Source organism: Methylobacterium nonmethylotrophicum, assembly GCF_004745635.1.
GTDB classification, from domain to species: Bacteria; Pseudomonadota; Alphaproteobacteria; order Rhizobiales; family Beijerinckiaceae; genus Methylobacterium; species Methylobacterium nonmethylotrophicum.
Genome location: NZ_SRLB01000004.1, coordinates 1 through 56249, shown reverse-complemented (window position 1 = coordinate 56249; position 56249 = coordinate 1). Strand labels below are relative to the sequence as shown.

The window sequence follows — 56249 nt, the reverse complement described above, 5'->3', positions numbered from 1 at the left end:
ACGGTCTGCGAGCGGAGGGCGGCGCGCCCGCTCAGGCGCGCCCGCAGGGTGTAGACGGGGCGCTCGCTCACGGGCGCGTCGGCCTCGGCCAGACCGCCATGCACGGTGAGACGATCGCGCAGTCGCACCGCCGCGGCGGAGAAGCGGTCGGCGAGGGGCAGGATCTGGTCGACGCTCGTGAGGAGGGCCAGGCTGCGCTCCCGCAGCGCCGTCTCCAGGGCAGCGGCTCCCCGCGAGGAGCCGAGCGCATGGCTCAGCACGGCGGCGAGCGCGCCGGGATCGGCCGTGTTGAGGTCGAGCTTGGCGCTCTCGACGCCGAGGGCGATGCGCAGCTCGCGCCCGGCGAAGGTCCAGGCGACCTCTTCCTGCTGGCGCAACGCCTCGGTCATCGGGTCGTCGGGCGCGAGCAGGGCGAGGAGGCCGCGGGCGAGGGCGGCATCGAGCAGGAGACGCTCCCGGGAGCGCCGCTCGACCGCGGCCAGCGTGTCGGTCCGGGCCCGGTCCCGGGGGAGGATGGTCGTGACGATGGCCGCGAGCGCGGCCAGCGTGACCAGGACGGCCGGAAGGGCGATGCCGCGCGAGGCGCCGGTCATGTCCGGGGGCGGGGCCCTACTGCGACGCGGCGGCCGCGCCCGGTCCCTCGTCCGTCGCGCGGCCGCTGGGTCCGAGCGAACTGATCTCGTAGGGCTCGTCGTTGCGGCCGGGAACCCGGTAGACGTAAGCCCGCCCCCAGGGATCCTTCGGCACACGCCCGCCCTTGACGTAGGGTCCGTTCCAGGCCTCTACGTCGGCCGGTCGCTGCACCAGCGCGATCAGGCCCTCGTCCGGGGTCGGATAGCGCCCGGTGTCCATGTAGAAGACGTCGAGGGCCGAGCCCAGGGTCTGGATCTGGATCTTGGCGGTTTTCCCGCGCGCATCGCCCAGGACGTTGAACACCTGCGGCCCGATCAGCCCCATGATGAGCCCGATGATGGTGAGGACGACGAGGATCTCGACCAGCGTGAAGCCGCGCCGTGTCCAGCGCGGGCGTGGCCGCGCCCGCACGATCCTGAGAAAGCGAGACGCGTGAGACCGGAATGGAGCGATCATGGTTGCGCCTCTTGCGGGACGATGGACACGACACCGGACGGGCAGAACAACGGAGTGGCGGCAGAATGCATATGGGGCGAGCGACCCATCAGAGGGGCTTAGCACCAAGGCCGCCGATTTACCTTGACCTTTGGGCAACACTCGCTGCCGTTCTGGGTGCTGGAGCAGCTTATGCAGTCGACAGCGATGGCCCGATGCTCTTTGCATCGGCTGGTTTCGCTGGTACGACAATGCGGATCTTCACGACAGATATTCGCTTGCGGGTGATCTATGATCGTGATATCGTATTAATTTATCTGATCGGTTTTTTTGTAAACTTGTTTGAAAAGGACGATTTTTATTTAATTTTGCTCTCTTCATTTTTTAGATCATTTTTATATTTTTCTGTATTTTACCTGCTCGACTGTGCTTATCGAGCATATCGATCTCGCGACGCTATCGGTCATGGCGATATGAAGCTCTCTATTGCAGTAGGAGTGTTCATCGACCTGCCACAATTCCCATTCGTGATTGTGCTGGCCGCACTTCTGACGCTTGCATTTGGCGTATCTAGAGGCATCTCACGCAAAAGATTGATATCAAGATACACGTATTTGCCTTTCGGGGCATTTTTTATGGCTTCTTCTTACATTTTTTGGCTTGCACATATTTGATTTTCTTGCGTCGCCGGACACATTTCACGGCGTGTATTCCCGACCAGTACAATTGTACGCACTTGCTCAGGCGGTTGCCGACCGTGTCGTAGGTCCAGCTCAGCACCCCCCACGGGCCGGTGCCACCCACCAGCCGTTCGGCATCGTCGTAGCTGAAGCGCTGAGTCTGGGCCGGGTCGATGCTGTCGTTGTTGAGCACCTGCAGGTTCAGCCCGTCGTCGCCCCACCAGTGATAGCGCTCGATCAGGCTCGGGCCGCCCGAGGCCTGGTCGAGGAACAGGCCGTCGAGCTTGTATTCCAGATCCGGTTCGGGAACGAACCAGACCCGACCCCTTGTCGCGGGGCCTGCCCGAATGGGTGAACAGCCATGAGGCTACAACTTAGGAACAGCGTCGATTGCAGCTCGGTACGACTCCGCCGCACGCAGTTTACGAACTGTTTCGAAGGCCGGATATTTGTCGGTATCGTAGCGGTATCGACCCCTGACGGCACAAGCCACAGTCATCTTGAATTCCGGCAAAGACATCTTCGACTCGTTTGCCAGCACTGGGACAGCGAAGATCGATCTAAATATTCGATCTACGATGCTCTTCAGGCCTCCGAATGGGAAGGTCACCGTCCAGTCTACAATGTCGAAGTATCTACCTTCGGCATCTACCAAGTGCATCTCGCCGGCGCGCGCTCTCTGCACGACTTCGTTGAACAGTGAGCGCGGAAAGGCGCAGAGTTCAAGAGGGTTTCCAGCCAAGAAGATGTAACCGTCCCGCCAAAGAAGCGCAGGGTACGAAATAAGTGGCATTTCGGATCTCACTTGCTGCATGTGCAATCCTTATTAAACGCTGAGTTCGCCGACCCTGCTGCGCTCCCTGCGACCGACCCGCCTAGCCAACCAGGGATGCGCAGCAACTGCTGGAGGGCAGGATGTAGCTTGTCGGCCGCAGTCATGCCAGTCAGGTGCCTGTATGGATCTGTCAGCGCATGCATCGATGGTGATACGTAGTTGCCATTGAGAGTGCTATTGACGAAGTCACGCACAATTGGAACATCCAGAGAAGGCATGTAATATGGATTGGCGTTCTTGCCCGAACGACTTAGCGGGCGAACATAACGAGCCGGAATCCAATGCGAAAACTCTGTAGCGTCGCGTACTCTCCTGGTCAAGGAACCCAAACCGCCTCCCAAAGCTCCCAACCCTGCTGACACACCCACTTGACCCCAGTCGACGCATTTGAATTCACCGCCATTTAGAACTAATTGGAAGCCTACGTCGGTCAATGCTCCTATTCCCGCCCCAAGAAGCGACGGTATGAAGAAGAACTCGCCATTTTGATCAACATAGCCGATTGGATTGCCACCGGCATATGCATAGCGAGAAGGGCCATCTGGCAGTCCGAGAGGATCAACTTGCGTGTATCGCCCCGTGGTAGCATCGTAGTGCCTGTTCCAGTTATAGGCCAATCCCGCCTCGAGCTGGAACCACTGCCCCGGGAACCGCATCTGCAGCGCTGCAGGGCCCGTTATCGACGACACCGCCCCGAACGGCTCGTACACCGCCTTCCACTTCACGGCCTTCGTCGCGTCCGTCATCAGTTCCGGACGGCCCAGATGGTCGACGTGAACCCACAACAGCGTCGGGCTCGCGGCACCCGCCGAACTGTCCACCACCGCCACCGGGATGTCACCTACCCAGATGTATTCCCGCACCGCCTGGCCGGCTCCGTTCGTCTCCACCAGCACGTGGTCCCACACGTCGTGAATCAGGTGCTGCGTCCCGGACGGCGTCATGTTCAGCGTCTGGCGCACCGACAGGCGGTTCTTGCCGTCATACAGATAGTTCGCTTTTGCGACGCCCCCGACCGTCACCTGCGCGATGCGCCCCGCGGCGCTGATCGTGTAGGCCGTCGTCGCACCTGATTTCGTATCGCTCGTCAGGCTGCCGGCTGCATCGTACAGGAATGAGCGCACTGCCGTGCCGCCCTGGCTGACCCCGCTGAGCCGGTTCGACCCGGACGGATAGGCATAGGTCTGGGTCGTCGTGGTGCCCGAGGCCGAACGCGCCTCGCTCAGGCGGTTGCCGACCGTGTCGTAGGTCCAGCTCAGCGCCCCCCACGGGCCGGTGCCACCCACCAGCCGTTCGGCATCGTCGTAGCTGAAGCGCTGGGTCTGGGCCGGGTCGATGCTGTCGTTGTTGAGCACCTGCAGGTTCAGCCCGTCGTCGCCCCACCAGTGATAGCGCTCGATCAGGCTCGGGCCGCCCGAGGCCTGGTCGAGGAACAGGCCGTCGAGCTTGTATTCCAGGCTGCGGTTCGACCACGAGTTCAGCCCGTTGCCGAAGCTGAAGCCGCGCAGCGGGCCGAACGGGAAGTAGCCCGCCCACGAGGCGATCACCTGCTCGGACCCGTTCGCGGACGCTTTCAGGCCGACATAGTTCACCCGCCCGAGCGCGTCGTAGCCGTAGACCACCACCCGGCCCGACGGATAGGTCAGGAAGCGCAGCCGCCCGGTACCGGTCGCGTCGTAGCCGTAGGCAACCGTGTGGCTGTAGCCGCCCACCGTCCGCACCTCGCCGGTCACCCGGCCGGCCGCGTCGTAGTAGAAGTCGCTGCTGCCGCCGGCATCCTGCATCCGGGTGAGCCGGCCTTTGCCCACCGCCCCGGCCGCGGCGCCGTCGTAGGTGAAGCTCTCGTTGAGTGAGGTGGTCGGGTAGGAGCGGGAGGTGAGGCGCCCGGCCGCGTCGTAGCCGTAGGTCACGGTGATGTTGCGGGCATCCTTCTTGGAGATCATCAGGCCGCGGGTATCGTAGTCGTAGACGGTGGTGCCGCGATCGGGGGAGGTTTCCTGGATCACCTCTCCGAAGCCGTTGCGTATGTAGGCGGTGGCGAGGTTGCGCGGGTCGGTGTAGGTGCTCTCCTCGTCATTGCCGTCATAGGCGTGCTTGACTACACCACCGTCGCGCTCGGTCTCGGAGATCAGGCGGCCGACGGCGTCGAAGCCGTAGCCCACGCTCTTGTTGCGCGGATCGGTGACGCCGGTGAGGTTGCCGGTCTTGTCGTAGCCGAACTTCCAGGTCCGCCCCTCGCCACCGACCTGCCTGATCAGCCGCCCCAGCTCGTCGAGCGAGTTGGTGAGGCCGAACATCTGGGTCGAGCCGTCGTCCGCCACGATGGATTGGCCGGTGACGTTGCCCATGACGTCGCGGCCGTAGGTGACGGCCTCGCCGAGGTTGTTCTGGATCCTGGTGAGGCGGCGGGCGTCGTCCCAGGTCAGGGTGTAGGTCGCCCCGGCCGGCTCGCTGTAGCTCGCGAGGTCGCCGGCGGCGGTGTAGGTCATGGTCCAGACGGTCTGGGACGAGCCCGGGTTGATCACGACCCGCGTGACCCGTCCCTGATCGTCGTAGGTGTAGGTGGTGACGACGCCATCAATGCCGGTGATCGAGGTTGGCTGGCCGCGCGGGCTCCATGCAGTGACGGTCGCCACCTGGCCGAGCTCGTTGGTGATCGTCTGGAGAGCGCCCGTGCTGGAATAGGTATAGGCGACCGTGTCGCCGGTTCCGGCCAGCGGCCCGTCGACGGAGGCGAGGAGGCCGCCCGTGGCGTAGGTGTAGGTCCAGATCCGGGTCCGCCCCTGGGTGGAGAACGGGACGGTCTGGGTGGTGGTGTCGGTCTGCTTGAGCTGCGTCAGCTGGCCGGTGGCGGAATAGGTGAAGTCCGTGGTGAGGCCCGGCTCGACGACCTGGGCGGGCAGGTTGAGGGTGGCGTGCCAGGTGATGGTGGTGGTGGTCGCCTGCGGCGTGCCCGAGCCCCGGGTGATCGAGATCGGACGCCCGCGCGCGTCACGGATGTAGGCTGTCACCCGGCCTTCCTCGTCGGTCTCGCTCGCGACTGCGCCGCCCGTGTCGTAGCTGTAGGCCCTGGCGCTGGCCGGGCAGTTCTGGGACAGGTCGCCCTGGATGCCGGACAGCTGGATGCGGCCCTGTGCCGTCTTCGAGAAGTTGTACCGGGTCACCTTGCCGAGCGGATTTGTGACCGTGTTTTGGCCGTTGGTGACATTATAGGTCAGGGTATATTTGTCGATCTCGCCAATATGCTTAGTCTGGATGGCGCGCCCGTTGCTGTCATAGCTGAACGTGGCGTACCGGATCCCCCGCTGGTCGGTGATGCCGGTGAGAGCGAAGCGGTTGACCGTGTCCTCGTAATGGTAGGTCAGCGTGGTCGCGGGCGAGCCCGGGAACGTGACGGTCTGGAGGACAGGCTCGTAGTAGCGCGTGTTGGGCGCTGCCGTGTCCGTGGATAGATATGCCTGCTTGAATTGTGGATCGATCTTGTTGGCGTAACTGTAGCTTATGGTTCCCGCGGGTGTGTCAACGGATTGAAGATGGCCAAAAACGCTGACGTGAAAGGTAAGAGATACTCCTCTGTTGTCGCTCGCCTGCGAGAGCTTTCCGTTGCCGTCATACGTCAGATTTTGAACATATCCGCTCGAATATCGGATCTGCGTCAATTTCGCATCGCTGTTGAACACCCACGTATTCTGACCATCAATCGATAGTTCGTAATTCTGCCCAACGTTGACAAGATTATATTGAGTTTTCTCAGTATAGTTGGTCCATGATTGTGACGATCCATTGTAATATGCGCTAACCCAACTTCCATCTGATTGTTTCTTGAAAACGACTTGAATGCCATTCGTAAACACCACATAGAACCGAGCCAAGACTGGGGCGCTGAACCAGCCGCCACCATCGTAACCAAGGCGCGCCAAGACGTCGAAGTTGGTACGCCAGCCATATCCAAGCTGCGCTCGCTGCAACGTGTCGCTCTGAGATGCAAAATCGCTATTGTAGAAGCGCTCAAGTTTCATTCCGTCGCTGGAGTCAGCAGAAAAATCCAGATAATACTCGGTTTTTGCTCCACTGACTGGATCGATTGGATTGCCGACAGGACAGATGGGGGCGGCTGGAGGGGCTGGAGACGTACGATCTGCTCGTACGCAGTCGCCGTCGACCAGTGCCTCGCCGGCGTCGCACGAAGCAATCGCATTGCCGTTCCTGGAACCACCGGCGCTGTGCACCATGTCTCCAGGAAAGCACACGTCTGGATTAGATGTGTTCGAGTCTATCGCCTTGTTGCCGCTCTCGACGCAGCCATGAAAGCACAGTTGAGGCCCATAAGCAGCAATTGCGGTGGCATGCGCGACGCCACAGCCGCTGGCCCCTACGATATTTGTATTGGTTGCGACATTAGGTCCGGTCCATATTTTTTTTGCCTGCACCGGTAATGCTTGATTTGTCACACACACAGCGATTGCGGAAGTGCCATATACGAATTTACGAAATTTCCGTGACATAGCGTGCGTCCGTATCATCCCTCCGCATTTCGTGCATCTTCCATTCCTGCTGGCAACTCCAAATTACCTTACGTCAATCAATTTTCAGTCTTGACAACCTATTTTGGTACTTTTTTTATCGCCTTCTCTTTAATTGTCGACGACGCGATGCGGCTGAGATACAACTGTCAAATACAATCTGCATCCCGAATTGCCCGTCCAGCAGGCGCTGCGCCACCTTGAAGCGGCCTGCAGCCGCGTCTTCCAGCAGTGCGGTCGCAAGCCGCGCTACAAGGCCGGGTGGAACCAGCGGTGTCTGGTTGTGAGACCTCCTTGGCACAGGCAACAACCTTGAGCGCTCGATCCAGAGTGGCGGGATCGACCTTCTTGGCTGCCGCGCGAGCCAGGGCAGGTTCGTCCTTCAAGCGTAGGTGCAGGACCACCACGGGCGAGAGACCTTCAAGGCGTGTTGTCGACGGCCATTGTAGGCGACGTTGAAGCCCGCCAGCAGGACTTCCAGATCCTGGTGGCTGAAGATCGTAATGCCGAGCACCTCGCGTTGCACCCGGCGCTTGATCGATGGCGACGTACAAGTAGCGTTTCCGGGTTGATCCGTCCTTGTCGCGCTACTTGCGCAAATGCTTCACGTCCATGTGCAGTAAGCCGACCTCGTGCTCCTCGAATTTGCCGTGCGGTTTACGGGACTGGTGTGCGGGCGGGAGGCGGTTGAGGCGCTCGGCCTTGAGGATGCGGTAGACGGCGTCGCTGTTGAGGTGGGGCAGGAAGTGGGTGACCACGAAGGTGAGGTCATCGAGGGGAAAGCCGGTGGATCGACCCAGGGCGCAAACGATGGCGCGCTCCTCCTCGCTGGCCTTCCAGCGCAGGGTGTGGGGCCGGGCCGAGCGGTCCTGGCAGTCCTCAGGGCCGCGCTTGCGCCATTGAAGGATGGTCTCGGTCGAGACGCCGTAGCGACGAGCGAGAACACCTGAGGGCTCGTGCGAGCGGGCGATGTCCGCCCGTGCGGCGGGGGTGGTGCGAACGTTGGGGTGGATCGCGTGCATCAGCGCGTCCTCCGGGAGGAGGAGCGGTGTGCCCGCTCGAAGCGCCAGGCATGCTCCTCAACCGCCCAGCGCCGCATCCCAACAACGTTCCGCCACCAAACAGCCCTAGGCCTTGTCCCACCAGCCCTTCTCGGCGTGCAGCCCGTGCTGGCCGCGATAGGGCGCGACCTCCGGGCTTCGCCAGCCCTCGGTCAAGTCCGGCGCCAGCCGGTAGACCTCGACGGCGAGCGGGCGGCAGACCTCGATCGGGTCGCGGGCGTCCGGCCCCCAGAGCGGCACCGAGAGGTCGCCGCCCGGGCAGGTCGAGAGGGCGCAGAGCAGGTCGATCTCGGCGAAGAACTCGAGATAGTCGCCCGCCTGCGCCGGGCAGTCGCGCATGAAGTACAGGTCGTCGTGGTTGAGGCCGGTGACCTGAAACACGTTGAGCACGTCGTGCACGTCGAACTCGGTCAGGCCGAACGGCATCACCGCCCGGACCAGGTTCGAATGGCAGTGGAAGTGGAAGTCCTGGCCGGTGAGCAGCTTGTTGACGTAAGGATCGCAGCGGGTGCCGAGGAGGTCGTGGACCCGGCCGCCGTACTCGTCAGTGCCGTAGTGGCTCAGGCTGTCGGCCGTGATGGTGACGAGGGGACGCAGGAACGGCAGGGTCGACCACAGCCGGTCGTGGGTCGTGACATGGGCCCCCTGGAGCTGGCGGGTGCGCGCCGCCCACAGCCGCTCGCGCGGGTCGTGCCGGTTCCAGAGGTTGAGGTCGCCGACCTGCGGCCCCTCGGGCGCCACGACCCGGAAGACGTGGCCCGCCGGCACGCTCCAGGCCCGCCCGGTGCGGATCGGGATGGTGAACGCGTCGACGAGCGTGCGCCCGCCGGTCTCGGCGGCGATCCGCTCGTAGAACGGCCGATCGACCGACAGGGCCGAGCCCTCGCTGACCTGATAGGCGGCCGGAAAGTCCTTCATGCCGGGTGCTCCTGGCGGGTGTGACGCGCCCTGGAGTGGCAGAAGCGTGGGGCAGGGGCAAACCGGGGGTGGGGCGCGGGCCTCCGGCGCCGATGCTCGGCGCGCGGGCCGGCCGAGCCATGCCCTTGAAGGTGCAGCTCCCGTGACGACATCTGCGCAATGCCGAAGCATGGCAAGGACCCGACCCGCTCCGGTCTGCCGCCATGTCCGGTCCGCGAACGGGTCCTCGGACGGACCTGCCGGCCTCGGATGCGTGTTCGGCCTGCGCGGCGCCCCTGAACCACCGCTCACACCAGCGCCCGCAACCCCTCCCGATACGTCGGATAGGCCAGCCTCACCCCCAGCTCCTCGCGGATCAGCCGGTTCCGCACCCGCTTGTTCTCGCCGTAGAAGCTGCGCGCCATCGGGCTTAACTGTGCGGTGTCGAAATCGATCGCCGGCGGCAGCGGCAGCCCGGCGAGCTCGGCCGCGTAGGCCGTCACGTCCTGCGGCGGGGCCGGCTCGTCGTCGGTGACGTTGTAGATCGCACCTGGCCTGGGCCGGTCGAGGGAGGCGGCAAGCGTGGTCGCGATGTCGTCGACGTGGATGCGGTTGAACACCTGACCCGGCTTGACGATGCGCTGGGCCTTGCCCTGGCGCAGCTTCTCGAACGCGTTGCGCCCCGGGCCGTAGATGCCCGAGAGCCGGAAGACCTGCACCGCCTTGCCCGTCCGCGCGCCGAGCGCGGCCCAGGCCTCCTCGGCCGCCACCCGGTCGCGGGTGCGCTGGTGGGTGGGCGCCGGTGGCGTCGCCTCGTCGATCCAGGCCCCGCTCTGGTCGCCATAGACACCGATGGTCGAGAGATAGCCGATCCACCGCGCCGGGCTCCCGGCGATCGCGTCCGAGAAGGCGTGGAGCGCCGGGTCGTGGCCGGAATCCGGCGGGATCGACACCAGGATCGCGTCGGCTCGGCCGAGATCGCCGGTGATCCGCGGATCCGTCGCGTCCGGCGAGAACACCCGCACCGCGACGCCGTCGATCGCGGCCGGAGCCTGCCGGGTCGCCGTCACGGTGGCGAAGCGGGCGCGCTCGCGCGCCACGAAGTGGCCGGCGGTGTAGCCGAGCCCGAAGACGAACAGGTTCATGCGGTCTGAGCCCTGCCTGAAGGGGATGCGGACTTATGCAGGGCGCTGCCCTGCACCCGCCAGAGGGCTTGCCCTCTGGACACCCGGATTTCTGGCGAGCGCCCACTCGGCGAGCACGTCGGGGTCGCGCTCCTCCGGCGGCGGGGCAGGGGGAAGGTGCCCGAGGCGCGCGAGCGCCCACACCGCCATGCCGCGCACCAGCGGCGAGGCGTCGGAAAGGAGGCGCGCGGCCTCGCCGGCGAGCGCCGCGTCGCCCGAATTGCCGATCGCGATCAGCACGTTGCGCAGGAACCGGTCGCGCCCGGTGCGCTTGATCGGCGTGCCGGCGAAGCGCGCGCGGAAGGCCGCGTCGTCGAGCCGGGCGAGCTCGGCCAGCGGAGGGGCCGCCAGGTCCTGGCGGGCGGAGAGCCGCGCCTCCCGGGTGGCGACCGCGAACTTGTTCCACGGGCACACCGCCAGGCAATCGTCGCAGCCGAACACCCGGTTGCCCATCGGCGCCCGGAACGCGGCCGGGATCGGCCCGGCATGCTCGATCGTCAGGTAGGCGAGGCAGCGCCGGGCATCGAGCCGGTAGGGGGCCGGGAAGGCGTCGGTCGGGCAGGCCTCGAGGCAGCGCCGGCAGTTCCCGCACCGGTCGCCCTCGGGCGCGTCCGCCGGCAGCTCGGCGGTGGTGTAGATGGCGCCGAGCATCAGCCAGTTGCCGAAGTCGCGCGACACCAGCACGCTGTGCTTGCCCTGCCAGCCGAGCCCGGCGGCGGCGGCGAGCGGCTTCTCCATCACCGGCGCCGTATCGACGAAGACCTTGATCTCCGCGCCAGCCTTGGCCGCGAAGGCGCCGCCGAGCTCCTTCAGCTTGCCCTTGATCACGTCGTGGTAGTCGCGCCGCCGCGCATAGACGGCGATCGACCCGAGCGACGGATCGGACAGGGCCGCGAGCGGGTCGCCGTCCGGCGCGGCATTGACCCCGAGCATCACGATGCTGCGCACCGCCGGCCACAGGGCGGCGGGATCCGCCCGCGCCTCCGTCCGCTCCGCCATCCAGCCCATGCCGCCGTGATGGCCCTCGGCGAGCCAGGCGGCGAGGCGCTCCGGCAGCGCCGGCACCGCGTCGGGCCGCGTCACCGCCAGCGCGTCGAAGCCGAGCGCCCGGGCGCGGGTCTCGAGGAAGCGTCTGAGGGCGTCGGGTGTCAGAAGTCCAGGTCCGCGTAGTGATCGGCCGGCGCCATCCCGGCCACCCGGTCGGCGAGCAGGCCGCGGAAGGACGGGCGCGACTTCACCCGCGCGTACCAGTTCCTCGCCGTCTCGTCCTCGTCCCATGGCACGTCGCCGAGGTAATCCACGCAGGAGAGATGGGCCGCCGCGGCCAGATCCGCATAGGTCAGATGGCCGCCGGCCAGCCAGTTCCGCCGCGAGATCAGGTAGCCGATGTATTTCAGGTGGTAGCGCACGTTGCTGCGCGCCGCCCGGATCGCGTTCATGTCCGGCGGGCCGCCGCCGTGCTGCGAGGTCATGAACCGCTTGTGGATCTTCTCGGTGACGAGGTAGCCGGTCACCTCCTGGTCGAACTTGTGCAGGAACCAGTCGAGCAGGCGGCGCACCTCGACCCGGGCGGCGGGGGATTCCGGCAGGAGCCGGATCCCGCTCGAGCCCAGGCCCCGCGTCTCGTCGAGGTACTCGGCGATGACGTTGCCCCCCGGCACGGCGAGCCCGCTCTCCTCCACCAGCACCGGGGTGGTGCCGGCGGGGTTCATCATCAGGAAATCCTCCCGGCGTTCCCACGGGCGCTCTTCGACGAGCTGGGGCTCCATGCCCATCTCGGCCATGACCAGGCGCACGAAGCGGGAATGCGGGCAGAACGAGGAGTGATGGAGCGTCGCCATGCGGGGCCGTTTCGCGCTTCGTCTGTTGGCTGGCCTTGAAGGTCGGCTCGCGGTGGGTGGGACCTGTCCGAAGTGACCCGCGCAGCCTTAACGGCTGGTCACCGGTTCATGAATATCTTTCGGCATCCTTAACACGGGTCAGTCGGGCTGGTAACCGAGCCTCAACCATGCCGGTGCGAGACTCCGCCGCGCGGCCGGAACGGTCCGGCTCCCGAAGCCCGCGGTTCCGGCACCACAGACTTGCCACCACAGACTTGCCACAGAGGTGGAGCCGTACCGGCGCGCGGCAGGCGCGGCGCGAGCCGGGCCCCGTTTCCCATTCCCCGCCGGACGCGGTCTCGGACCGCCCGCGGCGCGACCACGAGAGCAGGCGACATGACGAGTGCGGCGACAGGGCGGGCGGGCGCGTCCGCGCGCGGCAAGGATCGCGGCAAGGATCGCGGCAAGGATGCGGGCCGGGGGGCGCGGTGATGGACGTTGTCAGCATCGGCAAGGCCGTCGTCCTCGCCCTCGTCGAGGGCGCCACCGAGTTCATCCCGGTCTCCTCGACCGGCCACCAGCTCCTCGTCGGCCACTTCATCGGCTTTCAATCGCCCAACAACACCTTCGAGGTGCTGATCCAGCTCGGCGCCATCCTGGCCATCGTCGGCGTCTATTTCCGCCAGCTCCTCGATCTCCTGGTGCGGGCGCCCCGCGACCCGAACGCGCGCCGCTTCATCCTGGCGATCCTGATCGCGTTCCTGCCGGCCGCGATCATCGGCGGCCTCTTTTCGAAGTACATCAAGTTCTACCTGTTCAACCCCTGGATCATCTGCTCGACCCTGGTCGCCGGCGGCCTCGTGCTCCTCGTCATCGACGAGACCGAGATCGAGCAGAAATACGACGACGTGCACCAGTTCTCGCTGCCGATGGCGCTCAAGATCGGCCTGTTCCAGTGCCTGGCGATGATCCCGGGCGTCTCGCGCTCCGGCGCCACCATCGTGGGGGCGATGCTGATGGGCTCGGGCAAGCGCGCCGCCACCGAGTTCTCGTTCTACCTCGCGATGCCGACCATGGCCGGCGCCTTCGCCAAGGACCTGCTCGACAACTACAAGAACCTGTCGAAGGACGATGTCGGGCTGATCGCCATCGGATTCGCGGCGGCGTTCCTGTCGGCTTTGTTCGTGGTGCGCAAGCTGCTCAACTACGTCTCCCGCCACGGCTTCGCGCTGTTCGCCTGGTGGCGCATCCTGGTGGGCGCGGCGGGCTTTGCCGGGCTGATCGTGTTCGGGTGAGGGCAGGAGGCCTTGGGCCTCCTCCCCCGCGAGGGCACTCGACCTGTGGCGGCTGGCGCGGCTATGTCCTGGCGTGAGGGAGAAAGCCCCGCCACGAGGACCCGCCATGGACGATACGACGCTCGCCGCCGCGTTTCCGGCCGCCACCGAGGCGCAGTGGCGTGCCTTGGTGGACGGGGTGCTCAAGGGCGCCGATTTCGAGAAGCGGCTGGTGCGGCGCACGCCGGACGGCCTCACGGTCGCGCCGCTCTATCCGCCCGCGGAGGCCAGCCCCCAGCCCGGCCGGGCGCAGCCGGGCCGCTGGCGCGTGAGCCAGCGGGTCGACCATCCCGATCCCGCCGAGGCCAACGCCCTGGCGCTGACCGATCTCGAGGGCGGCGCCGACGCCCTGACCCTGGTGATGGCCGGCGCGCCCTCGGCCCGCGGCTTCGGCCTGCCGGGTCCGCAGGCCCTCGCGGCGGCGCTCGCCGGCGTGATGCTGCCGCTGATCGGCGTCAGGCTCGAGGCCGGCCCCGCGGCGCCCGAGGCCGCCAAGGCGCTCCTCGCCCTGGCGAAGGCCCGCGGCGACGATCTCGCCGCCCTCGACATCGACCTCGGCATCGACCCCGTCGCGGTGCAGGCCGCCACCGGCGAGAGCCCGTCCTGGCCCGATCCGGCCGCGATCCTGCGCGACCTCGAGGCGCAGGGCTTTGCCGGCCGCGCCTTCCTGGCCGATGCCCGCCCGTTCCACGAGGCCGGCGCCAGCGAGGCGCTGGAACTCGCCGCGGTCCTGTCCGGGGCGCTCGCGACCCTGCGGGCCCTTGAGGCCGGCGGGCAGCCGCTGGAGCGCGCCCGCACGGCCCTGGCCTTCCTGCTGGTCGCCGATGCCGACGAGTTCCTGACGGTCGCCAAGACCCGCGCGCTCCGCCGGCTCTGGGCCCGGATCGAGGAGGCTTGTGGCCTTGAGCCGGCGCCGATCCGCCTTCACGCCGAGACCGCCTGGCGCACCACCACCCGGCGCGACCCCTGGGTCAACATGCTGCGGGCGACCACGGCCGCGTTCTCGGCGGGGTTGGGGGGCGCCGATTCGGTCACGGTGCTGCCCTTCACGGCGGCCCTCGGCCTGCCCGACGCCTTCGCGCGCCGCTGCGCCCGCAACACCCAGCACGTCCTCCTCGACGAGGCCAATCTCTGGCGCGTCGCCGACCCGGCCGCCGGCGCCGGCGGCTTCGAGGCGCTCACCGACGCGCTCTGCGACGAGGCCTGGACCCAGTTCCAGGCCATCGAGCGGGACGGGGGGATCGCCGCCAGCCTCCGCTCCGGCGCCCTCGCGGAGCGCCTCGCCACCCTGCGCAAGACCCGCGACGCCGACCTCGCGACCCGCCGCCAGCCGGTCACCGGCACCAGCGAGTTCCCGGATCTGCACGAGGCGCCCGTCGCGGTGCTGGCTCCCGCCCCGGCGGCGGTGGCGGTGCCGGAGGGCGCGCTGCCGTCCCGGCGCCTCGCCGAGCCCTACGAGGCGCTGCGCGACGCCTCCGACGCGGTCCTCGCCCGCACCGGCCGGCGCCCGCGCGTGTTCCTGGCCAATCTGGGACCCTTGAGCGCCTTCAACACCCGCGCCACCTTCGCCCGCAACGCCTTCGAGGCCGGCGGCATCGAGGCGGTGACGAACGAGGGTTTTCCGGATCACGCCGCCATGGCGGAGGCCTTCCGGGCATCGGGCACGCCGCTCGCCTGCCTGTGCTCGTCGGACGCGATCTACGCCGAGCAGGCGGTGCCTGCCGCCGAGGCGCTGAAGGCGGCGGGCGCCAGCACGCTCTACCTCGCCGGCCGGCCGGGCGACCTCGAATCCGCCCTGCGGGCGGCGGGCGTCGCCCACGACCTCTATGCCGGCTGCGACCTGGTGAAGCTGCTGACCCAGGCGCAAGCGGCGGCTGCCGCGTGAGGCACAGCACCGCGCCCCGTCCCGGTTCCGTCCGGCCCGGGGTGCCCTATCTCTGGCAACCGTGACCGAGATCCTGTTCTACCACATGCAGCGCCAGCCCCTGGAGGCGGTGCTGCCGAACCTCCTGGAGAAATCCCTGGAGCGGCAATGGCGCGTCGCCGTGCAGGCGACGAGCGAGGAGCGGCTCCAGGCCCTCGACGACCACCTCTGGGTGTTCTCGGACGAGAGCTTCCTGCCCCATGGCACCGACCGCGATCCCGATTGCGGCACCCAGCCGGTGGTGCTGACCCTGCGCGACGCCAACCCGAACGGCGCCTCGATCCGCTTCCTGGTCGAGGGCGCGGCCCTGCCCGACGACGCCGCCAGCTACCAGCGCATCTGCATCCTGTTCGACGGCACCGACCAGGACGCCCTGCTGCACGCCCGCGAGCAGTGGCGCGGCGCCAAGGAGGCCGGCCACAGCGTCGCCTACTGGCAGCAGGACGAGCGCGGCCGCTGGCAGAAGAAGGCGTGATGTGGGTTCCGGCCGATCGATACCGACAAGAATAGAGCACATCTCCCCCCTCCCGTGTGGGAGAGGGGCCGGGGGATCGAAGATCGCGCACGGGCCTGCGGCCCGCGTGAGGGTGGCTTGGGTTCCGCAATGATCCTGATCCGTTGAGCTGCGCAGCTCGACGCTGGGCGACCTATCTGGAACCCGAGCCACCCTGCACGATCTTCGATCGCCCCTACCCCTCTCCCACACCGTGCAGCGATCCCGGGCAAGCCCGGGATCGCCGGGAGAGGGGATCCCGCGCTTGATCTCTGAGACTGAGATCAGGCGGAAATCATAAGGGTGACCAGGGCCTCGGCCCGTGAGGAGACGTCATGACCCGCATCACGACCCGCATCCTCGCGCTCGCAGCCGCGCTGCTCCTCGGATCGGGCTCGCTGCTGGCGCAGCCCGCCCGCCAGGAGGCTCGACAAGAGGGCCGTCAGGACAACCGCCAGGAGGCGCGCCAGCCCGAGGGACGGCGCCTGCCGCCCGATGCGACGACGCAGCACAGCCTGACCCTTTCGGACGGCCGTACCCTGAACTTCACGGCGATGGCCGGCAGCCTGCCGCTCGTCGACGAAGCGGGCAAGCTTCAGGCCGAGATCGCCGTCACGGCCTTCACCCTGCCGGGCCGCGAGGCGGGCACCCGGCCCGTCACCTTCGCGGTCAATGGCGGGCCCGGCGCGGCCTCGGCCTATCTCAACCTCGCGGCGGTCGGGCCCTGGCGCCTGCCCCTCGACGGCCCGAGCATCAGCCCCTCGGCGGCACCCACGGTGGTGCCGAACGACGAGACCTGGCTCGACTTCACCGACCTCGTCTTCATCGACCCCGTCGGCACCGGCTACAGCCGCGCCGCCGGCGACGACGGAAAGCGCTACTACGCGGTCGAGAGCGACGCCGCCGTGCTGTCGGCGGTGATCGCCCGCTGGCTGCGCACCAACGACCGCCTCGCCTCGCCGAAGTTCTTCCTCGGCGAGAGCTACGGCGGTTTCCGCGGGCTGCTCGTCGCCCGCAAGCTGCAGGACGATGTCGGGGTCGGGCTGTCGGGCCTGGTGCTGCTCTCACCGGTGCTCGATTTCGGCTACCTGCAGCCGCCGCGCCACAATCCCCTCGGCGCCGTGACGCGGCTGCCCTCGCTCGCCGCCGCGGGCCTCGAGCGGCGCGGGCAGGCGCCCGATCCCGCCCGCATGGCCGAGGCGGAAGCCTATGCCACCGGCCCCTACCTCGCCGACCTCCTGCGCGGGCCCGCCGACAAGGCCGCCATCGACCGCCTCACCGAACGCGTCGCGGGCCTGACCGGGCTCGACCCCGCCCTGGTGCGCCGCCAGGCCGGCCGGGTCGCCGGATCGAGCTACCAGCGCGAGGCCGACCGGGATGCGGGCCGCGTCGCCAGCGCCTACGACACCGGCGTGACCGGGTGGGACCCGGATCCGAGCGCGGCGCAGAGCCGGTTCGAGGACCCGATCCTCACCGCCATGCAGGCGCCGCTGTCGAGCGCGATGGTCGACCTCTACGCCCGCACCCTGAACTGGCGGGTGCCGAACCTGCGCTACGAGCTCCTCAACGGTTCGGTCAATGGCGGCTGGAGCTGGGGCTCGGGCCGCTCCACGCCCGAGGTGGTGGGCGAGCTGCGCCAGGCGCTCGCCCTCGACGGGGCGCTGCGGGTGCTCGTCGCTCACGGCTACACCGACCTCGTCACCCCCTACTTCGCCTCGAAGCTGATCCTCGACCAGGTGCCGCCGTACGGCAGCGGCAAGCGCCTCTCCCTCGCGGTCTATCCCGGCGGCCACATGTTCTATTTCCGCAAAGCCTCGCGGGCGGCCTTGCGCGGGGACGCGCTCCGCCTCTACGAGACGGCCCTGGCCGCGCGGCGGAGCGGAGACGAGGGACGATGACGGACGGGGGACGATGCGGCGGACGGTGATCGCCCTGGTGGGATCAGGCCTGATGAGCGCGACCCTGGCGGCGTGCGGCGGCGGCACCGACCGCGCCGCCCCGCCGGTGACCATCGCGGCCCCGAAGCCGGCGCCGCCCGCGCCGGCCTGGGGCCCGGTCCTGGCGCCGGACGGCCGCTGCACCGGCGCGGTCCCGGCCACCGCCACGGAGATCGCCCCCGGCATCGGCGAGTGCGAGCTGGTGCGGCTCAAGGGCAAGCCGCCGACCGACGTGCTCGTCGGCGAGAGCGGGCGCGGCCAGCGCGAGGTGCAGGTGCTCTACACCGAGCCCGGCGCGAAGGAGCTGTACTTCTTCGTCAACAACCGCCTCGACCGGATCGTGAAATAGGCCGACGGGAGTCTCAGCCATCCGACCGCCGCGGCCGCCCGGCCGCGCGGCGATTTCAAAGCCACGCGCTACCTTTCCAGCGTCACGCGCGCCGCCGCGCCGGCCCGGTCCGGCGGTGGCCGGAGACCGGCAAGAGGGACCACGAGCATCATGCGTGAACCGAATGCGGTCGATTTCTGGCGCGGCTTCGCCCTGATCACGATCTTCATCAATCACATTCCCGGAAACGTCTTCCAGGACTACACCTATTCCCAGTACGGGATCTCGGACGCGGCCGAGCTGTTCGTGTTCCTGGCCGGATGGTCGATCGGCATCGCGACCCGCGGGCGCGACGGCGTCCCGGAGCCGGCGGCCCGCACGGTGCTGCGGCTCCTCTCCCGCATGGTCGAGGTCTATCGCGCCCAGCTCGTCATCACGGCGGTCGCGCTGGCGATGCTGGCCGGCGCCGCCCTCTACCTCGACAACCCGCTCCTGGTGGAGTGGCACAATGCCGGGCCGATCTTCAGCGACCCGATCCAGGCCACCGTCGGCTGGGTGACGCTGCTGCACCAGCTCGGCTTCTTCAACATCCTGCCACTCTACGTCGTGCTGCTCGGCCTCGCGCCCGCCTTCGTGCTGCTGGCGCGGGTGCATCTCGGCCTGGCGCTCGGGATCTCGGCCGCGCTCTACGCCGTCAGCCTGGTGTTCGAGATCAATATCCCGAGCTGGCCGGTCGAGGGGCACTGGTTCTTCAACCCGCTCTGCTGGCAGCTGCTGCTGGTGCTCGGTTTCGCCGCGCACGAGTGGCGGCGCAGCTCGGAGCGGTTCCTGGCCTGGCGCCGCCGGCTGATGCCGCTCGGCATCGTCATCGTCCTCGTCGGCGCGGTCCTGTCCTGGTTCAACCTGCGGCCCGATCCCCTGGCGGTGCCGGAGCCGCGCCTCCTCTTCATCTTCGACAAGTCCTACCTGTCGCCCGCCCGGCTGGTGCATTTCCTCGGCGTGATGCTCGCCTTCCAGGCGGTGTTCGGCCTCATCCAGCCCCGGGCGCGCTGGCTCACCGGCGAGCTTGCCGCACTGGGCCGCAACTCGCTCGCGGTGTTCTCGGTCGGGTCGGTCGCGAGCCTCGGTGCACAGCTGATTCGTTTCTGGACAGGAGGTGGTTTCGCGACAGACATATTCGTCGTAGGATGTGGGCTGGCCTCTCTCTCGTTCACGGCATGGTTCGTCGAATGGCGCTCTCGCTCTCCCCGTCCCTCCTCGGCGGCGTGAGCCTCGCCTTGGCAACCTGCCTCGCGCTGCCGGCCGCGGCCCAGGCGCCTCAAGCGCCGCAGGCAACCCAAGCCGCCCAGCCTGCGCGCGAGCCGGCCCATGCCGAGATCCCGGCCCTCCAGGCCACGGCCCCGAGCCCGGACGCGCCCGATCCGAGCCTCTCGCCCGAGTGCCGGGTGCCGGGCTCCAAGCTCTATACCCTGGCCAAGCTGAAGGCGGTGAAGAAGGCCCTGCGCGAGCACCGCGCCGTCCAGGTCCTGACCATCGGCTCCAATTCCGGCGGCCTCGGCACCGCCGCGACCTACCCGGTGCGCCTGGAAGACGCCCTGACCCGCTCCCTGCCCGACATCGAGGTGACGGTGGAGAGCCGCGGCGTCTCGGGCGAGATCGCCTTCGGGGCGGCCGAGCGCCTGCGCAACCAGGTCGCCGAGATCGAGCCCGACCTCGTGGTCTGGCAGGTCGGCGGCAACGACGCGCTGGCCCGGGTCGACATCGAGGGGTTCTCCCAATCGCTGGCCGAGACGGTGTCCTGGATCAAGTCGCACGGCATCGACGTGGTGCTGGTCGACCCGCAATACACCGCCAGCCTCGCCAAGGACGACTACTACCGTCAGTTCGTTCAGGCGATCCAGAAAGTCGCCGAGCGCGAGCAGGTGCCGCTGGTCCAGCGCTACGAGGCGATGCGCTACCTCGCCACGCGGGCGATCAGCGCCCTCAAGGGCGAGGCGCGGGGGGACACGGCCCAGTCCGGCGCAGGCTTCCGCCTGGCCGATCTGGGCTATCGCTGCATGGCCGAGCACGTCACCCGGGCGATCACCGTCTCGCTGCTCCAGCCCGACGTCCCGGTGACCCCGCCGCCCGGCAATTGAGGGTCGGGCTGAAGTCGTGCATGGGCCGGTCTCCGATCATCCACTGACGACATTCCGCGTTCCTTCGTTGCTTGCGATGCGAACCGCGGAAGAGCGCGCCGTCGATGGTTTGCGGCAGCGAAAAAGATAGGGCACGTCCCCCCTCTCCCATACGGAAGAGGGGATCCCGCGCCGTATTCGGGTCGGGATAGATCAAGCGGAAAGCCTGTCACCCCGCGGGATCGCCGCCGCCGCGGGACGAAGCCGAATGGGACCCGAACCATGCTGAGACCCTGCCTGATCGCCGCCGCGACCTGGATCGGCCTCCTCGCGCCCGCCCCGTCGGCCCGGGCTGGCGAGCCCCTGCGCCTCGTCCTCGCCACCGCGACGCCGGGCGGGGGCTTTCCGGCCTACGGCGCGGCACTGGCGGCGGCGATCCGCGAGGTCGATCCGGACCTCACCCTCGAGCTGCGCCCGAGCCAGGGCTCGACCGAGAACCTGGTGCTCCTGCGCGAGGGCCAGGTCGATCTCGGCCTCGTCCAGGGCGAGTACGCCTACGAGGCCTTGAGCCGGCAGGGCGAGCCGGCGGTGACCGTGGTCGCCCCGGTCTACGCGGCGCCGGGGCTGTTCGTCGTGCCGGCCGACAGCCCGGTGCGCACGATCGACGACCTGCGCGGGCGGCCGGTGGCGCTCGGCACGAAGAGCTCCGGCCTCACCGCCATGGGCCGGACCGTGTTGCGCGGCGCGGGCCTCGACCCCGAGCGCGACATCCGCCCGGTCCTCCTCGACCATGCGGGCGACGGCCCGGCGATGGTGCGCGACGGCCGCGCCGCGGCGCTCTGGGGCGGCGGCACCGGCTGGCCGGGCTTCCGCACGATGGCCGACGGCCCGGGCGGCGCCCGCTTCCTCGGCCCCTCCGCACCGGCAATCGCCGCGATCCTGGCGGCAAGCCCGTCCCTGCGGCGCATGACCGTGGCGCCGGATACCTTCCCGGGACAGTCCGCGGCGATCGAGACGGTGGGGTCCTGGAGCTTCGTCCTCGGCAAGCCCGGCCTCGACCCGGCGGCGGTCGCGCGCCTCGTCGCGGCGGTCGACCGGGCGAAGCCGGCTTTGGCCCGGCGCCTTCCCCACGAGCGGCCGAGCGACCCGCGCGACCTGGCGGAGGCGGTGCCGGCGGCCTGGCTCCATCCGGCGACTGCGGCCTTCCTGCGCGCTGCGGGCAGCCGTCCCTGACCCCGACAAGTCCGGAGCGGAACCGGTGATCGTCGTCTTCGGCTCCGTGAACGCGGACCTGATCTTTCGCCTGAAGCAGGCCCCGTCCGCCGGCCAGACGCTGCTCGCCGACGACCTCACGGTCCAGGCCGGCGGCAAGGGTGCGAACCAGGCCGTGGCGGCGGCCCGCGACGGCGCCGAGACCGTGATGGCCGGGGCGGTCGGCGCCGATGCCCTGGCCGATGTGGCGCTCGCCGGCCTGCGGCAGGCCGGCATCGACCTGACGCGGGTCCGCACGGTGCCTGGCCCGACCGGCTGCGCCTCGATCTGGACCGAGGCCGCCGGCGACAACCGCATCGCGGTCGCCCTCGGGGCCAACGCCCTCGCCCGGGGCGATCAGGTCGAGGACGCGCTCCTCGCCCGGGCGACGGCGCTCCTGCTGCAGATGGAGACCGATGTCGCCGAGACGACCGCGCTGCTGCGCCGGAGTCGCGCCTTCGGCCTGCGCACGATCCTCAACCTGGCCCCGGCCCTGCCGCTCGCGCGCGACGTCCTGCGGCTCTGCGATCTCCTCGTCGTCAACCAGGACGAGGCCGGGGCGGTGGCGGCGCGGCTCGGCTGCGGGGCCGAAGCAACGGCCCTGCGGGCGGCGCTCGGCACCGACGTCGTGCGGACGCTGGGGGAGGCCGGCTCGGAGGCGGCCAGCGCCGAGGGTGCCTGGCAGGTGCCGGCCCGGCCGGTCGTGCCGGTCGACACCACCGCGGCCGGCGACGGCTTCGTCGGCGTGCTGGCGGCGTCCCTCGACCGCGGCCTTCCCCTCCGGGCCGCCATGGAGCGCGCGAGCGCGGCCGCCGCCCTCGCCTGCACCCGCCCGGGAAGTCAGTCCAGCCTGCCCGGGCGGGCGGAGATCGACGCGGCGCTATCCGGTGCCTGAGGCCGGACGGCCCGCGGTTCCGCAGCCATGCAGACGGCAACCGTGTCGGAGGAGTGTTGCGGAGGATCGTGTCTCGCCTGCCTGCCGGCCGAGGAGGCCGCCGACTCGCGACGGGGGGCGGTCGGACCGGGAGGCGTGAAAGCCGTCGCCGCGACGGGGGCGGCGATCCGGCACGCCTTCGAGCGAGGTGGACCTCGGACGCGATCGTCAGGGATCGGTTCAGAGATCGAAGTTCGTCGGCAGCATGACGACGTCGCGGATCGTCATGCCGCGCGGGCGGGTGAGCATGAACATCACCACGTTCGCCACCTCGGCGGGCTCGAGCAGGCTGCCGGAGGCGCGGGCCTCGGCGAGCGTTTCGGGCGGCCAGTCGGCGAGAAGCGCGGTGACGACCGGGCCGGGCGAGATCGCCCCGACCCGGATCCCGTGCTTGAACACCTGCCGCCGCACGGTCTGGACGAAGCAGTTGATCGCCCATTTCGACGAGGCGTAGACCGGCTCCCACGGCGTCGGGTAATGCGCGGCGAGCGAGCTCGTCACGATGACGTCGCCGGAGCCGCGCGCGATCATGTGCGGGAGCACGTCGTGCACGTTCTTCATCACGACGTTGACGTTGAGGGTCAGCATCCGGTCGATGGCCGTAGTGTCGGCCTCGACGAGGTCGCCGCCGACATAGGTGCCGGCATTGGCGTGCAGGATGTCGAGCCGCCCGGCCGCGTCGAGGATCCGCGGCAGCAGGCCGGCGCAGGCGGCCGGGTCGAGCAGATCGAGGGGAAGCGGGATCGCCGCCTCGCCGAGGCGCCCCCGCAGGGCGTCGAGGGCGCCCGCGTCACGGTCGACCAGCGCGACCCGGGCGCCGGCCGCCAGCATCGCCTCGGCGCTGGCGAGCCCGATCCCCGAGGCCGCCCCGGTGACGGCCGCCACCTTGCCTTCCAGTTCTCCCGCCACGGCTCGTCCTCCCTGTCCGGTCGCCGGGAGCACCTTACCGCAGGGCCATCGCCTCCGTCGCCGGCTCGCCCTCGCGCGGCAGGCTCGTCTGCCAGACGGCGCCGCTGCGGCCCTTCTGGTAGCCGTCCTCGTAGAGGCGCCGCATGTAGGCGGTGTCGAATCCTTGCGAGGCCGGGACCTCGGGGATGCGCCGGTCGATATAGGTCAGGTTGAAGCCCATCCCGTTCCGGCGGGCGAAGGCGTAGGTGCTGGCGAGCGTCGCCCGGGCGCGGGAGCGCCCGACCGTCGAGAGCGAGCGGACCGCGATCGGCAGGGTGCCGTTCTGCACCACGTCGAAGCTCGGCTCGATGCGGCCGTTGATGATGACGTAGATGTTGGGCTTGCCGCGGCTCGCGGCGATGCGCCCGTCCTGGGTCAGGAAGGCCTCCGGCAGGGTGAAGACCGGGGTCACCACCGAGCCGTCGACATGCATCTCCTGGAAGGCGCGGTTGCCGGCCTGGGCGTCGATCAGCATCGGCGGGAAGACCGCCGGCACGCTGGCCGAGGCGGTCAGCACGTCGCGGAACAGGGCCGCGGCGTTGGGCTGGCCGCTCGCCGCGATGGCGCCCATGTCCCAGATCACGGCGCGCTGCGAATCGAGGTTGGTGGTGACGACGAGGAGGCGGCGGCCCTTGCGGTGCTCCTCGGCCACCGCCGCCAGCATCTCCGGGGAGACGTAGCGCCCGACGAGGTCGCGCAGGCGCTCGTCGCCGAACAGGCCGTCGCCGATCAGCACGTTGAGGGGGTTGGGCGAGCGCACCAGGCTCGCGGCGGCGCCGCTGGTGTAGATGTCGCGCAGTTGCGCGTCGTAGGCCGGGCCGAGGAACGCGAAGGGCGCGATCAGCGCGCCGGTCGAGACGCCCGAGACCATGGTGAAGGTGGGCCGCCGGCCGGTCTCGCTCCAGCCGTTGAGCACGCCGGCGCCGTAGGCCCCGTCGCCGCCGCCGCCCGAGAGGGCGAGGTAGCTGAACGGCTCGCGCGAGGCCTTCACCTGGTCGGCGACCGCCGCGAAGCTGCGGGCCGAGCCGTCGGCCCAGTAGCGCACGTCCGGGGCCTGGCCCGGCACGATGGCGGAGGCGGCCTCGGCCGCGGTGTAGGGCGCGCGCGGCAGCGACGCGCAGGCGGCGGCTTGCGCCCCGATGAGGGCGACCGCGAGGCCGCGCATCCAGACCGATCGACAGGACACGATCATTGCACCACGAGTTTCGCCACGCCACCCCGGGACAGTATCCGCCCGGGACGACGAAACGGCAACGCTTATGGCAAAGCTCGAGACGCCGAACGGTTCCGCTTTGGCCCGCTATTCCGCTGCCTTGGGCCCGCCGCTGCGGCGGCCGAAATCCGGCTCGGCGGTCTCCTGGCCCATGGCGACGATGCCGCGGCGGATCGCCCGGGTGCGGGTGAACAGGGCGTGCAGGGCCTCGCCGTCGTCCCAGCGGATCGCGCGGGCCAAAGCCGCCAGATCCTCGTTGAAGCGGCCGAGCATCTCCAGCACCGCCTCCTTGTTGGTGAGGAAGATGTCGCGCCACATCGTCGGGTCGGAGGCGGCGATGCGGGTGAAATCGCGAAAGCCGCCGGCCGAGAACTTGATCACCTCGGACTGGGTCACGGTCTCGAGGTCGGCCGCGGTACCGACGATGTTGTAGGCGATGAGGTGCGGCACGTGGCTGGTGATCGCCAGCACGAGGTCGTGGTGGGCGGGGCTCATGGTCTCGACGACCGAGCCCAGCCCCTCCCAGAAGGCGCGGACCCGCGCGACCGCGGCGGGATCGGTGCCCTCCGGCGGGGTCAGGATGCACCAGCGGCCGTGGAACAGGCTGGCGAAGCCCGCATCCGGCCCCGAATGCTCGGTGCCGGCGACCGGGTGGGCGGGCACGAAGCTGACGCCATCGGGCAGGTGCGGCGCGGCGGCCGCCACCACTGCGGCCTTGACCGAGCCGACATCGGACAGGATCGCGCCGGGCGCGAGCGCCCCTGCCATCTCCGCCGCGGCCGCCCCGATGGCGCCGACCGGCACGCACAGGATCACCAGGTCGGCCCCCGCGACGCCGGCGGCGAGGTCGGTCACGGCCTCGTCGGCGAGCCCGAGGGCCCGCACCCGCTCGATCACGCCCGCGTCGCGGTCGACCGCCACGATGGTCTCGGCGAGCCCGGCCGCCCGGGCGCCGCGGGCGATCGACGAGCCGATCAGCCCGAGGCCGACGAGCGCGAGGCGCCGGAATCGCGCCTCAGCCACGCGCGCCGCCCTTCACGAAGGCCGTGAGGGCCGCGACCACGGCCTCGTTGGCCTCCGCGGTGCCGATGGTCATGCGCAGCGCGTTCGGCAGGCCGTAGGCCCCGACCCGGCGCAGGATCATCCCGCGGGCGGTCAGGTAGGCGTCGGCATCGGCGGCCGAGCGGCCGGGCTCGTCGGGGAAGTGGATCAGCACGAAGTTGCCGACGCTCGGCGTGACGGTCAGGCCGATGCCCTCGAGCGCCGTCGTGACCTTCGGCAGCCACGCATCGTTGTGGGCCACCGCCGCTGCGATGTGGGCGTCGTCCGCCATGGCCGCGGCGCCCGCCGCGATCGCCGCGGCGCCGAGGTTGAACGGCCCGCGGATGCGGTTGACCGCGTCGGCGGTCGCGGCCGGCGCCACCATCCAGCCGATGCGGAGCGCCGCGAGCCCGTACACCTTCGAGAAGGTGCGGGTCATCACCACGTTCTCGGATTCGGCCACCAGCTCGAGGCCGGCCGCGTAGTCGTTGCGCCGGACGTACTCGGCATAGGCCGCATCGAGCACCAGGAGCGTGGTCTTGGGCAGCCCGGCATGGAGGCGCCGCACCTCGTCGAAGGGCAGGTAGGTGCCGGTCGGGTTGTTGGGGTTGGCGAGGTAGACGATGCGGGTCCTGTCCGTCACCGCTGCCAGCAGCGCGTCGACGTCCGTGGTGTGGTCGCGCTCCGGCGCCACCACCGGCGTGCCGCCCGCCGCCAGGATGGCGATGCGGTACACGAGGAAGCCGTATTGCGAGTACAGACCCTCGTCGCCCGGGCCCATATAGGCGTAGGTCAGGAGCGACAGCAGCTCGTCCGAGCCGGCGCCGCAGACGATGCGCTCCGGGTCGAGGCCGTATTTCTGCGCGATGGCCTGGCGCAGCTTCGTCGCGGCACCGTCCGGATAGAGCTCGAGATGCGACGCCGTCTCCTGCATCGCCGCGATGGCGGCCGGGCTCGGACCCATCGGGGTCTCGTTGGAGGAGAGCTTGTGCAGCTTCACCCCGGCCGGCGCCGCGCTCTTGCCCGGCACGTAGGCCTCGATCGCGAGGACACCGGGGCGCGGGACGGGGCGGAGGGCGGCGGACATGGGCGAACCTGGGATCGACGTCGGAACAACGTCACGCCGTCTAGAGCAAGTCGGGCCCCGGGGGAACGGCGTAAGATGCGCGGGCGGGTGCGACGGGATGCAGGGGAGCGTTGCGCCGGGCGAGGCAGGGGCCCTGCCTCGCGGCGGCAGTCTGACGTGGAGCGCGATTTCCCCTCTCCCGTGTGGACGATCACAGGGACGCCCACCCCCACGCGGGATCGTCGATCCCCAGGAACCGGCCGATGGCCGTGTCCGAGGCGGTCGGTTCTCGGACCGTCTCGGCGCCGACCTTGCCCATGATCCAGAGCGTATGCCGCGTCGAGAGGGCCGTCTGAACCTTGCCGAGCCAGGTCTTCAGTCTGTCTTCCGACTCACCGTCGCCGCCCTGGTGGCTCGAGGTGCCGAGGAAGGGGCCAAGGTTGTCGATGACCAGGACTTGAGCCCGATCCCGGGGCCAGTACCCGATGTTGGCGGGTCCGGGCAGCGGCGGGGTGAGCTCGGAGTCGGCGACGGCGGCCCGTTCGAGGAGTTCGTCGAAGTTCAGGTAGCGGACGCTGACACCCTTGCATGCGAACTCCGTTGCGATCCCGCAGGCCATTGACGTCAGTCCGGATCTGAAGGACGGGAAGGCCGGGACCGTCGCCCTGGCCGACAACTGCTTCGACGTCGAGAAGAAGGTGGTCGGCCGCTCCGGCAAGACAGAGACCTGCCGATCGCAAGAGTGCGACTGAGCCCCCCGGCGGTGCCGGTGCAGAGCCGGGAGGGACCTATGCCCATCGTCACGGCCCAGGCGCTCGACGCTGATCCGGGGGCTGTGGCGTTCCTGCGCGAGGTCCTGGGCGAGGTTTCCCCGCCGAGCGGGCGTGAGATCGCTTCAAAGTTGAGCCGGTCAACTCCGGCAGTTGCAAAAAGTAAGCTGGGCCGAAAGCCGGTCCAGATACTGTGGAACTGTATCGGTAGCTGCAGGTTAATCGCCGAACAGCCCACTCCAGCGTAGGGCTGATTGGAGGTGCCATTGCCGCTGGTTCAGATGCGCCCCGCTCATCACCTTGTTCTCGCCCTCACCTCAGGCGGTCTGCTTCTCGGCACTCTCAGCCCGTTGCACGCCAACGACGATAATGCTCTGGGTGGCTTCTTCCAGCAGCTGTTCTCAGCGCCCCCGTCACCGGCCCCGCAATCCTCCCCTCCTCCCGCCGTGCAGGACCCGGTCCCCAGAGCCGGGTACGCTCCCCGCCGGGCGTGGCGACAGTTCGGACGTCACCATCTCTCACGCGAGGTGCCGGAGAGGGCCGTGCGAGCGAGACCGAAAATCCGGTACGTGGCTCTGCCGAAACCCGAGAAGGTCAGGGCTGTGGTTGCAGACAAGCCGAAGCTGGCCGACAGCAAGGCTGCGATGCTGGCCAAGGCAGGAGATCCTGGCTCGGCCCTGCTGCACGATGCGACCTTGCGCAAGGGCGACATCGTCATCCTGGCGGATGGACCCAAGGTGTTCACCGGCAAGGCCGCAGAGCAGCATCGCACCAGCGAGTTCGAGGACGCGAGCCGCTCGTCGGCGCTCGACCGCAAGACGCGCCAGCTTCTGGCCGCGATGGTGCGGCCTGTCGGAGCAATGCCCGCCGACGAGGCGCGCAAGTACCTGGCGAAGCTCAGGTCCCATCCAGCTCCCGCGAACTCCGGTGCTCAGGCGAGCACCTCTTTGATTCGCGTCGTGTATTCGGCGGGCCAGCCTGAGGTAAACACTCCGAAGAAGCCGTAGCTGTAATCTTCCGGATGTTTCACGCGAGAGTTGCGGGCCGGACAGTTGTTGTGCAGCTGAAGCGCTGCTCATGGTGGCTCTGTGGTATTACAGGCGCGCGAGGCTCACCTTGGCCAATCCGGATACGCCGATCGCGCGAGCCGCAGCGTTGGACAGGTCGATGACCCGGCCGCCCACATAGAGTCCGCGATCGTTGATGCGCACGACGACGGAGCGGCCGTTGGTGTTGTTGGTCACCCGCACCTGCGTGCCGAACGGCAGATTGCGGTGAGCGGCGGTCAGCGCATGCGTGCTGAAGCGCTCGCCGTTGGCGGTCTTCCGACCATGGAAGCCGGGCCCGTACCAGGAGGCCACCCCGGCCTGCTGGCGCAGGTTGCTCTTGGCCGCCGCTCCGGAGATCGCGGCAACAGTCATGAGGGCGCAGGCGGCCAGCAGAGCCTTCGAGGACATTCCGCATTCCTGTTGTCGTGATTGGCTGCGTGTAATCTACCTGCAAGTACGTTCACAATATGACTGGCGAGAATGAGGCTAATTCCTGGCAACGGAGATCGCGCTTGGTCTGGGAAGGCGCGGGGATTCGTGCTCTCTCACGCAGCATCTCGGCCATGAGATCAAAATTAACGACAAAGATCGGTATGATGATGCGGGCGAGGGCGGCAGCGTCAAGCGGGGTACGGGGCTCGCATGTCGTCGAGCACATGCCGGAGGCTGATCGCGTCCGGCAGCATGGGAGGCGGCCGACCTGCCTCCAGGTGGTTCAAGCGGGGCTGGGAGGAAGGCAGGCACGGCGCTCTGCCGGCATGCTGGCGAGGATCCGCTCAGCATGCCCGGAGCAGGCTCCAGAGGTCACGGACCGCTCAGGAGCGCACGCGCACCTGATCCCTGACCCGCTCGAAACGAGCACGGCTGAGCACACGACGGCTCAGGAGATCCTCGGTGGACTGGTACGGCCGGCCCCGGATGATCGCCCGTCCGATCGCACCACCGCCGCGCAGCCGATTCAGCTCCGAGAGCGAAGCCGTGTTCAGATCAACGCCTCTGCTCGTGCTCACCCCCGGCTCGGGCGAGATCAAAGCCGCCGTCCCGACCGGATCAGCGGGGCGGCTCCCGCCAGCAGGCGGATTCACCGGAGCAGAGGGCGCGGCGACGTTCAGCGCCGCCGGCGGGCTCGGTGCCCGGGCTGAGCGGCTGGCCGTGGCGCGCAGCCCGCCGGCGAGGGCCTGCATGTCCGGAGGAGCAGAGGGCGTGGTGGTGCTCGGCGCAGCGTGCGCGCTCGCAAAAGCCTGCGGGGCGGAGCGGGCGGGCTGCAGAGCAGGCAGCGCTGGTGATGTCGCGTAAGCCTCGCTCAGCTCCAGCCGGCTGAGGGTCACGGCAACCAGTCCCGCGCCACCCGCGAGCACCAGGAGCGCGAACAGGCGCAGAGCGTGGACAAGTCTCAGCATGGTGCCAGCCCAACGACGCATGGGGAGCAGCAAAGGTCTGCCCGCGTCGCGACAGCCCTCGGGAGCGAGGCGGGAGGGCTCAGGCGGCGAGATTGCCGTGCGTGAGCACGCCGAGGATCAGCAGGGTTGTCGATCCAGCAAAACCGAGCCTGGCGCGCAGCCGCTGCGGCCCGTGCGAGGCAGCCGGCATGGAAGCCGAGACTGAGGTGACGAGGGTGGGCATGGCGGCTCAGCGGGTGATCGGGCCGGGGTAGACGACGCGCACGGCGCGCCGGGTCTCGCCGGGGCCGGTCGCCCCGGGATCAGTCTGGGGGGCAACCTGGATCGTGGTCACGACAGCATGAGCAGCCGGCGAGGAGTTGGCAGGCTCGGGTGCAAGGGTGAGGCTGGCCAGGAGCGCGGTCAGGCTACCCACTGCGCCCAGCAGGCCCAGTTCGATGGCGGAGGGCCTGGAACCAGAGACGGTACGAGTGGTGCGGACCATGATGGCCTCCCCAGGCCGTTTTGTTAGTACTCAATCTGCTAGATGACCAATACTTAGTTCTCAATATGTCGTGACGGCCTAGGCCATGCTGCCTAGCTCTGGGCGGGATCGCTCCTGCCCGGCACCCGCTTAGGAAAGGCCAGCCTTGTAGCTTGCCTCCTAACTGTTACGGCGCTAATCAACCACAGCGTTATGTTGTCATCACAGTTCAACCCCGTGAATCTTCTCATGAGCGCCCCTGACGATCCCCTGCGGCTTGACCGCCAGCTCTGCTTCGCCGTGTACGCCGCTGCCCACGCCTTCTCGGCCGCCTACAAGCCCCTGCTGGAGCCCTTCGGCCTGAGCTATCCGCAGTACCTGGTGCTGCTGGCCTTGTGGGAGCGGGACGGACTGAGCGTGAAGGAGATCGGAGCACGGCTGGAGCTGGACTCCGGCACGCTGACACCCCTGCTGAAGCGGCTGGAGGCGTCGGGCTACCTGACCCGGGAGCGCGTGCCTGGCAACGAGCGCCAGTTGCAGGTGGGATTGACGGAGGCGGGGCGGAGCTTGCGCGAGCGGATCGGATCGGTGCGGGCGCAGATCGTGTGCGCGCTGGGCGACTGCGAGGAGCCGATCCAGGATCTCAGGCAGGCATTGCGCCGCATCACCCCGCTCCTGCGCAACCTGTCCACCGACACGGAGGCAGCTGGGTAAGGCAACCCCGACGAACGCTGACGTTCGGACCGGGGGAGGCCAAACGCGGGTGGCAGCACCCGCCACGCGCCCGCATGGAGCACGGCCTGCGCTGAGAGGGACCTTAGTTCACGGTTAGACCTTCCCGAGCACGCTGCTCGACCTGCTGGCGCGCCCAATCCAGTGCCTCAGCCGGCGAGGCGAAGCTTGAGTTGAGGGTGGGAGCCCGGCAGGGCCCGAACCCGGCCTCCAGGAACCAGCGCTCCCAGAGCTCGGGGTCGAGGTGCTCATCACGCTCGATCCGGACGATGACCGCGACGAGCTGGTTATTCACGAGGATGAGGCAGCCCTGCTGGTCAAGGCCGGCAGTGTTTACCAGGAGGGGCTCGCACCGTGAGGTGTGTCGCATGGTCGGGTGCCTGCCGCTTGAAATGCCAGAACCCTCATATAGCGATCAAACATTTTGCCTACTAACATTTAGTATGATCGCCGATGCTGGATGCGTGGGCCTCTGGACGTCCGCACGGGCATGCCGCTGCGAACATGCCGGAGGCGCATGATCGGTCCGGATGGACCCTAAAACCTCCACGAAAGAGGGCGGTCCGATCCGAGATGCTGCCCGTGCGGACCCGAGAGGACCGGTCCGATGAGCCGGGATCCCGTGGACCCAGGCGCAACCCGGGGCGAAAACGCCGCCTCTCCGCAACGGCCGTATCCCGATCGATGGGCCGGAAACAATCCTCCATGTTGAGATATAATTCATTAAATCATGGAAATAAAACTGCAAGTTGCGTGATTTCTATCAGAAACACAATATCAATATATGGAAACTTCACCTTACGTTAGACATGATGCGAGTACAATTTCTGGACAAGATAATCGAAATGAATTGTATCACGTGAGAATGGGGGTAGACCTGTCGATCCGGGCCGTGCGACCGTCGAGAGGTGGCGTACAAAGCAGCCACGACAAGTCGGAGGACGCGCACGACAGCCGGGTCGCCGCCCTCATCATCGTCGCGGCGCTATTCCGTCGTCCCATCGATGGGCGCAGCATCGTGCACGAGGCGGGGAAGCCGGGCCGATCGCTCACGCTCGATGACCTCGTGCTCGCAGCCCGGCGCCATCAGTTCCGGGCGCGGGCGGCGCGCACCACGCTCGAACGGCTCGCCGTCACGCCGCTGCCGGCGATCGGGCGGGATCGCGCCGGGCTGTTCTTCGTCCTGGCCCACCGTCAGCCGCTTCGTCCAACGGGGGTTGGAACTGATCGGCGCGCCCCACGACCCGCGGCGGCGGCTGGAGCGTGCGCAGGGGCTCGCGGCCTATCTGAGCGAGAAAGGCCCAGTCCTGAAGGACGGCAGCACGTTCGGCATCTCCGAGACCGAGCGCATGCCGGTGCGGCTTCTCACGTCGCAGCGCTTTCCCGGCCTGCCGGTGATCTCGGGGTCTTTCTTCCCCCGCAGCCCGTAGAAACCGGGCTGCCGCTTGTCCCGGAAACATCCGAGCCACCGAAGCAAGGGAGCGGTCATGACACGCGACGTTGAGACTGATGGAGCGGCGGCGAGCGAAAGCCGGGCCCCGGCTGGCCGCCGCGGGAAGCCGCCACGTCCTCGGCAAAGGACGTTCTATTCCGTCGCATACAGAGGCCGAGCGACCGCACGCGGCATGAGGTTTCTCAATAAAGCAGAGGTGTTCGCGAACGGCCCTCCGCTCACCTTTCAGCCGCCGGGATTTTTCGAGCGCGGCTTCGTGTCCTATCCGGTGACTCCGCGCTTTCACCTGAGCAAGCGCTTCGGCCGCTGGCCAGCCGACATCGAGGAGGACGGCCCCTATTGGCTGGTCACGGATCGGGCCAAGGAAGTCCTTTCGCAGCTTGCCCCTTCCGACTTCGCCTTCATGGCCTTGGACGTCGAGGTGGATCCCGGCGAGAATCCGGTCAAGTACTGGCTCTGCGACATCATCAGAATGACCGATGCCGTCGATCTCGAAAGATCGCAAGCAAGGGTACACAAAGATAGAAGTGGAAAGGACATCATCGAGATGACTTCAGCGACGCAGCTAGCGTTCAAAGAAAATCTGCTCGAAGGCTATCGAGTATTTCGATTGCTGGCGAATTTTACAGCGATCATCTGCGACAAAATCTTCAAGGATACGGTGAAGGCTGCGCGTCTCACCGGCCTGAGGTTCAAGGATCTGACGCTCTGCCAGGATGGCAAGCTGTGACCCGCTGATCTATCGCTGCTCTGCCGTCCTGAATAGTCGAGTGAGGAAGAAGATTGCCTGCCATGATGACGCGGACAGCGTACTGCTGAGCAAAAATCAAACTGGACCTTGCGATAGAAAAAATAGTATCTGTCAGGCATGTGCCATGTTATTATGGTTTTTGCTAACTCTATGTTGAAGTTAAATCATTAATTTTAAATTAAATTTGTGATTTGATTCGGGATAAAGAAGCCGAAGAGACAAAATTTATAATCTACCTCTTGAATCAGCGATTTCTCACAAGGCTCAGCTCCGTTCACATATTAGCCTGCTGTTGGGGCGCGAATTTCGTGTCAATCGAAGCAGGGCTTCTTTCCGCTTTCTGCATTATAATCCAAAACCGCAGTCATCAACAATACTTGAGACGAATACAAGTTTCGACTGATCGCTTCAGCGTGAGCTTTTGTGACAGGACACCCCGCGAAACGGCTAAGATGAACGAATAAGGCGGAAACCGTATAAGCATCGACAGAATATTTCTTCAATTGACTAAAAATATAGAATGGATTTTTGGCCCAAATATTGTGATGATCGGCCCCCACGAGGTGGTCCAAGTTCAAAGTTAGTGCAGTGTCGGCATTTGCTCCACGGGTAGCTTGGCCGGCGGAGCCGGTCGGGTGAGCGCAGCCGGCCAAGCGGGCACGCCTGGCACGAACACCTCCGGGGCCGGGGGTCGGTAGCCCAGCGCGCCGTGCGGGCGCACCCCATTGTAGTGCCGTCGCCAGCTCTCGATAATGATCTGTGCCTCCTTCAGCGTGTAGAAGATCTCGCCGTTCAAGAGTTCGTCTCGCAGCCGTGCGTTGAAGCTCTCCACGTACCCGTTCTCCCACGGTGAGCCAGGTTCGATGTAGACAGTCCGGCTGCCGATCGACCCAATCCAGGCCTGTACAGATTTGGCGATGAACTTCGGACCATTGTACGAGCGGATGTGCTCCGGCACGCCGCGCACGATGAACAGCTCGCCGAGCACGTCGATCACATCGGCAGCCTTCAGCTTGCGAGCCACACGGATCGCCAGGCATTCGCGGGTGAACTCGTCCACGACGTTCAGCATGCGGAACTTACGGCCATCATGCGTGCGCGCCTCGACGAAGTCGTAGGCCCAGACGTGGTTGCGGTGCTCAGGTCGCAGCCGAAGACAGGACCCGTCCCCGTCCCAGAGCCGTCCGCGTTTGGGCTGCTTGGCTGGAACCTTCAGCCCTTCGCGCCGCCAGATCCGCTCGACCCGCTTGTCGTTGACCAGCCAGCCGGCAGCCTTCAGCAGTGCCCCGATCTTCCGGTAGCCGTAGCGCCCGTAGCGACGCGCCAGCTCGATCAGATCAGCGGTCAGCGCCGCCTCGTCATCCCTGCCCCGCGGCACCTTGCGCTGCGTCGATCCTTCGACAGGCTCAGGATGAGGGATGCTGGCCAAGCGCCCGGCAGGCGCGGCGCTCGGAGACGTGCAGGACGTCTCGGACATGCTCGATGCAGGCGCGCCGGCGCGCGGGGCTTAGAACTTTCCCCGGGCGGCCTCCTGCAGGATCAGCTTGTCGAGCGTGAGATCCGCGATCGCCTTGCGCAGCCGCTGGTTCTCGGTCTCCAGCTCCTTCATCCGGCGCACCTGGTCGGACTTCAGCCCACCGAACTCGTTGCGCCAACGATAGTAGGTGACCTCGGTCACCCCGATACCCCGGATCGCATCAGCCACGCTCTGCCCCTGCGAGACCAGCACGTCCACCTGCCGCAGCTCGGCCACGACCTCTTCCGGCTTGTGCTTCTTCGTTCCCATCGCGTCCGTCCTCCGTCGGCTCAAAGCCATACTTCAGGGCGGACCACTCCGACGGGGGCTGACCAGTGACAAGACGTGGTGTCGCGGAGTCCGATCCACGGCGACGATCGGCACGGTCGGCCTGATGCGCCGGCCATGGTGGGCAGGCTGACGGGGAGATCGTCGCCGTCTGCGCCTCTTCTTGCTCCCGGACAGTCCCGTCCCCGGACCGCCCTGCCGCACGTGACGGACAGCGCGGCAGCCCCTCACCACCCCGCATGCGGGCTCAGCCCCCGCACGCGCGCCACCGCCGCCTCGAGCCCCGACCAAGCCGGCGCACCGGGCGCGTAGCGGGCGCGGGTATAGGCCACGACCTCCGCCACTTGGCCGTCGGTGAGGGTGTCGCGGAAGGCCGGCATCGCGGCGGGCGGCGCCGCGGGATCGGGATGGGGGAAGCGCTCGGCCGCCGCCCGGATGCCGTTGAGGACGGCCTGGATCAGGTTGTCCGGATGGGCGCTGTGCACCGCCGTGACGAGGCCGAGCGGCACCAGCTCGCCGCCGGCCCCGCCCTCGTGGCAGGAGGCGCAGGCGCCCTGGAACAGGGCCGCGGTCCCGGGCGGGAGCGCGGTCGCGACGGCCGCCTCGGGCGCGGGCGCCGGTGCGGCGCCGGTCAGGCTCGCGAGATAGACCGCCATGGCGCGGATGTCGGCATCCGGCAGGGGCGCGAGGGAGGCGACGACATCCGCCATCGGGCCGGCGGCGCTGCCGTGCCGGGGCGAGCGGCCGGTGCGCAGGTAGGCGTAGAGGTCGTCCTCGGTCCAGGGCAGGGGCGAGCGGGACGCTCCCGTCAAGGCCGGCGCCTCCCAGCCATCGGCGAAGCCGCCGGCGAGGCGGGCCTCGCCCCGGCGCTCGGCCCCGAGGGCGTTGCGCGGGCTGTGGCAGGCGCCGCAATGGCCCAAGGACTCGACCAGGTAGGCGCCGCGGTTCCAGTCCGGCCCGCGGGCCGGATCGGCGACGGCCACGGGGCGATGGAAGACGGCGTTCCAGCCCGCCATCAGCGGCCGGAGGCCGAAGGGGAAGCGGAGCTTCGTCTCGGGCGCGGGCGTCGCCACCGGGTCCTGCGCCATCAGGTAGGCGTAGAGCGCCTGGAGGTCGCGCTCCGCGATGGTGGCGAAGCTGGTGTAGGGATGGGCCGGGTAGAGGTGGTGCCCGTCCCGCGACACGCCCTCGCGCATCGCCCGGGCGAAGGCCGGATAGGACCAGGCGCCGATCCCGGCCCCCGCATCCGGCGTGATGTTCGAGGCGTAGACCGTGCCGAACGGCGTCTCGAGCCCGCGCCCGCCCGCGAAGGACCGGCCGTCCGGACCCACGTGGCAGACGAGGCAGGCGCCGGCCGCCGCGACGAGGCGCCCCTGCGCGAGGGCGGCGGCGGAGTAGGCGGCCGGGTCCGGCCGCTCGATCGACGGATAGGTCGGGCGCCAGGGCAGGAGGGTGAGGCTGAGGGCCAGCGCCCCGGCGCCGGCCCCGAACAGCCCGGCGAGGAAGCCGCGGCGCCGGCGCGGCGCGGGATCCGGCCCGGCGATCCGCGGCGGGTTGAGGGCGGCGCGGACGGACTCGGCGGTGAGCGGCAACTCGCGAAAGCGGATGCCGGTGGCGTCGAACAGGGCGTTGGTGATCGCCGCGGCGCTCGGCACCGAGGCGGATTCGCCGGCGCCCAGCGGCGGCTCCTCCGGCCGCGGCACCATCAGGACGTCGATGTCGGGCACCTGCGGGAAGGCGAGGATCGGGTAGCTGCCCCATTCCCGGCTCGTCACCCCGGTGGCGTCGAAGCCGACCGATTCCTTCAGCACCCGGCTCGTCGACTGGATGACGTTGCCGTGGATCTGGTGGCGCACCCCGTCCGGGTTGATCATCAGGCCGGAATCCTGGCCGACCACCACCCGGGTGACCGCGACCTCGCCGGTGACGCGGTTGACCGCCACGTCCGCCACCCAGGCCGCCCACGCCGCCGCCTTGCCGGGGAACGGCCCGTGGACGTAGACCGCGTAGGCGAAGCCGCGCCCGTACAGGATGTCGCCGGAGCCGCCATGGGTGCCGGGCGTCGTGTGCGGCACCCAGGCCGCCCGCTCGGCCACCGCCCGCACGAGGTCGGCGGCGCGGGGATCGGGGAGGTAGCGCAGGCGGTACGCGATCGGGTCGACGCCCGCCGCGATCGCGAGCTCGTCGATGTAGGATTCGTGCGCGAAGGTGTTGGGCAGGGCCGAGACGCCGCGCAGCCAGGCGGCGCGGGCGATCGGCGGCATGTCGTGCACCGTCACCCGGGCATGGCCGAAGGCGTAAGGAGGCACCGCCGTGCGGTCGCCCATCGGGTAGACGACGGGCTCGGCCGCGACCTTGCCGGTCAGGATCAGCGCCAGGGTCGGGGCGCCGTTCGAGGGGTAGCGCGTCTCGAAGTCGTAGGCCGCGGGCCCGCCCTCGGCATCGAGGCCGCCGCGGACATCCATCACCTGCGCCGCCCCCTTCGGCTCCCAGGCATGTTCCTGCTCGCGGGTGAGCTGAACCCGCACCGCGCGGCCCACCGCCCGGGCGAGCAAAGCGGCGTCGGCCGCGACGTCGTCGGCGCAGTTGCGGCCGTAGCAGCCCGCCGCCTCGAAGCGCTCGATCGCGATGGTGTCCTCAGGCATCCCGAGGAGCAGGGCGAGGTCGCTCTGCAGGACGTGCGGGTTCTGGGTGCCCGACCACACCACGAGGCCGCCGTCGCGGAACTCCGCCACGGCGCAGGACGGCCCGATCGAGCCGTGCATCTGGTAGGGCCAGACATAGGTGCGGTCGAGCCGCGCCTCGGCGTGCATCAGCGCCCGGTCGACGTCGCCGCGGTCGAGGAGCCGGCGCGCCGTCGCGGGATTGCCGCGGAGCGCCGCCTCGGGCCGGTTGAGGTCGGGCAGTCCCTGCCAGGGCCGCCAGGTCACGGAGAGGCAGCGGGCCGCCTCGGCGGCGTTCTCCTCGCGCTCGGCGACGACGCCGACGAAGTCGCCCACCGTCACCACCGCGATCAGGCCCGGGACATGGGCGACCGAGGCCTCGTCCACCGCCACCAGCATCCCGCCGAGGGCGGACTCGACGCCGGGAACCGGCGGCCGGACGACGCGGCCATGCACCATGCCGGGCACCCGCACGTCGTGGATGTAGGTCCAGGCGCCGGTGGCCTTGGCGGGAAGGTCGACCCGCGGCACCGGCCGGCCGACGATCGTGTAAGCCGCGACCGGCTTCAGCGCCGCGTCGGGATCGAGGGTCAGCTCGGTCCGCCCGCCCCGCACCAGCTCGCCGTAGGCGAGCGCCAGATCCGGTTCCGTCGCGACCCGGACGATGCCGGCCTCGACCGTCAGCTCGTCGGTGCCGCGGTTGAGCCGGCGCGAGGCCGCCTCGACGAGGTGGCGCCGGGCGGTGGCGGCGGCCTGGCGCAGGGGCACGGCCGCGATCTGGATCGTCTCGCTCGCGATGGTGCCGCCCTGGTCGGGGGCGGTCGCGGTGCTGCCGAGCTCCATCGCGACGTCGCTCAGCGGCACGTCGAGTTCCTCGGCGACGATCTGGGCGAGCGCCGTGCGGATGCCGGTGCCGAGATCGACGTGGCCGTTGAAGGCGGTGACCTGTCCGGCGCCGTCGACCGCGAGGTAGAGCGCGCGCTGCGGGCCGGCCGCCGGGGCGGCGCCCGGCGGGTCGCCGAGGCGGGGCGGGCGGCCCATCGTCTCGCGGTAGACGAGGAGGAGGTCGCCCGCTTCCTGCCAGTGCCGGCGGCGGGCGGCGGGGTCGGGGCGGTGCCCGGTCATGCCTCGGTCGGTCATGCCTTGGTGGGTCATGCCTGGCTCGATCCTGCCTCGTCCGATCCTGCCTTCTCTCGGTCGGCCCTGCCGGCGCGCAGCCGCGCCGCGGCGCCGCGCACGGCGCGCAGGATCTCGATATGGGTGCCGCAGCGGCACAGGTTGGCCTGGAGGCCGGCGCGGATCTCGGCCTCGCTCGGGTCCGGATTGGCGGCGAGCAGCGCCACCGTGGTCATGATCATGCCGTTGAGGCAGTAGCCGCACTGCGCCGCATTCTCGGCCACGAAGGCCTCCTGGACCGGATGCAGCCGCCCGCCCTCGGCAAGGCCTTCGAGGGTCACGATCCGGCGCCCGAGCGCGGCCCGCACCGGGATCGCGCAGGAGCGCAGGGCCCGGCCGTCGACCAGCACCGTGCAGCTGCCGCACTGGCCGAGGCCGCAGCCGTATTTCGGGCCGTTCAACGCCAGGTCGTTGCGCAGCACGTAGAGGAGGCGGGTGCCGGGCGCCACCTCGACCGTCACGGTCCGGCCGTTGACGTGAAGCCCGTGCCGGACCGGCGTCAGGCGCGTGTCGGTGGCGACCGGTCGCCGATCCTCCTGCATGCGCGTGATGTCCTGCCCCCGGATCCCGGCCGTCTCGCCGGCTGCCTCGTTCTCACAGATTTCGGCCGTGATCGGAACCCGCCCGCGGATAGTCCGGGGGCTTGCAAGAGCTTGGCCAAGCGGGGTCAGAGGAGCGGCTTTGAGCCGACGGGCCGCCGAAAGCAGGGTGACGGGTGCGAGTGGCCACCGATCGCTTAGCTAACTTGACTAACTATGCGCGTCATGAGATTTTGATTTGATGTGGGGATACCAGGATGAAGCAGGTCACCATCCACGCAGCTAAGACTCACCTCTCCAAGCTCATCGAGGCTGCGCTCGCGGGCGAAGAGGTCGTGATCGCCAAAGGGCACAAGCCAGTCGTCCGTCTGGTTCCGATTGCGCGGCAGCCGTTCAAGATCGGTCTGCTCAAGGACGAATTGGGTCGTGGCCCGGACTTCTTCGAGCCTCTGCCGGACGACGAGCTTGGCTTTTGGGAAGGGGGCCAGTGACGTCGGTCCTGCTCGATACGCATGCATGGGCGTGGACCCTGACCGGGGACGACCGCCTGTCGAGCAGAGCCGCCGCGGCGATCGAGGCGGCAGATCAGGTGTTCGTCAGTGCCATCAGCTTCTTCGAGATCGCACAGACGGTCCGGCTCGGGAAATGGCCGGAGATTGAGCCCTATGTCACGCGTCTGGTCGTGCTCCTGAGCGAACAGGGCGGTGTGGCCATCGCGCTCGATCCGGAGATCTGCGCCGCGGCAGCTGCGATGGCATGGACCCACCGCGACCCGTTCGATCGGCTGCTCGCCGCGACGGCACAGCATCATCGTCTCCCGCTCATCTCGGCCGACTTGGCTTTCGACGGCATCGTCGCCCGCGTGTGGTGACGCGTCTGCGTCCCGTCGAGGGTGCGCCGCCCTGCGACGCCGCGGGCCCGACGGCCGCCGACGCGGCCAGGCCCCTCGGGCCCCGGGCGCCTGTCGCTCCTTGCGGACCGGTCCGCCTCCGCTAGCTCCCCGATCGTCGTCGGGGGAAAATCATGCAGCAGCGCTGGCCGGACCGGATCTGGATCGTGCGGCACGGCGAGAGCGCCGGCAACGTCGCCCGAGACGCCGCCCAGGCGGCCGGGCACACCCATATCGACATCGCCGAGCGCGACGTCGACGTGCCCCTGAGCCCGCTGGGCGAGCGCCAGGCGGCGGCGGTCGGGCGCTGGTTTGCCGAGATGCCGGCCTCCGCACGGCCCGACGTGGTGCTGGCCTCGCCCTACCGGCGGGCCGAGGCCACGGCCCGGCTGATCCGCGAGGCCGGGGGCGTCGCCGACCCGCTCCTCGACTTCGTGACCGACGAGCGCCTGCGCGAGAAGGAGTTCGGTGTCCTCGACCGGCTCACCCGCGAGGGCATCGTCCAGATTCACCCCGAGCAGGCCGAGTTCCGGCGCCTGCTCGGCAAGTTCTACCACCGGCCGCCGGGCGGCGAGAGCTGGTGCGACGTGATCCTGCGCCTGCGCAGCGCGCTCGACACCGTGTCGCTGCATTACGGCGGGCGGCGCGTGCTGGTGGTCGGGCACCAGGTCGTGGTCCTGTGCCTGCGCTACCTCCTCGAGGGCATGACCGAGGACGAGATTCTCGCCATCGACCGGGAGGGCGACGTCGCCAACTGCTCGGTGACCGAGTACGCCTTCGACCCGCACCAGGGCAGCAGCGGCAAGCTGGTGCTGCAGCGCTACAATGTCGTGGCGCCGCTGACCCAGGCCGGCGCCCCGGTGACGGCCGAGCCCGACGCCACGGGGGCCGCCCGATGACGCGAGAGAGGATCAAGCCGATCACCGCCGCGACCCTGCGCGGCCTGCCCTTGCCGGACCCGTCGGGCGGCAGCAAGGAGGCCCGCGGCAGCGCGCTGGTGATCGCCGGCTCGGTCGAGGTGCCGGGCGCCGCGATCCTGGCCGGCACCGCGGCGCTCCGGGCCGGCGCCGGCAAGCTGCAGATGTCGATCGCCGCCGGCACGGCGCCGCACGCGGCGCTCGCCGTGCCGGAAGCCCTGGTGGTGCGCCTGCCGGAGGGCGAGGGCGGCCATGTCGACCACGGGCAAGCCGCCGAGGTGCTGCTGCCGCGCACCGAGCGGGCCGATGCGGTGCTGGTCGGCGCCGGCATGGCGTCGGGCGAGCCCACGAAGGCGCTGACCGCCGCCCTGCTGGCCGGCCCGGCCAAGGCCCCCTTCGTCCTCGACGCGGCGAGCATCGACGGGCTGTGCGACCAGGCCGGGGTGGTGCGGGCCCGGGCCGGCCAGGTGGTGCTGACCCCGCATGCCGGCGAGATGGCGCGCTTCCTTCACTGCGACCGCGACGCCGTCGAGGCCGATCCCCTCGCGGCGGCGCGCCGGGCCGCCGCGATGCTGCAGGCCGTCGTGGTGATGAAGGGGGCGGAGACCTGGATTGTCGATCCGGCGGGCGAGGTCTGGCACTATGGCGGCGGCGGCGCGGGGCTCGGCACCTCGGGCTCGGGCGACGTGCTCGCCGGCCTCATCGTCGGGCTGCTCGCCCGCGGCACCCGGCCGGCGGAGGCCGCCGCCTGGGGCGTCTTCCTGCACGGCGAGGCGGGGCGGCGCCTCGCCCGGAGCTGCGGCCCGATCGGGTTCCTGGCCCGCGAGCTGCCGGGCGAGGTGCCGGGGCTGATGCGGGACGTCGCCGAAGGGGCGATCTGAGCGGGGCCCGCGCTCAGGCGGCGCGCACGGTCGCGAGGAAGCGTTGCACCTCCGAGGACAGGTGCTCGGACTGGCGCGACAGCTCCGAGGACGAGGCGAGCACCTCGCTCGCCGCCGCGCCGGTCTCCTCGGAGGCCTTCGCCACGCCCGTGATGGTGCGCGTCACCGCGCTCGCCCCGGTCGCCGCCTGGGCGACGTTGCGCACGATCTCCTGCGTCGCGCCGCCCTGCTGCGCGACCGCGTCGGCGATGCTGGCCGCCATGGCGTCGATCTCGCGGATGCGCGCCGTGATCTGCCCGATGGCCGTCACGGCCTCGTCGGTCACGCCCTGGATCTCGCCGATCTGGCCGGCGATCTCCTCGGTGGCCCGTGCGGTCTGGGTGGAGAGGTCCTTCACCTCGGCCGCCACCACCGCGAAGCCGCGGCCGGCCTCGCCGGCGCGCGCCGCCTCGATCGTGGCGTTGAGCGCGAGAAGGTTGGTCTGGCGCGCGATGGTCGAGATCAGCCCGACCATCTCGCCGATCCGGCCCGAGGTCGTCTTCATCACGTGGACGAGGCGGGCGGTCTGATCGGCCTCCGCGACGGCGTGCTGGGCGAGCCCGGCCGAGCCGCGGACCCGCCGGCCGATCTCCTCGACCGAGGCGCCGAGCTCCTCGGCCGCCGCCGCGACGGCATTCACGTTCGCGGCCGCTTCCTCGGCCGCCGCCGCGACCGCGCCCGATTGCGTGGCGGTTCCGGCGGCGGTCGCGGTCATCTGCCCGGCTGTGGCCTGCAGCTCGGTGGCCGCCGAGGAGACCAGGGTGACGATGCCGCCGACCGCCGATTCGAACCCTTCGGCCATCTGGCGCATGCCGGCCCGGCGCTGCTCCTCGGCCGAGGCCCGCGCGAGCCGCGTCTCGTCCTCGAGCTGACGGATCCGGATCAGGGTCTCGCGGGAGGCCTCGAGCGCGGCCGCGATGGCGCCGATCTCGTTGGTGCGGGCGGTGTAGGGCACGGGAGTCGTGACGTCGCCGGCGGCGAGCGCGTGCATGCGCCGGATCAGGCGGCCGATCGGCCGCGTCACCCCGGCGACCACGTAGGCGATGCCCGCGAGGCCGGCCGCCAGGGCGGCGCACGCCAGAAGCCCGGTCAGCCACAGGCCGCGGGCATAGGTGTCGGCGGCGGCACGACGGGCCTGCTCACCCCCGCTCACGTTCAGGGACAGGTCGCGATCGAGGGTCTCCAGCGCCTGATCGAACGTTCGTCGCGAGGTCTGAAAAAGGTCGTTCAGCGCGGCCTGGTTCTTCGTCCGAGCCGCGGCGACGATCTTTGCGCGCATCGCCAGGTACCCGGCCCACTGCTGCTGGAACGCGCTCCAGAGGGCGCGCTCCTCGTCGCTCGAGATCAACGGCTCGTAGCGCACCATGGCCGCCTCGACGTCCTTGAGCCGACGGGTCGAGACCGCGTCGAGCTCGTCGACGGGTTCGATCGCCGTGACGTAGCGCGCATCGGCGAGGCGCAGGCGCGTGATCCGATACTTGACGTCGCCGAGTTCACGCACGCTCGGCATCCAGTTTTCGGAGAGTTCCAGGGCGTTCGCGTTGACGGCCCGCAACCGCAGCATGCCCAGAACCCCCTGCGCCAGGATACCGGCAGTCAGCAGCAAAATGAGTCCGCTCAGGACACGAGACAATTTTGAGTTCATGTCATGCCCCATATAACTACTCTATGATATGTTTACAAAATCAATTTTTGATTAAACGGCTCGCTCGTGGGTGATGTATTTTTGTGCAAGCGTGTAGGCACAACGGCAGGGTGCTTTATTCTCAGAAGCAACGGAAAGTTGCCGCTAGGGTGGCGAGGACGGAAAACCCGTCCGGACTTGCGGGTCGGCGCCGCGGCACCAGACCCACACCGAGCCGCGGCGGCCCGTGCCGCCATGCGGGTCGTCCGGCTGACGCGAACCGGGGCGCCGTCCTGACGTTGAGCAGCCACCGCCGCGCACGGACAGCCCGATGCTCAGAACCGCCCTCACGCTCGCCTTCGCCCTCGGCCTCCCCGTTCTCGCCGAGGCGCAGACCACACGGGTGCCGCCGCCGAGCGACGCCGTCGGCGCCCCGGGTCCCGGTACCGGGACGCCGCCGCCCTCGCGCCCGGCTCGCCCCCTCCCGGGCAACCCGAGCGGGACCTCCGTGCCCGGCACCAATCCGGGCGTCTGGATCGGCGGCAGCCCGACCGCCGGACCGCCCGGGAGCGGCGGCACGGCGGGCGGGCCGGCGGCGGGGAATCGTTGATGGCGGCGTTGCACCCGATGATACATGCTTCATCGCGTGCAACGTCGCCTCGGTGACGATCCGGAGCTTCCACCACCGCCTCACCGAGCCCGTGTTCCGGGGCCGCTGCCCGGAGGGCTTCCCGGCGGACCTGTTCAAGGCCGCCCGCCGCCGGCTCGTCGCACCGGATGCGGCGACCAGCCTGGACGACCTGAAGGTCCCGACATCGAACCGTCTGCACGCCCTCGAGCGGGACCGGGCCGGGCAGCACGCGATCGCCGTCAACGACCAGTTCCGGATCTGCGTCGTCTGGACCGCGTCCGGGCCCGAGCGGGTCGAGTTCACCGACTGTCATTGAGGGCTTGCCATGCCGGACGCCGCCGTGACCCTCGATTTCCTGCGAGAGGCCTTCGACAAGGCCGACACCGTGACGGATCTTCCGCCGGTCCATCCCGGCGAGATCCTGCGCGAGGAGTTCATGGCGCCGCTCGGGCTGACCGCCGGCACGGTGGCGCGCGCCATCCACCTGCCGCGCTCGCGGATCGAGCGCATCGTCCGGCAGGAGATCGGCATCAGCACCGATACCGCCCTGCGCCTGGCCCGCGACTTCCGCACCTCGCACCTGTTCTGGCTCAACCTGCAGACCCGGTTCGAGAGCGACGCCGCTGCCTGATCCGGGATCACCGTCGGGGGCTCCCTCAGCCCTCCAGCCAGTCCCGCAGCAGCGCGCTCGTCGCCTCCGGTCGCTCCAGCGGCGGCAGGTGTCCGCAGGCGGCCAGGACGTGCAGGCGCGAGCCGGCGATGCCCTGATGGATCTCGCGGGCGAGCGCCGGGGGCGTCAGCAGGTCGTCCTCGCCCACCGCCACCAGGGTCGGCACCCGGATCTCCGCCAGGAGCGGCCGGCTGTCGGCCCGATCGAGGATCGCCCGCTGCTGGCGCAGGAAGGCCGCGCCGCCCACCCGCTCGGCCATCGCCTTCACGGCCTCGCCCACCGGCCCGTGCACGTGCGAGGCGTGGACGAGCTTCGGCAGCAGGCGGGTGGTGACGCCGGCGAAGCGGCCGACCTTGAGCTGGTCCATGCCCCGGCGCCGGTCGGCGGCCCGCGCGTCGCTCTCCGGGCCGGCGCCGGTGTCGAACAGGGCGAGGCGCGTCACCCGTTCGGGCGCCTGGCGCAGGATCTCGAAGGCGACGTAGCCGCCCATCGACAGGGCGACGAGGGAGAAGCGCGGCGGCGCGGCCGTGAGCGCGCGCCGCGCCATGGCGGCGATGCTGTCGTCGAGGGTCAGGTCCGCCACGGCTGCGGCCGCCCGGTCGGCGAGCGCGTCGATCGGCGCGCGCCAGAGCACCGCGTCGTTGAGGAGCCCGGGCAGGAACAGCAGCGGGTCGGAATCGGTGACGCTCATCGGGCGGGGTCGGGCTCGGTCTGTCGCGTCGCCGCCGCCGCCCGGATCGAGGGCGGCGGGGCGCATCGTCGTTCAATAGGAGCGCGGCATGCCGAGCACGTGCTCGGCGATGTAGGACAGGATCAGGTTGGTGGAGATCGGCGCCACCTGGTAGAGCCGCGTCTCGCGGAACTTGCGCTCGACGTCGTATTCCTCCGCGAAGCCGAAGCCGCCGAAGGTCTGGATGCAGGCATTGGCCGCCTCGAACGAGGCGTCGGCGGCGAGCATCTTGGCCATGTTGGCCTCCGCCCCCGGATTGGCGCCGGCCTCGTAGAGGCGCAAGCCTTCCTGCACCATCAGCTCGGCCGCCCGCATGTTGGCGTAGGCCTTGGCGATCGGGAACTGGATGCCCTGGTTCTGGCCGATCGGCCGGCCGAACACCTGGCGCTCGCGGGCATAGGCCGACGCCTTGGCGATGAACCACTTGGCGTCGCCGACGCACTCGGCGGCGATCAAGAGCCGCTCGGCGTTCATCCCCGACAGGATGTAGCGGAACCCCTTGCCCTCCTCGCCGACCAGGTTCTCGGCCGGGACCTCCATGTTGTCGAAGAACACCTCGCACGAATTGTGGTTCATCATCGTGCGGATCGGCCGGATGGTCAGGCCGCGGCCGAGCGCCTCTCGCATGTCGACGATGAAGGTCGAGAGGCCGTCGGTCTTCTTGCCCACCTGGTCGCGGGGCGTGGTGCGGGCAAGCAGCAGCATCAGGTCGGAATGCTCGGCCCGGCTGGTCCAGATCTTCTGGCCGTTGACGACGTAGCGGTCGCCCTCGCGCCGCGCGGTGGTGCGGAGCGCCGTGGTGTCGGTGCCGCTCGTCGGCTCGGTGACGCCGAAGGCCTGGAGCCGCAGGCGGCCGGCGGCGATCTCCGGCAGGTAGCGCTCCTTCTGCGCCTTCGTGCCGTGCCGCAGCACCGTGCCCATCGTGTACATCTGGGCGTGGCAGGCGGCCCCGTTGCAGCCGGAGCGCTGCACCTCCTCGAGGATCGCGGCCGCCGCCGAGAGCGGCAGGCCGGAGCCGCCATACTCCTCGGGGATCAGCACCGAGAGGTAGCCGGATTCGGTGAGCGCGTCGACGAACTCGGTCGGGTAGGCGCGCTCGGCGTCGAGGCGGCGCCAGTATTCGTCGGGGAAGCGGGCGCAGAGCTTGGCGACCTCCTCACGGATCTCGGGGTGCCGGAGGGCGTCGGTCTCGGTCATCGGGCGTCTCTCCATCCTGCCCGGCGCGCCGGCCGGGGCTCCGTTCTCGTTGCGGAGAGGCTACACCGATTCCCGTCGCGGATGCCCTCCCGTTCCGGGTCTACCAGCTATCACGAAGGTCGATCGCCCGCGCGACCGGCATCGCGCTCGGCGGCCGGGTCGAGGCGGACGCCTTCGGGGCGTTGATCGACCTCGTGCGCGCCGGCTTCGGCGCCACGATCCTGCCGCTCGCGGCGATCCACGCCGCGGTGGCCCGGAGCGACCTCTGCGTCGCCCCGCTCGTCGCGCCGACGCCGGCGAGGCCTGGTCGCGGGGTCTGGAGCGGCCACGGGATCGACGGGTCAGGCCTTCCGCGGTCGCGCGCCCTCACGGCGCCATCGCGGTGGAGCGCGGGCGGCCGAACAGCCCGGCCTCGACGAAGCGCTCGACCGCGAGCGCCGCGCCGGCCGACCCGAAGTGCCCGCTATCGGCGTACAGGAAGGTGTCGCCCAGGGCATACGGACAGGTGGCGGCATCGCACAGGGCCGGGAAGGGATCGATGACCGTCGTTCCCCCCGGCAGGGCCGCCCGCAGGGCGTCGTTCACGCGCGGGTCGGTGACCGGGCGCCAGCGGCCGGCGACGGACGGCGGGTCGTGGCGCTGCCGGTAGGCCAGGAAGGCGGGATCGAGGGGGAATTCCGGCGACTGGCCGATGACGTGGACGCGGGCCCCGAGGGCCGCGACCTGCGCCACGGTCTCGCGCAGGTCCTGCGGGACGGCGCGGTCGCGCTGCGCCCCCCAGCGGGCCGCCAGCACCACGTCGCGGATCCCGAGCCGGCGGATCAGCGCGAGGGCGTTCTCGTTGAAGGCGTGGCAATGCGGCACGACGTGCGAGGCGAAGCCGAGGGTCGGCCGGCAGCCCGCCGCCGTGTACTGGACGAGGTTGCCGGGCAGGCGGTTGGCGTGCCGGATCAGGCCCGGCACGTAATGCGCCGCGAAGCTGTCGCCCCAGAGCAGGACCAGCCCCGCCTTGCCGGCGGTCCGGGTGCAGGCGGCCTGGTCCCAGGCCTGCCAGGTCTGGTCGGCGAACAGGAAGCAGGTGCGGTGGTTCCAGGTCTCGGTGCCGGGCACCGGCCGGACCCGGAATTCGGGGAAGCGGGCGGGCAGGCCGCCGCTCGCCGCCGCGACCCAGCCGAGGCCCGCCATCGCGAGCGTGGCGGCGAACCCGGCGGCGAAGACCGGCCGCAGGCGCTGCGGCCGGGACGGACTCGGCGCGGGCGCATGCGGTCGCCGGAAGGGACGCTCGACGAAGCGGTAGGAGAGGGCGCCGAGCGCGAGGGTGGCGGCCACGATCGCGGCGGTCTCGGGCGCCGAGACGTCGCGCATCAGGACGATCCGGCTCAGCACGATCAGCGGCCAGTGAACGAGGTAGACCGAGTAGGAGATCAGCCCGACGGCGACGAGGGGCGCGGCCGCCAGCAGGCGCGTGGCCGCGGCGTCACGGCCCGCCTCGGCCCGCGCCTCGCCGAGGCGGATCAGCACGGCGGCGCCGAGGCAGGGGGGCAGGGCGCCGAGCCCCGGGAAGGGCGTCGCCTCGCTGTAGAACAGGACCGGGGCGAGGATTCCGGCGAGACCGGCGAGGCCGAGCGCCTCGCGGGCGGCCGGCGGCAGGGCGCCGAGCCCGGGGCGCGGCGCCATCGCCAGGAGGGTGCCGACCAGGAGCTCCCAGGCCCGCGTCGGCAGGAGGTAGAAATTCGCCGTCGGCGCGGCGCGGCCGGCATAGACGCTGAGGCCCAAGGAAAGGGCGGCGATCACCGCGAAGGGGAGCCAGAGCGGGCGCAGCTGCAGCCGCACGGCCACGAGGAGCGACACCGGCAGGAGGAGGTAGAACTGCTCCTCGACCGAGAGCGACCAGGTGTGCAGCAGCGGGCGGTAGAGCGAGGCGGCGTCGAAATAGCCCGACGAGCGCCAGAAGTAGATGTTCGACCACGAGAGCGAGGCGGCGACCGCGCTGCGGGCGTAATCCTCGAGCTGCGGCGGCAGCAGGATCCAGTAGGCGGCGACCGAGGCGAGGAGGAGCGTCGCGACCAGGGCCGGCAGGATGCGCCGGATGCGCCGGGCGTAGAAGGCCGCGATCGCGATCCCGCCGCCCCGCGCCTCCCGCATCAGCCCGCGGGCGATGACGTAGCCGGAGATGACGAAGAACACGTCGACCCCGACGAAGCCGCCGGGCATCCCGGCCACGCCCGCATGGTAGAGCACCACCGCCAGGACCGCGACGGCGCGCAGGCCGTCGATGTCCGGGCGATAGCCGAAATCCGTCGTCCGGCCCGTCGCGCCAGATTGCATGGGATGCGTCCTCGTTCGCGGGACCGACGGCCTTTCTCTTCGGAAGGACGAGGCTCCGCTCTCGCGTCGCGCCGGTCTCGTCCTTCGTGAACCATCATGGTCGGGCACCCGTCGGTCAGATGGCCGTCCCAGCCTACGAAGGACGCCGTGGGGTGACAGCACAGCCTTTTTCCGTAGGGGGGCGAAACGGGCGGACCTGGCGGACCCATGGGGTTGGATGTGATCTCGTGGACTCGCCTGGATTCCGGATCCTCGGCGAGGCTGCCGGGACCTGGCGAGCGACCACCCACGCTGCGATCTTCCCCGCCGTTTAGAAGTAAACCGCACCTCCCCTCTCCCGTGTGGGAGAGGGGTCGGGGGTGAGGGTGGAGACGACGCCGAATAAAGCTCTGACCGTTCCGCTGCCAGCACCACGCTCAGAGCTTTACACGGAAGCGCGCCACCCTCACCCCTACCCCTCTCCCACACGGGAGAGGGGATCCCGCGACTTTCCCTATCGGGACAAGTCAAGCAGTAAGCCACTACTCATCTCACCCGGAGCGATCCCGGATCGCGACAGCGCCGCTGCCCCGGGCGGAACCGCCGTCACCCGCGGACCTCGTCCGAAAGGTGCATCCGGCCCGTCGCGTGAGGTCCGCCCTCAAAAATCGGCGTGGAGGCGCGTGCCGAAGAAGTTCGCCGGGCCGCGGTCGCGGTTGTAGGCCGGGTTGACCACGAGCTGGTAGTCGAACGAGACCGTCACCGCCTTGGTCAGGCTCATGGCGTAATAGGCCTCGAAGGCGCGCTCGGGGGCGTAGTTGAGGCGACCGTCGCCGATCAGCAGGCCCAGCCCCCCGTTGGCGAAGAAGGCGCGGTGCGCGGGCGAGAGGCCGTTGATCGCGGCGCCGACGCCGACCGTGTCGCTCGGCCGCTCCCAGGCGGTGCCCTTGAGCGAGAAGCCGCCCGAGACCGAGCGGTCGATATCGGTGAAGGACAGGCTCTCGTTGCGGCCGTCGGAGATGCTGGCGCGGGCGAAGAGGCCGAGGTCGGCGGTGAGGGCCTGTTCCAGGTTGACGTAGGCGCCGGTCTTGCGCCGGGGCCGGCGCGTCGCCGCCACCGCATCGTTGATGTCGTCGTAGACGCCGCCCTGCGTCAGGCCGACCACCTGGCGGTAATTGGCGGTGTTGCCGACATTGCTGAACAGGCCGATGCGCAGCTTGCCGGGCTGGTTCAGCCCCGGCAGGACGTGGCGCTCCTCGAACTCGATGTTGGCGCCGGCGCGGTCGAAGAGCCGCGGGTCGAGGACGTCGTTCGAGGGCTGCTTGGGCACCTGGGTGTAGGCGGCCCGGATGGCGAATTCCTGCCGGTTGTACTCGACCATCACGCCCTGCGTGAACCCGGGGAGGTTGGCCGGGAAGTCCCAGGCCGAGGAGGCCCAGAGCGACCAGTTCATGAAGTCGACCCGGGGGTCGTGGGCGTAGACGTTGCCGTCGAAGAAGTCGCCGAGCGCGAACTTGCCGGCCACCACCGTGATCCGCTCGACGTCGCGGGTCATCGCGAGCTGGTTGGGGCCGTCCGGCACGTCCTCGGTCGGCCCGCCGAGGCCGAAGGTCTGGCGGATGAAGTAGCGGTTCGAGCGCAGCTTGGGGAACGGCGCGCCGGCCTTCTGGGCCTCGCCGTTGACGAAGCCGGCGACCCCGAGCGTGCGCGACAGGCCGAAGCCTTGGGAGAATTCCGGGTTGTAGAAGAGCTCGGTACTGTCCGTGAGCTTGAAGCCGAGGAAGAGCGTCGCGGTGGTGGTGGCCTGGGCCTGGTGCGGCACCAGGCTGTTCTCGCCGCGATAGGGCGCGCGGAAGCCCGGCACGCCCTGGTTCACGAAGGTGGTCTGGCCGTGGAACGAGTAGCGGCCGGTGTCGCGGCTCCCCGGCGCGTCGTCGGCGACCTCCGCCGGCAGGGTGAGCCCGCCCGGATACCAGGAGAGCCGCGCCATCATCTGGTGCGACGAGAAGGCGGCCTGGGTCGAGACCGGCCCGAGGCCCGGCACGGCGCCGAGGTCGAACCGGCCGGACTTGCCGAGATCGACGTAGCGGTAGTCGAGGCCCAGCGCCAGGTTCGGGGTGATGGCGTATTGCACGCCGGCCCCGAGGGTGAAGCCGAGGAACGACAGGTCGCGCCGCGCGGTCGCCACCGCGCCCGTGGCGAGGTCCGGGTAGGTCGCGAGCACCCGGGCGTTGGCACCGGCGAGCCCGAAGGTGGCGTAGACGAGGTAGTTCTCGAACGAATAGCCGAGGCGGGCTCTCAGCGCCCCGTAGAGGTCGGTCTTGCCCCGGATCAGGCTGAAGGGCGGGTCGACGCCCTCGTAGCCGAAGCCGGTGGCGGTGGAGGGCACCGGGCGCTTGAGGTTGGCGCCGTAGAGGTCGGCCTCGACCCCGTAGAGGTACTGCCCCCTCTGCCAGTTGTAGCCGCCGAACAGGCCACCGACCGCGGTGGTGGCCTCGCGCCCGGCATCCGAGCGCCTCGTCGAGTCGCCGCTCTGGAAGGCCGGGATCGGCCGGCCGCCGATCGTGCTCGGCCCGAAGCGGTAATTGCCGAACGAGGCCCCGGCGCTGCCCTGGACGCCGAGATAGGGTCCCGACCAGTCGATGTAGGGCAGCGCCTCCGGGGCGGCGGGGGCACGCAGGTCGGCCGCCGCCGCCAGGCCCGCGTACAGACCCAAGACCATCCCGGTGACGGCCGCTCCGATCCCCGCTCCGCCCGTCCGCCGCATGCCGCTCCCCCGTCCCGTTCCGGAGGCCAGGTATAGCAATGGCTATATTCCTGACAACCGGCCACGCTTGGCGGAACAAGGGGTCCACGGATTGCGTGACGACAATGTCACAGCGGGGCGGGCGGGGGCGTTTTTCAGGCCCCGAGCAGCCCGCGGGCCGCGAGGTTGCGCATCAGGGCCGCGGCGCCGAAGGTCCAGGGCTCGCAATCCTGGCAGTGGCGCATCCGGTTGACGAGGGCGCCGAGGCCCGGGCTGCGGATCACCACCCGGTCGCCGACCTTGTGGGTGAAGCCCTGGCCGGGCGCGCCCCGGTCCTCGACGGGCGCGAACATCGTGCCGAGGAACAGCACGGCGCCGTCCGGGTACTGGTGGGTGCCCCCCATCATCGCGGCGACGAGGTCGGCCGGGTCGCGGCTGATCTCGGACAGCGCCGAGCTGCCCGACAGCCGGAACCCGTCCTCGCCCACGACCTCCAGGCTCACCACCGTGCGCCGGACGTGGTCGAGGGAGAAGCCGCCGTCGAACAGGCGCAGGAACGGCCCCAGCGCGCAGGAGGCGGCGTTGTCCTTGGCCTTGCCGAGGAGCAGGGCCGAGCGGCCCTCGAAGTCGCGCAGGTTGACGTCGTTGCCGAGCGTCGCCCCGACGATGCGCTGGTCGGAGGCCACCACCAGCGCCACCTCGGGCTCCGGGTTGTTCCACTGCGAGCCCGGATGCAGGCCCGCCTCCTGGCCGCAGCCGACCGAGGAGAGCGGCTGCGCCTTGGTGAAGATCTCGGCGTCCGGGCCGATGCCGACCTCGAGGTACTGGCTCCACGCGCCCTGCGCGACGAGCACGTCCTTGAGCGCCATCGCCTCGGGCGAGCCGGGCTTGAGCCGGCGCAGGTCGTCGCCGACGAGGCGCCCGACCTCGAGGCGGATCGCCGCCGCGGCGTCCGGGTTGCCGCGGGCCCGCTCCTCGATCACCCGCTCCAGCATCGAGACCGCGAAGGTGACCCCGGCGGCCTTCACCGCCTGGAGGTCGACCGGCGCGAGGAGCCAGGGCTTCGACGGGTCGCGGGCATCGGGCGGCGTGTTGGCGAGCACCGCGTCGAGAGGGGCGACGACCTCGCCCGCGGCCCCGCGCAGGGCGGCGGCTGGGTCCTCCGCCTCGCACAGGTCGCGGATCGTCGGGAAGGCGGCGGTGATGTCGACGAGTTCGGCGGCGCCGGAGGCGCCTTCGCGCAGAGCGACGGTGCTCGGGCCGTTCAGCTCCGGCCGCCAGATGCGGCCGGCGAGGGCACCGGCCAGGCCGTCCTCCGGCAGGATCGCGCGGGCATCGAAGGTGTCGAGAATCGGCTGCATGGTGGATCTCCTCCCGAGCCGGCCCCGTTCGGCGGGCGCGCGGCGTCGCCCGAGACCTAAGCCGATCGGCTGCGGTGGGGAAGCGCCGGGAATGACGTCGCGCACGCGCAGGCCGGCGTATCGCCCGACACCAGCCCGACGGGCAACCCGCGCCGCAGGCTGTGATGGGGCGGGGGCTCCGACCGGCTCAGGCCGCGTCCGGGCGGCGGGCTAAGCATCATTCGCCGAAGCGGTCACCGGTTCGGCGGTGAAAATGATGCAAAAACAAGAAGCTAAGCAGAGTTGCGCCATGCAACCCTGCTTAGGGCCTGCCGGAGCGCCTGGTCGGCCGGGACCGGGCGGCCGAGATGGTAGCCCTGCAGGAACGGGCAGCCCAGGCTGCGCAGCGTGGCGAGGTCGTCGGCGGTCTCGACGCCCTCGGCCACCACCTCGAGGCCGAGCGCACGGCCGAGGCCCAGCACCGCCTCGACCAGGCCGCGCTTGTCGTCGGAGGTCGACAGGCCGGTGACGAGGCTGCGGTCGATCTTGACGCGGCCGGCCCGGAGCTGGCGGAGCGAGGCCAGCGACGAGTAGCCGATGCCGAAATCGTCCAGGGCGACACGGATCCCGGCCCGGGACAGGGCGAGGAGCTTGTCCTGCACCGCCTCGATGTCCAGCGCCGTCTCCTCGGTGATCTCGATCTCGAGGAGCGACGGGGCCAAGCCCCGCACCCGCAGGCCGTCGAGCACGATATCGTCGACCGGGACCTGCGCCATCTCCCGCGGCGAGACGTTCATCGCCACCCGGACGTCGCTGCCGGCGGCGCGCAAGACCTCCATCGCGCCACAGACCTGCTCCAGGATGAAGCGCAGGAGCGGCTCGGTCAGGCCGGCCCGGGCGGCGGCGGCAACGATCTCGCCCGGCGGGATCCAGCCATGGACCGGGTGGTTCCAGCGCACCAGGGCCTCGAGTCCGGCGACCCGGCACCCGCCCTCGCCGAAGATCGGCTGGAACCAGACCGCGAGGCCGCCCACGGCGAGCGCGTGGGAGAGCTCGCGCTCGCTGTCGCGCCGCATCTCGAGGCGGCCGCGCAGGCCCTCGTCGAACATCCGGAAGCGGTTCCGCCCGGCGGCCTTGGCGGCGTAGAGCGCCTCGTCGGCGCACGAGAGCATCTGGGTCAGGCTCGGGCCGTGGGCGTGGCACAGGCCGATGCTGGCGCCCAGGCGGCCGGCATCGAAGTTCTCGAACGGCTCGGTCACGGCCCGGATCAGCGCCACCGCCAGGTCCGCGGGCGGCCATACGGCCGGCGGCAGGCCGCCGGCCGGATCGTACAGGATCGCGAACTCGTCGCCGCCCAAGCGGGCCGCCAGCGCCTCCGGCGGCAGGGTGCGGCGCAGGCGCCGCGCCACCTCCACGAGGACCCGGTCGCCGGTGGAATGGCCGTAGACGTCGTTGACCGACTTGAACCCGTCGAGGTCGAGGAGCATCAGGCAGGGCGCCGGCCCGGGCGCCTGGATCCGCTCCTCCGCGGCCTGCGCGAAGCCGGGGCGGTTCAGCAGCCCCGTGAGGGCATCGTGGGTGGCGCGGCGGCGCATCTCGTCGGCGAGCGCGCTCGCCGCGGCATGGGCCTCCTGGCGGGCGCGGGCGAGGGCGGTGGCCTCGTTCTTCAGCCGGCTCGTGCGGCGAAAGCCCCCCTCGGTCGCGATGGCGCTGCGCCCGAGCGTCACGATGTAGAGCATCACCGTGGCGGCGACGCAGACGCGCTCGAACCCGCCGGCCCAGATCAGGCAGCCCGCCACCGTCACGAGCGGCGGGGCGAGGAAACTCGCCGGGACCGCCGCGAAGGCTATGCCGTGGGCCACGGAGCCGGCGGTGATGCCGCAGGTGACGATGAGGTAAAACAGGGCCTGGGGCGAGGTGTAGCCCTCGCACAGGAGCGCCACCAGGGCCCAGACCACCCCCGACAGGAAGGCCGCCAGGGCGGCGAACCGCAGGTGCCGCTCGATGGAGCAGGCGGCGGCCTGCGCCGCGACGGGGGGCGTCGCCTCGCTGAGCGCGAGGCCCGGGCACGGCGCGCGGCAGAGCCAGAACCGCGCGAGGTTGACGACCGCGCACACGGCGAACCAGGCGAGCCCGGCGCCTCCGTGCCCGGCCTGGACCGCGACCACGGCGACGGCGGCGCCCAGCACGGTGTTGATGGGGACGGCCTGCCGGACGCTGCGGCGCACGGCCTCGAGCTGATCGCGACGGATCAACGCGCGAAGATCCGGGCCGGCGCCGTCGGGGCGCATGTCCGCGCCTGGTGCTTGGCTGCCTGATCCCGACATCTCGCCTCGACGACTTGGCTTCTCTGCCCTAGCGGCACCCGGTAAAAAATCTTTGCCTGTGGCCGCGACCGGGCCGGCCGCCCCGCCGAACCTCTCGTGCTGCCACGGAACGCACGCCGAGCCTGGCTGTTGATCCTGTCGCAGAGCGGAGGAGCATCATGCGGATCGTGGCGAAGGCGGCTTTGGTGGCGGTCGTGACGCTGATGGGCGTCGGCGCGGCCGAGGCCAAGGGCTGCATCAAGGGGGCGATCATCGGCGGCATCGCCGGGCACTACCTGGCGGAGCGCGGGGTGGTGGGCGCGGTGGCGGGCTGCCTCGCCGGCCGGGCGCTGGCCAACCGGCGTGCCCAGCGCGACGTCGATTACGGCGCCCGGGTCCGGCCGCGGGACGGCTACGGGCCGCGCGGGGCGTATAACTACTAGGGCCTGTTGTCACTTGAACCTATTGCGGTCGTGAGCGTTTCCGCGCTTTGAGCGAGGAGACGCGATGCTGACGGA

At 69.8% G+C, this 56249-nt stretch carries 48 protein-coding genes and 4 pseudogenes (1 of these 52 running past the window's edge); 24 read left to right on the top strand and 28 right to left on the bottom strand.

The window, feature by feature from the left end:
* Nucleotides 1-593 carry the 5' portion of a hypothetical protein gene (locus tag EU555_RS05350; RefSeq protein WP_135413638.1) on the bottom strand. It extends 82 nt beyond the left edge of the window, so the window shows 593 of its 675 coding nt (coding positions 1-593); its start codon is at nt 591-593; its stop codon lies beyond the left edge, outside the window.
* Nucleotides 594-609: 16 nt separating this feature from the next.
* On the bottom strand, nt 610-1089 hold the full coding sequence (gspG, locus tag EU555_RS05345) for a type II secretion system major pseudopilin GspG (RefSeq protein ID WP_135413637.1): 480 nt from the start codon (nt 1087-1089) through the stop codon (nt 610-612).
* On the opposite strand from gspG, the gene EU555_RS05340 reads away from it, so the two are divergent.
* Entirely contained in the window at nt 1077-1742 is a 666-nt protein-coding gene (locus tag EU555_RS05340) for an A24 family peptidase (RefSeq protein WP_135413636.1), read from the top strand. The genes gspG and EU555_RS05340 overlap by 13 nt on opposite strands.
* On the opposite strand, the gene EU555_RS05335 is transcribed toward EU555_RS05340, so the two are convergent.
* The 7 genes and pseudogenes from EU555_RS05335 to EU555_RS05305 form a co-directional block, all read right to left on the bottom strand.
* Nucleotides 1702-1941: a hypothetical protein gene (locus EU555_RS05335; protein ID WP_135413635.1), complete on the bottom strand. Its 240-nt coding sequence runs from the start codon at nt 1939-1941 to the stop codon at nt 1702-1704. The genes EU555_RS05340 and EU555_RS05335 overlap by 41 nt on opposite strands.
* A 608-nt stretch (nt 1942-2549) precedes the next feature.
* Nucleotides 2550-6815, bottom strand: a complete 4266-nt coding sequence (locus EU555_RS05330; protein WP_167858444.1) for an RHS repeat-associated core domain-containing protein — start codon at nt 6813-6815, stop codon at nt 2550-2552.
* A gap of 566 nt (nt 6816-7381) precedes the next feature.
* Nucleotides 7382-8128 (bottom strand): annotated as a pseudogene (locus tag EU555_RS05325) (transposase family protein); the annotation flags it as partial.
* Nucleotides 8129-8233: 105 nt separating this feature from the next.
* Nucleotides 8234-9085, bottom strand: coding sequence for an urea carboxylase-associated family protein (locus tag EU555_RS05320; RefSeq protein ID WP_135413633.1), 852 nt, complete (start codon nt 9083-9085; stop codon nt 8234-8236).
* Between the two features lie 287 nt (nt 9086-9372).
* The gene (locus EU555_RS05315; protein ID WP_135413632.1) at nt 9373-10209 is read right to left on the bottom strand and encodes an SDR family oxidoreductase; all 837 of its coding nucleotides are present in this window, start codon (nt 10207-10209) and stop codon (nt 9373-9375) included.
* Between the two features lie 33 nt (nt 10210-10242).
* Nucleotides 10243-11400, bottom strand: a complete 1158-nt coding sequence (gene queG / locus EU555_RS05310; protein WP_281041273.1) for a tRNA epoxyqueuosine(34) reductase QueG — start codon at nt 11398-11400, stop codon at nt 10243-10245.
* A complete protein-coding gene (locus EU555_RS05305; RefSeq protein ID WP_135413630.1) occupies nt 11397-12089 on the bottom strand; it encodes a glutathione S-transferase family protein in 693 nt (230 codons plus the stop codon). Before EU555_RS05305 ends, queG begins: the two co-directional genes overlap by 4 nt.
* 470 nt (nt 12090-12559) lie before the next feature.
* On the opposite strand from EU555_RS05305, the gene EU555_RS05300 reads away from it, so the two are divergent.
* The 9 genes from EU555_RS05300 (at nt 12560) to EU555_RS05260 (ending at nt 22347) form a co-directional block, all read left to right on the top strand.
* A complete protein-coding gene (locus tag EU555_RS05300) occupies nt 12560-13363 on the top strand; it encodes an undecaprenyl-diphosphate phosphatase (RefSeq protein ID WP_135413629.1) in 804 nt (267 codons plus the stop codon).
* 106 nt (nt 13364-13469) lie between these two features.
* Nucleotides 13470-15287 carry a methylmalonyl-CoA mutase family protein gene (locus EU555_RS05295; RefSeq protein ID WP_135413628.1) on the top strand — a complete coding sequence of 606 codons (1818 nt, stop codon included), beginning with the start codon at nt 13470-13472 and terminating at the stop codon, nt 15285-15287.
* 61 nt (nt 15288-15348) lie between these two features.
* Nucleotides 15349-15801 carry a DNA polymerase III subunit chi gene (locus EU555_RS05290; protein WP_135413627.1) on the top strand — a complete coding sequence of 151 codons (453 nt, stop codon included), beginning with the start codon at nt 15349-15351 and terminating at the stop codon, nt 15799-15801.
* Nucleotides 15802-16154: 353 nt separating this feature from the next.
* Nucleotides 16155-17717, top strand: a complete 1563-nt coding sequence (locus EU555_RS05285; RefSeq protein ID WP_135413626.1) for a S10 family peptidase — start codon at nt 16155-16157, stop codon at nt 17715-17717.
* Nucleotides 17718-17769: 52 nt separating this feature from the next.
* Complete coding sequence (locus EU555_RS05280) at nt 17770-18105, top strand: hypothetical protein (protein ID WP_245524154.1); 336 nt, start codon at nt 17770-17772, stop codon at nt 18103-18105.
* Between the two features lie 150 nt (nt 18106-18255).
* Nucleotides 18256-19353 (top strand): OpgC family protein, encoded by a 1098-nt coding sequence (locus EU555_RS05275; protein ID WP_135413624.1) that lies wholly within the window; start codon nt 18256-18258, stop codon nt 19351-19353.
* Complete coding sequence (locus EU555_RS05270; RefSeq protein ID WP_135413623.1) at nt 19314-20222, top strand: SGNH/GDSL hydrolase family protein; 909 nt, start codon at nt 19314-19316, stop codon at nt 20220-20222. Before EU555_RS05275 ends, EU555_RS05270 begins: the two co-directional genes overlap by 40 nt.
* Before the next feature lie 261 nt (nt 20223-20483).
* Nucleotides 20484-21434, top strand: a complete 951-nt coding sequence (locus EU555_RS05265; RefSeq protein WP_135413622.1) for a TAXI family TRAP transporter solute-binding subunit — start codon at nt 20484-20486, stop codon at nt 21432-21434.
* A 25-nt stretch (nt 21435-21459) separates the two neighbouring features.
* Entirely contained in the window at nt 21460-22347 is an 888-nt protein-coding gene (locus EU555_RS05260; protein WP_135413621.1) for a ribokinase, read from the top strand.
* A 219-nt stretch (nt 22348-22566) separates the two neighbouring features.
* Here the strand turns inward: EU555_RS05260 and EU555_RS05255 are convergent, their stop codons facing one another.
* The 5 genes from EU555_RS05255 to EU555_RS05235 all read right to left on the bottom strand — a co-directional run bounded on the left by EU555_RS05255 (nt 22567) and on the right by EU555_RS05235 (nt 27372).
* Complete coding sequence (locus EU555_RS05255) at nt 22567-23295, bottom strand: SDR family oxidoreductase (RefSeq protein WP_135413620.1); 729 nt, start codon at nt 23293-23295, stop codon at nt 22567-22569.
* A 34-nt stretch (nt 23296-23329) separates the two neighbouring features.
* Nucleotides 23330-24499, bottom strand: a complete 1170-nt coding sequence (locus tag EU555_RS05250; protein ID WP_342636464.1) for a patatin-like phospholipase family protein — start codon at nt 24497-24499, stop codon at nt 23330-23332.
* 135 nt (nt 24500-24634) lie between these two features.
* Nucleotides 24635-25570, bottom strand: a complete 936-nt coding sequence (locus EU555_RS05245; protein WP_135413619.1) for a prephenate/arogenate dehydrogenase family protein — start codon at nt 25568-25570, stop codon at nt 24635-24637.
* Nucleotides 25563-26675 (bottom strand): histidinol-phosphate transaminase, encoded by a 1113-nt coding sequence (hisC, locus tag EU555_RS05240; RefSeq protein ID WP_135413618.1) that lies wholly within the window; start codon nt 26673-26675, stop codon nt 25563-25565. Before hisC ends, EU555_RS05245 begins: the two co-directional genes overlap by 8 nt.
* Nucleotides 26676-26865: 190 nt before the next feature.
* Complete coding sequence (locus EU555_RS05235; RefSeq protein WP_135413617.1) at nt 26866-27372, bottom strand: hypothetical protein; 507 nt, start codon at nt 27370-27372, stop codon at nt 26866-26868.
* Nucleotides 27373-27993: 621 nt separating this feature from the next.
* On the opposite strand from EU555_RS05235, the gene EU555_RS36860 reads away from it, so the two are divergent.
* Nucleotides 27994-28431 (top strand): hypothetical protein, encoded by a 438-nt coding sequence (locus tag EU555_RS36860; RefSeq protein WP_245524153.1) that lies wholly within the window; start codon nt 27994-27996, stop codon nt 28429-28431.
* Nucleotides 28432-28518: 87 nt separating this feature from the next.
* Here EU555_RS36860 and EU555_RS05225 read toward each other — a convergent pair whose 3' ends face one another.
* From EU555_RS05225 to EU555_RS05215, 4 genes are all read right to left on the bottom strand, one after another.
* Nucleotides 28519-28881, bottom strand: coding sequence for a septal ring lytic transglycosylase RlpA family protein (locus EU555_RS05225; RefSeq protein ID WP_135413616.1), 363 nt, complete (start codon nt 28879-28881; stop codon nt 28519-28521).
* Between the two features lie 407 nt (nt 28882-29288).
* Nucleotides 29289-29873, bottom strand: coding sequence for a helix-hairpin-helix domain-containing protein (locus EU555_RS05220; protein ID WP_135413615.1), 585 nt, complete (start codon nt 29871-29873; stop codon nt 29289-29291).
* A 79-nt stretch (nt 29874-29952) separates the two neighbouring features.
* Complete coding sequence (locus tag EU555_RS36030) at nt 29953-30096, bottom strand: hypothetical protein (protein ID WP_167858443.1); 144 nt, start codon at nt 30094-30096, stop codon at nt 29953-29955.
* A gap of 6 nt (nt 30097-30102) precedes the next feature.
* On the bottom strand, nt 30103-30357 hold the full coding sequence (locus EU555_RS05215; protein WP_135413614.1) for a hypothetical protein: 255 nt from the start codon (nt 30355-30357) through the stop codon (nt 30103-30105).
* 228 nt (nt 30358-30585) lie between these two features.
* Between EU555_RS05215 and EU555_RS05210 the strand changes: the two genes are divergently transcribed.
* The 4 genes and pseudogenes from EU555_RS05210 to EU555_RS05195 all read left to right on the top strand — a co-directional run bounded on the left by EU555_RS05210 (nt 30586) and on the right by EU555_RS05195 (nt 33251).
* Nucleotides 30586-31050 carry a MarR family winged helix-turn-helix transcriptional regulator gene (locus tag EU555_RS05210; RefSeq protein ID WP_135413613.1) on the top strand — a complete coding sequence of 155 codons (465 nt, stop codon included), beginning with the start codon at nt 30586-30588 and terminating at the stop codon, nt 31048-31050.
* Between the two features lie 802 nt (nt 31051-31852).
* Nucleotides 31853-32200 (top strand): annotated as a pseudogene (locus tag EU555_RS37680) (cysteine peptidase family C39 domain-containing protein); the annotation flags it as partial.
* Nucleotides 32127-32498: a DUF4261 domain-containing protein gene (locus EU555_RS37810; RefSeq protein ID WP_483466643.1), complete on the top strand. Its 372-nt coding sequence runs from the start codon at nt 32127-32129 to the stop codon at nt 32496-32498. The pseudogene EU555_RS37680 and the gene EU555_RS37810, both read left to right, overlap by 74 nt.
* 57 nt (nt 32499-32555) lie before the next feature.
* On the top strand, nt 32556-33251 hold the full coding sequence (locus EU555_RS05195) for an imm11 family protein (RefSeq protein WP_135413611.1): 696 nt from the start codon (nt 32556-32558) through the stop codon (nt 33249-33251).
* Nucleotides 33252-33852: 601 nt separating this feature from the next.
* On the opposite strand, the pseudogene EU555_RS05190 reads toward EU555_RS05195, so the two are convergent.
* The 3 genes and pseudogenes from EU555_RS05190 to EU555_RS05180 form a co-directional block, all read right to left on the bottom strand.
* Nucleotides 33853-35058: pseudogene (locus EU555_RS05190) on the bottom strand (IS3 family transposase).
* Between the two features lie 245 nt (nt 35059-35303).
* Nucleotides 35304-38864, bottom strand: a complete 3561-nt coding sequence (locus EU555_RS05185; protein WP_135413942.1) for a molybdopterin cofactor-binding domain-containing protein — start codon at nt 38862-38864, stop codon at nt 35304-35306.
* A 26-nt stretch (nt 38865-38890) separates the two neighbouring features.
* Nucleotides 38891-39457 carry a (2Fe-2S)-binding protein gene (locus tag EU555_RS05180; protein ID WP_135413610.1) on the bottom strand — a complete coding sequence of 189 codons (567 nt, stop codon included), beginning with the start codon at nt 39455-39457 and terminating at the stop codon, nt 38891-38893.
* Nucleotides 39458-39711: 254 nt separating this feature from the next.
* On the opposite strand from EU555_RS05180, the gene EU555_RS05175 reads away from it, so the two are divergent.
* From EU555_RS05175 to EU555_RS05160, 4 genes are all read left to right on the top strand, one after another.
* Nucleotides 39712-39945: a type II toxin-antitoxin system Phd/YefM family antitoxin gene (locus tag EU555_RS05175; RefSeq protein ID WP_135413609.1), complete on the top strand. Its 234-nt coding sequence runs from the start codon at nt 39712-39714 to the stop codon at nt 39943-39945.
* Nucleotides 39942-40325: a type II toxin-antitoxin system VapC family toxin gene (locus tag EU555_RS05170; RefSeq protein WP_135413608.1), complete on the top strand. Its 384-nt coding sequence runs from the start codon at nt 39942-39944 to the stop codon at nt 40323-40325. Before EU555_RS05175 ends, EU555_RS05170 begins: the two co-directional genes overlap by 4 nt.
* A gap of 152 nt (nt 40326-40477) precedes the next feature.
* The gene (locus EU555_RS05165) at nt 40478-41242 is read left to right on the top strand and encodes a histidine phosphatase family protein (RefSeq protein WP_135413607.1); all 765 of its coding nucleotides are present in this window, start codon (nt 40478-40480) and stop codon (nt 41240-41242) included.
* A complete protein-coding gene (locus EU555_RS05160) occupies nt 41239-42141 on the top strand; it encodes an NAD(P)H-hydrate dehydratase (RefSeq protein ID WP_135413606.1) in 903 nt (300 codons plus the stop codon). The genes EU555_RS05165 and EU555_RS05160 overlap by 4 nt, the downstream gene beginning before the upstream one ends.
* Nucleotides 42142-42154: 13 nt before the next feature.
* Here EU555_RS05160 and EU555_RS05155 read toward each other — a convergent pair whose 3' ends face one another.
* Nucleotides 42155-43825, bottom strand: a complete 1671-nt coding sequence (locus tag EU555_RS05155; protein WP_245524149.1) for a methyl-accepting chemotaxis protein — start codon at nt 43823-43825, stop codon at nt 42155-42157.
* A gap of 310 nt (nt 43826-44135) precedes the next feature.
* Between EU555_RS05155 and EU555_RS05150 the strand changes: the two genes are divergently transcribed.
* The 3 genes from EU555_RS05150 to EU555_RS05140 are packed head-to-tail and all read left to right on the top strand — an operon-like array spanning nt 44136 to nt 45066.
* Nucleotides 44136-44414 carry a hypothetical protein gene (locus tag EU555_RS05150; protein WP_135413604.1) on the top strand — a complete coding sequence of 93 codons (279 nt, stop codon included), beginning with the start codon at nt 44136-44138 and terminating at the stop codon, nt 44412-44414.
* A gap of 52 nt (nt 44415-44466) precedes the next feature.
* Nucleotides 44467-44751 carry a type II toxin-antitoxin system RelE/ParE family toxin gene (locus EU555_RS05145; RefSeq protein WP_135413603.1) on the top strand — a complete coding sequence of 95 codons (285 nt, stop codon included), beginning with the start codon at nt 44467-44469 and terminating at the stop codon, nt 44749-44751.
* 9 nt (nt 44752-44760) lie between these two features.
* Nucleotides 44761-45066, top strand: a complete 306-nt coding sequence (locus EU555_RS05140) for a HigA family addiction module antitoxin (protein WP_135413602.1) — start codon at nt 44761-44763, stop codon at nt 45064-45066.
* Between the two features lie 25 nt (nt 45067-45091).
* Here the strand turns inward: EU555_RS05140 and EU555_RS05135 are convergent, their stop codons facing one another.
* A complete protein-coding gene (locus tag EU555_RS05135) occupies nt 45092-45796 on the bottom strand; it encodes an alpha/beta fold hydrolase (RefSeq protein ID WP_135413601.1) in 705 nt (234 codons plus the stop codon).
* Between the two features lie 72 nt (nt 45797-45868).
* Nucleotides 45869-47032 carry an acyl-CoA dehydrogenase family protein gene (locus EU555_RS05130; RefSeq protein WP_135413600.1) on the bottom strand — a complete coding sequence of 388 codons (1164 nt, stop codon included), beginning with the start codon at nt 47030-47032 and terminating at the stop codon, nt 45869-45871.
* On the opposite strand from EU555_RS05130, the pseudogene EU555_RS37590 reads away from it, so the two are divergent.
* Nucleotides 46954-47325: pseudogene (locus EU555_RS37590) on the top strand (hypothetical protein); the annotation flags it as partial. The gene EU555_RS05130 and the pseudogene EU555_RS37590 overlap by 79 nt on opposite strands.
* Before the next feature lie 73 nt (nt 47326-47398).
* Here EU555_RS37590 and EU555_RS36840 read toward each other — a convergent pair.
* The 4 genes from EU555_RS36840 to EU555_RS05105 all read right to left on the bottom strand — a co-directional run bounded on the left by EU555_RS36840 (nt 47399) and on the right by EU555_RS05105 (nt 55716).
* Nucleotides 47399-49360 carry an acyltransferase family protein gene (locus tag EU555_RS36840; RefSeq protein ID WP_135413599.1) on the bottom strand — a complete coding sequence of 654 codons (1962 nt, stop codon included), beginning with the start codon at nt 49358-49360 and terminating at the stop codon, nt 47399-47401.
* A gap of 640 nt (nt 49361-50000) precedes the next feature.
* Nucleotides 50001-52106, bottom strand: a complete 2106-nt coding sequence (locus EU555_RS05115; RefSeq protein WP_135413598.1) for a carbohydrate porin — start codon at nt 52104-52106, stop codon at nt 50001-50003.
* A gap of 134 nt (nt 52107-52240) precedes the next feature.
* Nucleotides 52241-53446, bottom strand: a complete 1206-nt coding sequence (locus EU555_RS05110; RefSeq protein ID WP_135413597.1) for a fumarylacetoacetate hydrolase family protein — start codon at nt 53444-53446, stop codon at nt 52241-52243.
* A 272-nt stretch (nt 53447-53718) separates the two neighbouring features.
* Nucleotides 53719-55716 carry a putative bifunctional diguanylate cyclase/phosphodiesterase gene (locus tag EU555_RS05105; protein ID WP_135413596.1) on the bottom strand — a complete coding sequence of 666 codons (1998 nt, stop codon included), beginning with the start codon at nt 55714-55716 and terminating at the stop codon, nt 53719-53721.
* Nucleotides 55717-55910: 194 nt separating this feature from the next.
* On the opposite strand from EU555_RS05105, the gene EU555_RS05100 reads away from it, so the two are divergent.
* Complete coding sequence (locus EU555_RS05100; RefSeq protein WP_135413595.1) at nt 55911-56174, top strand: hypothetical protein; 264 nt, start codon at nt 55911-55913, stop codon at nt 56172-56174.
* The last annotated feature ends 75 nt before the right edge of the window (nt 56175-56249 follow it).

Excerpts from the sequence above, each read along its gene's own strand:
- EU555_RS05340 (WP_135413636.1), top strand. The coding sequence starts at position 1,077 with ATGGAGCGATCATGGTTGCGCCTCTTGCGGGACGATGGACACGACACC.
- gspG (WP_135413637.1), bottom strand. The coding sequence starts at position 1,089 with ATGATCGCTCCATTCCGGTCTCACGCGTCTCGCTTTCTCAGGATCGTG.
- EU555_RS05330 (WP_167858444.1), bottom strand. The coding sequence starts at position 6,815 with ATGGTGCACAGCGCCGGTGGTTCCAGGAACGGCAATGCGATTGCTTCG.
- EU555_RS05320 (WP_135413633.1), bottom strand. The coding sequence starts at position 9,085 with ATGAAGGACTTTCCGGCCGCCTATCAGGTCAGCGAGGGCTCGGCCCTG.
- EU555_RS05315 (WP_135413632.1), bottom strand. The coding sequence starts at position 10,209 with ATGAACCTGTTCGTCTTCGGGCTCGGCTACACCGCCGGCCACTTCGTG.
- EU555_RS05305 (WP_135413630.1), bottom strand. The coding sequence starts at position 12,089 with ATGGCGACGCTCCATCACTCCTCGTTCTGCCCGCATTCCCGCTTCGTG.
- EU555_RS05300 (WP_135413629.1), top strand. The coding sequence starts at position 12,560 with ATGGACGTTGTCAGCATCGGCAAGGCCGTCGTCCTCGCCCTCGTCGAG.
- EU555_RS05295 (WP_135413628.1), top strand. The coding sequence starts at position 13,470 with ATGGACGATACGACGCTCGCCGCCGCGTTTCCGGCCGCCACCGAGGCG.
- EU555_RS05285 (WP_135413626.1), top strand. The coding sequence starts at position 16,155 with ATGACCCGCATCACGACCCGCATCCTCGCGCTCGCAGCCGCGCTGCTC.
- EU555_RS05280 (WP_245524154.1), top strand. The coding sequence starts at position 17,770 with ATGAGCGCGACCCTGGCGGCGTGCGGCGGCGGCACCGACCGCGCCGCC.
- EU555_RS05275 (WP_135413624.1), top strand. The coding sequence starts at position 18,256 with ATGCGTGAACCGAATGCGGTCGATTTCTGGCGCGGCTTCGCCCTGATC.
- EU555_RS05270 (WP_135413623.1), top strand. The coding sequence starts at position 19,314 with ATGGCGCTCTCGCTCTCCCCGTCCCTCCTCGGCGGCGTGAGCCTCGCC.
- EU555_RS05265 (WP_135413622.1), top strand. The coding sequence starts at position 20,484 with ATGCTGAGACCCTGCCTGATCGCCGCCGCGACCTGGATCGGCCTCCTC.
- EU555_RS05250 (WP_342636464.1), bottom strand. The coding sequence starts at position 24,499 with ATGCGCGGCCTCGCGGTCGCCCTCATCGGGGCGCAAGCCGCCGCCTGC.
- hisC (WP_135413618.1), bottom strand. The coding sequence starts at position 26,675 with ATGTCCGCCGCCCTCCGCCCCGTCCCGCGCCCCGGTGTCCTCGCGATC.
- EU555_RS05225 (WP_135413616.1), bottom strand. The coding sequence starts at position 28,881 with ATGTCCTCGAAGGCTCTGCTGGCCGCCTGCGCCCTCATGACTGTTGCC.
- EU555_RS05220 (WP_135413615.1), bottom strand. The coding sequence starts at position 29,873 with ATGCTGAGACTTGTCCACGCTCTGCGCCTGTTCGCGCTCCTGGTGCTC.
- EU555_RS36030 (WP_167858443.1), bottom strand. The coding sequence starts at position 30,096 with ATGCCCACCCTCGTCACCTCAGTCTCGGCTTCCATGCCGGCTGCCTCG.
- EU555_RS05215 (WP_135413614.1), bottom strand. The coding sequence starts at position 30,357 with ATGGTCCGCACCACTCGTACCGTCTCTGGTTCCAGGCCCTCCGCCATC.
- EU555_RS05210 (WP_135413613.1), top strand. The coding sequence starts at position 30,586 with ATGAGCGCCCCTGACGATCCCCTGCGGCTTGACCGCCAGCTCTGCTTC.
- EU555_RS37810 (WP_483466643.1), top strand. The coding sequence starts at position 32,127 with ATGACCTCGTGCTCGCAGCCCGGCGCCATCAGTTCCGGGCGCGGGCGG.
- EU555_RS05195 (WP_135413611.1), top strand. The coding sequence starts at position 32,556 with ATGACACGCGACGTTGAGACTGATGGAGCGGCGGCGAGCGAAAGCCGG.
- EU555_RS05185 (WP_135413942.1), bottom strand. The coding sequence starts at position 38,864 with ATGACCGGGCACCGCCCCGACCCCGCCGCCCGCCGCCGGCACTGGCAG.
- EU555_RS05180 (WP_135413610.1), bottom strand. The coding sequence starts at position 39,457 with ATGCAGGAGGATCGGCGACCGGTCGCCACCGACACGCGCCTGACGCCG.
- EU555_RS05175 (WP_135413609.1), top strand. The coding sequence starts at position 39,712 with ATGAAGCAGGTCACCATCCACGCAGCTAAGACTCACCTCTCCAAGCTC.
- EU555_RS05165 (WP_135413607.1), top strand. The coding sequence starts at position 40,478 with ATGCAGCAGCGCTGGCCGGACCGGATCTGGATCGTGCGGCACGGCGAG.
- EU555_RS05160 (WP_135413606.1), top strand. The coding sequence starts at position 41,239 with ATGACGCGAGAGAGGATCAAGCCGATCACCGCCGCGACCCTGCGCGGC.
- EU555_RS05155 (WP_245524149.1), bottom strand. The coding sequence starts at position 43,825 with ATGAACTCAAAATTGTCTCGTGTCCTGAGCGGACTCATTTTGCTGCTG.
- EU555_RS05150 (WP_135413604.1), top strand. The coding sequence starts at position 44,136 with ATGCTCAGAACCGCCCTCACGCTCGCCTTCGCCCTCGGCCTCCCCGTT.
- EU555_RS05140 (WP_135413602.1), top strand. The coding sequence starts at position 44,761 with ATGCCGGACGCCGCCGTGACCCTCGATTTCCTGCGAGAGGCCTTCGAC.
- EU555_RS05135 (WP_135413601.1), bottom strand. The coding sequence starts at position 45,796 with ATGAGCGTCACCGATTCCGACCCGCTGCTGTTCCTGCCCGGGCTCCTC.
- EU555_RS05130 (WP_135413600.1), bottom strand. The coding sequence starts at position 47,032 with ATGACCGAGACCGACGCCCTCCGGCACCCCGAGATCCGTGAGGAGGTC.
- EU555_RS36840 (WP_135413599.1), bottom strand. The coding sequence starts at position 49,360 with ATGCAATCTGGCGCGACGGGCCGGACGACGGATTTCGGCTATCGCCCG.
- EU555_RS05115 (WP_135413598.1), bottom strand. The coding sequence starts at position 52,106 with ATGCGGCGGACGGGCGGAGCGGGGATCGGAGCGGCCGTCACCGGGATG.
- EU555_RS05110 (WP_135413597.1), bottom strand. The coding sequence starts at position 53,446 with ATGCAGCCGATTCTCGACACCTTCGATGCCCGCGCGATCCTGCCGGAG.
- EU555_RS05105 (WP_135413596.1), bottom strand. The coding sequence starts at position 55,716 with ATGCGCCCCGACGGCGCCGGCCCGGATCTTCGCGCGTTGATCCGTCGC.
- EU555_RS05100 (WP_135413595.1), top strand. The coding sequence starts at position 55,911 with ATGCGGATCGTGGCGAAGGCGGCTTTGGTGGCGGTCGTGACGCTGATG.